Source organism: Streptococcus sp. LQJ-218 (assembly GCF_003428885.1).
In the GTDB taxonomy this organism is placed as follows: Bacteria; Bacillota; Bacilli; order Lactobacillales; family Streptococcaceae; genus Streptococcus.
Window position 1 is genome coordinate 1 of the sequence record NZ_QQRU01000001.1, and the last position, 52838, is coordinate 52838.

Genomic DNA, 52838 nt, shown 5'->3' on the forward strand with positions numbered 1-52838 from the left:
TTATCCCAAATTTATTTGAAAGCTTCTCTATACTATATCCTTGCTTTCTAAGTTTATAGATCTGAACTTTATCCTCATAAGTTAATTTCATAATAAAAACACCCCAAAAATTAGATTTTTTCTGTCTAACTTTTGGGGTGCAGTACACTTTTTGCCAAGTGGCGGAAAAAAGTAAAAGAAAAAGCTTCATTTTAGGTGTTATTACTTGTAAGAAAATAGGAGATGTGCTATACTTGAAGAGTTGACTATGCACGTTCCTGTGCAACCGCACGAACATCGTTGCTCGTGGTATAACAAATTTAAACTTTGTTATATTTAGAGCTCTTCTTTTAAGTGGTTCGTCCCACGATGCTAGGCGAGTCTTCACAAATATTCGGGGAAACCCATAAAAATCATAGGAGGTGCATAATGAGCACATACGCAATTATCAAAACTGGCGGAAAACAAGTTAAAGTTGAAGTTGGTCAAGCAGTTTACGTTGAAAAATTGAACGTTGAAGCTGGTCAAGAAGTTACTTTTAACGAAGTTGTTCTTGTTGGTGGTGAAAACACTGTTGTTGGAACTCCACTTGTTGCTGGAGCTACTGTAGTTGGAACTGTTGAAAAACAAGGAAAACAAAAGAAAGTTGTTACTTACAAGTACAAACCTAAAAAAGGTAGCCACCGTAAACAAGGTCACCGTCAACCATATACAAAAGTTGTCATCAACGCAATCAACGCTTAATTTTAAGGAGAACACATGATACAGGCAGTCTTTGAGAGAGCCGAAGATGGCGAGCTGAGGAGTGCGGAAATTACTGGACACGCCGAGAGTGGCGAATACGGCTTAGATGTCGTGTGTGCATCGGTTTCTACGCTTGCCATTAACTTTATCAATTCCATTGAGAAATTTGCAGGCTATGAACCAATCCTAGAATTAAACGAAGATGAAGGTGGTTATCTGATGGTTGAAATACCAAAAGATCTTCCTTCACACCAGAGAGAAATGACTCAGTTATTCTTTGAATCATTTTTCTTAGGTATGGCAAACTTATCGGAGAACTCTTCTGAGTTCGTCCAAACCAGAGTTATCACAGAAAACTAACACGGAGGAAAACATTATGTTAAAAATGACTCTTAACAACTTGCAACTTTTCGCCCACAAAAAAGGTGGAGGTTCTACATCAAACGGACGTGATTCACAAGCGAAACGTCTTGGAGCTAAAGCAGCTGACGGACAAACTGTAACAGGTGGATCAATCCTTTACCGTCAACGTGGTACACACATCTACCCAGGTGTAAACGTTGGACGTGGTGGAGACGATACTTTGTTCGCTAAAGTTGAAGGCGTAGTACGCTTTGAACGTAAAGGTCGCGATAAGAAACAAGTTTCTGTTTACCCAATCGCAAAATAATCGCTCTAAGTAGCATTAAATAAGGCTTTCCGAGTTTTCGGAGAGCCTATTTTTTTGTTTTGATACCCACGCTGATACCCATATTTTAAAAACCAATGTAAGAAGCGAACTTGTCAGCCACTTCATCCTTTGCTTTTTGAGTGACATGAGCATAGATGTCCATAGTGGTTTGAATATTCTCATGACCGAGTCTTTCCTGGACTTCCTTGATAGTAGCACCAGCTTCGAAGAGTAGTGAGCAGTGTGTATGCCTAAAGCCATGTGGTGTGATTCGTTTGAAATCAGGGTGCTTTCTCCAGATTCTGTTCAACATATTGTTGACATGGACAACACTCTTAGGTTCTCCATTCTCATTTTTAAAAAGAAGTCCTTTTGTACTATACTTGTGCCAATCCTTTAAAACCTTAATTGTTTTTGAATCGAGAGTAATTGTTCGGGCACTCTTTTTTGTCTTTGGAGTCTGAAAGATAAGTTTATTATCTTCCCCCTTGGCCAAGGTTTGATTGACAGTAATCTGTCCTTTTTTTAAATCAATATCAGACCATCTTAGAGCGCTAATTTCATTTTTTCGCATTCCGGTAAAAGCTAGTAATCTAAAATATGTCAGCATTTCAGCATCATCGAAGCCTTTTACGATTTTGAAAAATTCTTTCAGTTCTTCTTTATTGTAGAACTTTTCAAGTTCATCTGTATTATTTTTTTGTCGTTTAGGCTTCAGTGTCTTTCTCATCGGATTCGTTTCAATCAACTCCATTGAAATAGCGTAGTCAAAGATTTGATTTGCTATGCTGATGATTCCAAAAAATCTTTTGTATTCGTCTGCCCACTTATTAACTTGAGTTTGACACATGGTCATAGTAATCTTGTTTATAGCTTTATCTCCAAAAATCGGCAAGATATGACGGTCCGCAATGCTAGTCTGGCTTACGTAGGTTGACTCTTTAACAGTATTTTTATAATGGTCCTTCCAAATCTCATAGACTTGTAGAAAGGTGGTTGTAGTGGTGTTTTTTGCTCTGAATGTCTTTTTTTCATAGTCAGTCAGGCACTTTGCTTCAGCAAGTCTTGCCTCACGTTCTGTTTTAAAGCCACGACGGAAGGTTTGAATCTTCTTGCCAGTCAACGGATCTAATCCGTGATAAGCCTTAAAATAGTAAGCAGTGATTCCGTTTTTTTGGTATTTTCCAATCATTGATTTTACCTCACTTTTTTGATAAAATAGGTATAAGAAAACGACCTTTTTAATGGTTGTTTCTTATAATGGATATTCAAAACCTTTTCTAATTGCTTGCCTGCTAGTAGATATTGGTTAAAAATATCTCCATTTGCTTTAGTCGCTTGCCTGGGTCGCCAAACTTTTAGCAAGTGACTTTTTTTGTTGTCTTTTTTTATTCAAGTCCTGTTGCTACTTTGGTAGTCAATAAGAAAGTGCCGTCATCTTGTTTTGCAAACGATAAAACAACACTCTTGTATTTAGTACCTAGTGAAGTGTAAGAGATTGTTTTGCTTTCATGATCATTCACTGAACTTGTGTTAGTATCGCTTGGTTCACCATGCTCTTTTATGATGTCGTCATATTTAGAACCGCCTGCACCGTTATTCATGATATCGCCAGTCACTAGCGCATCAAACTGTTCTTTTGTCCAGTTAAATTTAGCATCTTCTTCTTTTTGTGAAGATTCAATTGAAGAACTTGCTGAACTAACTGCTTGTTCCACATCTTTACCAACTTTATCAAGCGATGTAGCATACATAGCTTGAGTTGCAAGCACGATAGCAATCGAAACAACCGATAAAACAGTCCCAATAATAGCTAGTGTTTTTGGTCTTTTTCGATTTACTGCAAAACCAATTAAACCGAAAATAAGAGCTAAAATAGCCAAAACGAATGAAAAATTATTGATAATAGGCATCCATGAGCCAATTAGAGCCATCGCTCCAAAAATAATAGCCAAAATGCCTAAAACTTTGCGTTCTTGTTTCATAATGAAACCTCTCTATCAGCTTTTAGTGTGAATCAGTTGTTGCACATATATTTAATTTACTAATGATAAATATTCTTCCTTGACCATCGTTTCATCAGCGATGGTTTTTAGGTTATATTTTTCCATAAAGACCAAGTAATTAAATACGGTCTTATCTTCAGCGATATCCAATTCAGCTTTCATGAGGTGATGAATCATATTACGATTTGCTTCCAGCTCACATTTCTCCCTAAAAAGATGATAAGTTTCTGGAGTGTGACCTCTATGGCCTATCTCATGTAAAGCGACTTGTACCCTTTTTTCATCAGATATAGAATCGCTCAAAAACATAGTTTTGAGAGCTGGAATGTAAAAAGCTTCATCTGGAAATAGACCATCTTCAAAAATCTCTATATCTATACCTAGATTTTGAGAAAATTCTTTTTCAGTCATAAACAATCCGACCTTTATTATTGTTTTCTGAGATAAATCTCTATTATGTTTTGAATTGCTTTTTTGTCTTCTTCAGTTAGTGGTTTACCATTGAAGCGCATAGCAGTAGAGGCGAGCTCTTCAACATCTACCTCTTTGCCCTCAAAAAAGAATTGTTCTTTTGTGTTAGCAATAGCAGGGTTATCTGTTCGTCCGAGCAGGTAGTCAGTTGAGACATTGAAGTAGTCTGCGATTTCTTGTAGGCGGTCAGATTTAGGAGTCTTTTCTTTTAAAGTATAGAGGTAATTTATACTATAGCCTAAATCTTCGGCAACTTTTTGAAGACTTATTCCTTGTTTTTGGGCAAGTTCCTTAATCTTTTCAAGTGTGGAAAACATTGTCATATTACCTTTTCTAAAACATGACAAAAAATATTTTATAAAAAAGTGTTATTTTCTATTGACAAAAATAATACTAAAGTGTAAAATGGTTTTTGTAAGTTAATAAGTTAGTAAAAAACAGAGTTAAAACTTATCTAAAAATAAATAGCTTTGGCGAGCAAGAAAATTGATAGATACATGGTTTTATCAAGGTTTTTAATTATGCTTTCATTTTACACTATGGTGTAAAAGTTGTCAAGCGTTTTTATAAAATAATTTACTAACTCTTTAACTTAACTAATTAAAAGGAGGAGGTCACATGAGCCAACAACATCTTAAATGGATTGAGCTTGTAAAAGAGCGAATTGAAAAACGTGGGTGGTCACAGACGGACTTGGCCATTGTTGTAGGTGTTAGTCCATCAGCCATCACACAGTTACTGAAAGATGGAAAAGGGAGTGATGACTTGAAACTTCGCATTAACAAGAAGTTGCGAATCAACGAGTCATGGGAAAAATTTGAGGAGTAGAAAAATGAGACCTAAACGATATCCGTATAGTGGTGGAAAAGAGTCCACCTTTGTAAAGACAGGCACTGAGTTAGTAAAAACATTAAACCTCTATACTAATAATATGAATCCACAATTATTATATGTTGACACAATAACGTGGGGCGATATCTTGACGTGGCTTGTTTTATAGATAAAAAAACACCTGACGGAAATCAGGCGCATAGAAAAATAACCAATAAAATTATAACACATTAGGAGGCTCTTGTGAACATACTTAGCGAAGAATGTGAAAATGGTATCCGATCAGTAGTAAGAACTCAAGTCAAAGAATCATTCAAAGAATTTTTAGAGCATGAAACAACAGAAAAACGATGGCTGTCCATCGAAAGTGCAGCTAATTATGCTGATTGTAGTGCTAACACCATCAGAAAATGGTTAAGAATGGGTTTGAATCTATACAAGATTGACGGAACAAAAAGAATTGATAGAAATGAATTGGATAACTTTGTGCAGTCGCACTTAGTGATTTAGAAGGAGAAGGATGAAAAAATGACAGAACCAACTTTATCAAGCCAATTACTTGGCTTAGTAACGATCTTTATTGGGATCTTTATCCTGATGCTGCTAACAGCTAAAAACGAAGAAGAAGCTGAACAAAAAACAGTAATCATCATCGAAGAAGCTGAAGACTTCAGAGAAATTGTTCGAAGAAACTTGAAAAATAGCGATAGGAAATCCACTTATGATACCCAGCCACCTGTCGGACTACCTTCATCGATTGAGGACGTACCACAAGTTTTTAGAGAATGCATCGAAGATTATGACAGGCTCGCTCAGGACTACCAGGAAGAAGCAAGAATTAATGACCTTCTAAGAAGTCAAAATACGAATCTCTTAGAAGAAAATGGGCGTTTGCTTTATCAGGAAATGACCATGGATTTCCGTCAGAATCCAAGAAAATGGAGGGCAAAGACATGACTGTTAGCCGTGACATGAGCGAGATGGAAATACGTGTGTTAAACATGATCATGAATTGCGCTACTTTCGATTTGCCTATTCAAGCGAGTGAAATCCGCTTAGAAACCGGACTGTCGAAGCGTAAGCTGGAAGAGACTATCGAAAGCTTACGTGTCAATTTTGACCACCCTATCGTGGCTAAGAAGATGAAGCCAAATGGATATTACTTACCACGAAGCGAGGAGGAGCGACAAGCTGGGCTTGCTCCTTACCGTAGACAAATCTTGACGGAGCAAAAGAATCTGGCTGCGGTCATGAATATTGACCTAGAAAAATACTGGGGGAATAGAGCATGAATGAAGAATTTAGAATACCCCCTCATGATCTAGTTGCTGAGCAATCTGTTTTGGGAGCGGTATTTATCGCACCTGACACAATCATTTCATTGGCAGATGAATTGATTCCTGATGATTTTTATAAACCAGCTAACAAGATTGTATTTAAGACCATGTTGTCTCTCTTTAAAAAAGGGGAGCCAATCGATACCACCACTATGGTGTCAGCTCTTACCGATCAAGGGCAGATTAAAGAAATTGGTGGCATAAATTATGTTGTCGAATTAGTGAACTCCACACCAACTTCCAAAAACGTGGAGCATTATGCAAAGTTAGTAAAAGAGAAGTCAACTCTAAGAAGAGTAATTGCTGATTTGTCGGACTCACTCTCTAGTGCTTATCAAGGCGATGTATCAATCAGTGACATCATCTCAAAGACTGAAAAGTCACTGCTTGACATCAGCAATCAGAATACAGGTACAGAATTCCGTAATGTGGCTGATATCCTAGATACACATATGCAGATAGTCGAGACTCGCTCACAGACAGATGGATTCGTGACTGGTCTATCAACTGGCTTTGTAGGGCTAGATAAGATTACAACAGGCCTTCATGACGGGAATCTTATCATCCTTGCTGCGCGACCTGCCATGGGTAAGACGGCGCTAGCTTTGAACATTGCAAAGCATGTGGCTGTACAGGAACATAAACCTGCTGTTATCTTTTCGCTCGAAATGGGAGCAGAAGAATTGATTGAGCGCATAGTGGCATCTGAGGGGATGGTTCCAGGTTATCATCTGAAGACTGGGAATCTTAGCACTGATGAGTGGAAAAGGCTTGTACAGGCGCAAAGCAATCTCTATGATACGCCTATTTTCGTGGATGATACTGCTGGTATTCGGATTTCAGAGATACGGTCAAAAGCTAGGAAATTGTCTCAAGAAATGGGTGGTCTAGGCATTATCATCATTGACTACTTGCAGTTAATCACTGGTTCAAAAGGTGAGAATCGTCAGCAGATTGTTTCTGAAATTTCAAGGGAATTGAAGATACTAGCAAAGGATTTGAAAGTACCCGTCATTGCCCTGTCACAGTTAAGCCGAGCGGTTGAGCAGAGACAAGATAAGCGCCCGATGCTGGCAGATTTGCGAGAGTCTGGCTCTATTGAGCAAGATGCAGATATTGTCGCTTTCTTGTATCGTGATGCCTACTACCAGAAAGAGCAAGCTGACAGTCAAGAAGCGAATAATGTGACCGAGCTAATCTTGGAAAAGAATCGGCATGGTAGTCTTGGAACAGTGAAGTTGTATTTTCACAAAGAATACACAAAATTTTCTAGTGTGGAGGAGTAGATGGCAGAAAGAAGAATGGTCAGCAAGACCATAATGCAAACACAAAAATTTTTAAGGCTACCGCTTGAAACTCAAGCACTATACGTTCATTTAGTAATCAATTCAGATGATGATGGCATAGTTGAAGCATTTCCTGTTGTTAGAATGATTGGTGCTAGTGAAGACAGTTTAGGTTTGTTGGTCATTAAGCAGTTTATAAAGCCTCTTAATCAAGATATGGTCTATTTCATTACGGATTTTAATGAACAAAATAAAATCAGACCAGATAGGCACAAACCTAGTATACACAGAGATTTAGCTATTCAACAACTCGGATTGGAAGTTGATGGAAGTAGATTGGTTGAGCCTGGAAAGGTAGTTTTAGAGATAAAAGAAGAATGTCAGACAGTTGACGGACAAGTGACAGACAAATGTCCGCATAGTATAGGTAAGGATAGTATAGGTAAGGATAGTATAGGTAAGGATAGTATAGATAATATCCCTTATAAAGAAATTATTGATTACCTAAACTTAAGAACCGGAAAGAATTATAGAGCCACTATCCAAAAAAATAAAGCTTTAATTAAAGCAAGATGGTCAGAAGGTTATCAACTAGATGATTTTAAACAAGTAATTGATAACATGGTTAAAAATTGGCATGGAACTGAATATGTCAAATACCTCAGACCAGAAACTCTTTTTGGAACGAAGTTCGATGGTTATTTAAATCAAGGAAATGTCGCTAAACGTGAAAAGAAAACAGACGAAAGGCTAGGATTTTAGATGAAACAGTTTAAACAATTTAGAACTAGAACAGTTCTTGATGATATCTGTGAAATCCATGGATGCAATCTTTGGTCTGTTAAGATTCCTATCAAGGGCAAGGTTGAGGAAATCAGTCAATGTCCTGAGTGCGAGAAAGAGAATATCCGACGATTTGAAAAGCAACTAAATATGGAATCCGAGGTAAAAAGTAAACTATCGGATACTTACGAGGTCTTTGCTCGTGACAGTATTGTTTCAAGTAAGCTTGCCAGCAAGTCGCTACATGACTATGAGATTCAGGTTGATATTGATGAAAAGGCTATGAATTTCGTGAAGCGGTTGGAACGCTACTATGCCAAGGGTGAGACTGGGAATGCTATCATCACTGGCCCGTCTGGTGTTGGTAAGAGTCATCTAACCTATGGCTTGGCTCGGTTTCTCAATGAGCAATTTAAGTCTTATGATGAACCGAAAAGTGTGCTATTCGTTTCAGTTGTGACTCTGTTTGATAAGATTCGTGAAAGTTTTGAGTTTGACAATGGATTTTCAGAAGCTAAGATGGTCAAGCTATTGTCTGAGGTTGATTTTCTTTTCTTGGATGACCTTGGGAAAGAGAGTCGTAAGGCTGACACGAAGCGGAACGAGTGGGCACATCAGATATTATTCAAGATCCTGGATAATCGGACGAATACGATTATCAACACGAATCTGTCTAGTGAAGAAATTAGGGAGCTTTACTCGGATGATTTTGGGAACGGTGCTTTATCAAGTAGAATTTTCGAGGGAGCAACTGGAAAGTGCTTTGTGTATCCGTCTGGGATGAAGGATAGGAGGTATTGATGTTAAATCTCTACTTCGTCTACAACGGGCACTGCAAGTTTTTCCTTGGGAGGTTTGACAATGTCGATGAACTTATCGAACGGATGAAAGACCATCAACGGGCTTTCTCAGGTATCACCAGACCAAAATTCAAGAAATATATCGGAAAAGACGATGTACGTTTTGATTATGGTGCGGTAGATTGCTATTACTTAGCAACAAAATCAACGTGCCGCGAACCACGTTAAAAGCGAGCTAGAATATGCGTCAGACTTGGACGAATGACGTATAAAGAATTTGCTAGCTCTTGTGTCTTTGAGTCATGAGGGGCAAGAGCTGGATTTTTATAAACAGGATAAAACATGGAATACAGCAAACAGACAGTCATTGACGGACTGAAACGGACGATAGATCAGACGGAGGCAAGGATAGTTGAACTATCTGAGCCGTGTGTCAAATCGCTTGCTTTTAGCAGGTCTGAGGAACGTGACTTGCTTAAAAAGAAAGTGAAAAACTGGAAGAAGAGAATAAAGGAGTTGGAAGATGAACAAGCAGGAATTGATTTATTTTTGTAACGTATTAAAAGAAAATAAAAGTAGATTTATCAATTGTATTGATGTAGATAGAATCATCGATGCGATCAAACAACTAGACGAACCAGAAAAAGTCAAAGTTCCGCAGTTTGTGGATGATGTGATTGAGGGTGCAAGAGAACATAGTCCAGAACTAGAGGATGCGTTGCATTATGCTTGGAGCAATGGAAGCCAGGAATTTACAGAATGGTATCAAAAGAAATCCAACAGAGACCTCTTCGCCCGAGCTTGGCTTGACGGCTACGAGGTCGAGAAAGAGAAGAAGTACTATGTAAGGTTTAAATGGATTGAATCATCATATAGTTACTTAACCTTTATTAAACGCTTTGACGCTTGGACGTTAGCGGATATAAAACTAGATAAAAAATTTCGTTCAGCACACACCCGAAAAGAACTCGAAGAAGCTGGCTTCGGCTGGGTGTTCGATTGCCCAGGTATTGAGATTGAGGAGGTGGAGTGATGAATAATGAAGTCTTTGAAGAATTGGAAAAGCTTATGAGTTATTTTCCCGACTCATTTATAAACAGACAATTAGAATTCATTCTCATCCCAAAAACAAACACATACTTTTCTTTAAGAGATTGTTTGACAAAGAATGATGTCATTTCAAATGTCTTGATGTATTGCACTAGAGATATTGCCAAAGCTATGCCTTATCAACAACAGAAGCGAAATATTGATTTCTATGTAGTTAATAGAACACGCTTGGAAAAATATTTAGGGTTAAGTATTAATGTAAATGTGGTTTATCATTGCTTAGGAAATGGAATTAACAAAGAACTCACATACAGATTTATCGAGAGTGGTTTTGATATGACTTTACTTTATAAGGAGATTACAGAATGAAACGATTTATCGCAATCTGGATTCTTCTATCTGCTGGACTAAACATCTGGCAGATGAACAGGATTCGAGATTTGGAAGAGAAGAAGCCGATGATTGTCTATAAAGCTGACAATCAAGGCGCTGAGATATTTGGTAAGGTCGTCGAGAAAGGACGACATGGGAAGTTATACACGGTGACTATTCGTGACTACGGTGTGTTCGTGGTTACGAAGGATGTGTATGATAAAGTGAAAGTTGGGGATGAGGTAAAAATATGAAGAAAAAATTAGTTACTACAATTTTAATCAGTTTGTCTTTTATTAGTCTTGTAGGGTGTGGGAATAAGGATATTTTAGGAACAATCTTTACTTTCAAATATGCAAAAGTAAAACTAGTTGATGGGCAAATTATCGAAGGCAAAGTCAAGGAATGGGCAAAATATGACCAGCAAGATAGTATTCGCGTTACTTTTGAAAATGGAGAGGTATATTACACTCACTCAAGTAATGTAACCTTATATAACAAATAGATAGGAGTTATCATGAACACACTAGAAAATGTAAAACAATGGTTTATAGACCGTGATCTTGAAAACGGTGGACGGCTGGACAAGCAGTCACTAAAACTAAGCGAAGAGTTCGGTGAACTCTGTGCTGGCTATCTCAAAAAGAATGAGCAACTGACAAAGGATAGTATCGGAGATTGTGCAGTTGTGATTGTTGGTCTGGCCTTGATGGTTAAAGCTGATGTGCAGGAGATTTTTAATGAAGTTTTTAGCGACGAACACTATGTTATAGAATGTCTGGTCTTTTTGAACAGGTCAATCAGCAATATTCAGTTATCTGATGGATTTAAAAATAAAGAGTTATATATAATCGATTTAACTCGTTCAATTTATTGGTTAAAATCGCTAAGCAATGCCCTTGGATATGATTTTGATGAATGTTTTGAACTGGCTTACCAAGAAATTAAAGACCGCAAAGGCCGTTGGATTGACGGTTCGTTTGTCAAAGAGGAGGATTTGCCAGATGATTCCAAAATTTAGAGCGTATGATAGTGGCACGTTAAGTCGTATGTACCAACCAGACGAAGTGATGGTCGGTGATGGCAATATCTGGATTATTGATGAGGATTCAGTTGCTGGTGACTGGATAGTAAATAATGACATTCACCTCATGCAATCAACAGGACTCAAAGACAAGAATGGTAAGGAAATCTTTGAGGGGGATGTGATTTCAACATATACTGATAATTTAGTTATCAAAAGGGATAATTTACTTGGGTTTTATGTAGAAGTGGGTGAAAAAAGAAATTATTTTGCTGAAACAGTAGATATTGAGTATCTTGACTTATTTGCTAAAGATTTTGGTGTTGCAGTTGAAGTCTTAGGTAACATCTACGAAAACAGAGAGCTTTTGGAGGAGAAGGAATGAAACCGAAAAGATACCCTTTCAGTGGAGCTAAAAAAGAGAGTGAAGCTAAGAAGATATCGTTAATGCTTAAAAAAGTCGATGAATCAGACTTGAAAGGATGTGTTTGGGCGGAGCCTCTACCTCTCTATAGAAAAACAAGAGTCCATGTAGAGATAGAGGGTTATGGAAAGAAAATCACGACTGAGTTTAAAACAGATGATATGGTTTTTTCCAAAAAAACTTCATTCTTTAAGAGGGCATTATTCAAAAGAGCTGAAATGATGTCTCAGTTTGATTTTAGAGAAATGCCAGTTGAAGAATGGAACCGAATAATCTTAGAACTTTTGGAGGCTATCAAATGAACCCAGAAATAATTGACAACGTAAATAAACCAAGTCATTACCAAGGTCGTTATGGCATGGAATCTATCGATGCTTTAAGAAATTTCATGACACCAGAACAGCTGAAAGGCTTCTATCTTGGGAATGCCTTGAAGTATCAACTGCGATTCCAGAAGAAAAACGGTCTTGAAGACCTGAAGAAAGCTAGAAAGAACCTTGACTGGCTGATTGAGGAGATGGAGTATGGAGAATAGGAAATTTTTCTCAGAACAAATTAGATTGTGGCGAATTGGTAAGGGTCTATCTCTAACAAAAGCTTCAAAGAGATTTGGTATTAGTCCAAGGGCATTTTCAAATTGGGAAAGAGGTCTAATACCAAGCGATCGTCAGAAAGAACGTCTGTCAAAAGAGTTAGGATTGGATAAAGATGTATTGTTCAAGAAGTGTGAGATTGGAAATCTTAATGCGCTTTTGAAAGAAAAACGTTTGGAACAAGGACTTACTCGTACAGAATTAGCAAAGTATTTAGGGTATTCTTCAACAATCATAAGTTATTGGGAGAGAGGTTTGGAAATTTCCGAATGTGAAGCGGAAGATATCTGTACTTTCTTTGGGATTTAGATATAAAAAAAGAGCCAGCACACGGCTGACCCTCAAACAACAAAATCATTAAGACTATTATATCATGAGGAGGAGTTCGTGTGCAAATAGAATTATTGGATATCATCGATGAAAAGAAGACAAGAAAGGAAGCTATCAAAGTCCTTAAAAAATACAGTCGTCTGAGACGGATTGCTGGAGAAGAATACGCTCCAAAAATAACAATATCTTACTCGCTTGAACCAAGGCCATCAAGTGGTAAGACAAGCAAGCAGGTAGAAAGCATGGTCGTGCGTAGGGTATCAGCTCAGCAGGACCTAGAACTAATTGCTAAAGCGATTAATAATCTTTCAGATTTGGAATACACACGTATTCTTGTTGAACGATATTGCAGGAAGAAAAGGAGGGAAGACTATAGCATCTACTCAGAACTAGGCTACTCATCTAGTGAGTATTATCGGATATTAAACAAAGCTCTATTAGAGTTTGCGGAGTCCTATCAAGCCAGCAACCTTCTGGTTTACAAGTGATTTCTGGGAAAATCTTGGGAAAAATCTGGGAAAATCTTGGGAGAATTGGAACGGAAAAAGGTGCTAAAATAGTATTATCCAATGATTGACAACGAACAGTCATGAGGACTCCTAAAAATACAGAGGTTCCGGCCTCTTAGACAGTAAGGACAGGTTAGCAGGTTGTTTGGGTCTCCTTGAAACTTTTACCAAGCGTGCGTTTTACTGCTAGACCAGCTGGTTCAATTCCAGCTACTGTCATATTCAATGCCACGACCAGTGGCTTTTTATGTAGGAAGGAGAGGTACATGAAGAAAGTAGAACCAATTCGTGATCTAGATGATATCGAACGAATCAAAGATTACTTGAAAAATAAAAGTGATAGAAACTATGTTTTATTCATGTTTGGAATCTACTCTGGTTTAAGAGTGAGCGACATAGTACCTCTTCAAGTCAAGCAAGTAATTGCTGATAGGATTGAACTAAAAGAGAAGAAGACTGGTAAGATAAGGTATTTTCCAATCAGTCCGCCTCTCAGAAAAGAAATCAATCGATACATTAAAGATAATCAGTTAGCAGAGTACGACTATCTCTTTCCAAGTAAAAAGAAAAAGAGAACAGATGGTGTTCGTATTACACACATTGGAAGAGTAGCGGTCTATCAAATACTGCAAGACGCAGCTAAGTATGTAGGTTTGAATCATATAGGAACTCATTCAATGAGGAAGACATTTGGTTATCATCATTATAAAAAGAATGGGAATGTAGCTATTCTGCAAAAGATTTTTAACCACTCTACACCAGATATAACGCTCGGTTATATCGGTTATAGTCAGGACGAATTGGATGAAAGCATACTATCATTTGACTACTAAATAACCCATCTATTTTACATAATGAGAAAATGTAAATTAGTTTTTAGAAAAACATAGTGAAAGCCTTGGTACTCTTGATTTTAAAGTTGTTTAATTTTATTTAACAGAATATAAGATATGTTAAATATACGAGGGTGCCAGAGATTAAAAAACACCCCCCTCCTAGATTAAAAAAACACCCCCTCCTACATCATAGAATTCCACCCCGCACTCACTAAAAAGAAAGGACCCTCCCTAAATGAATACCCCCCAAGAAAGACCAGACCGGAGTGGTCCTCACCGAGTCGCCTTTGAAAAGAATAAAAAGATTATTCTTAAGACAAGAAATACTTGTGGGATTTGTGGACTACCAGTAGACAAGTCATTGAAGTATCCACATCCTTTGTCACCAGTCATTGACCATATCATTCCAATTAATCGGAACGGTCATCCATCAGATATCAATAACCTACAGCTCGCGCACTGGCAGTGCAATAGACAGAAGTCTGACAAGCTTTATGCTGATGATAAAACAACAAGTACAACTGTTGTTGGCAACAGGAACTTGCCACAATCGAGAGATTGGACAAAATATAAATCTTAATAAAATAAAATAAAAAAAATATAAAATTATTTTTTTAAGAAAGATATAAATTAACAGCATACTAGATTTTTAGAAAAATGTAATGTAAATGTATGAGGAAAGTCCTAGTTAAGGATAGGGGGGTATCCCCCTCCCACTAGGCGCTCGCGAGCTTCACGCCGTCACTGTACATTTTTTCTCGCGCCAAATCATCACAAAGAAAGGAGAACGGTTTGGAATTAAGAGGGATTGAGTATCTCAGGAAAAAGTTGAATCTCTATCAGAGTAGAGTAAATCTGAGGTATAAACATTATGCAATGCAACATCATGAAGCGCCGACAGGGATTACAATTCCTGTTCATATTAGAGCAAAGTATAAAGCAGTTCTTGGTTGGGCTGCAAAGGGTGTTGATAGTCTTGCAGATCGTTTGATTTTCAGGAAATTTGCTAATGATGATTTTAATGTTATGGAAATCTTCAATCGGAACAATCCTGATATTTTTTTTGATAGTGCTATTTTATCTGCTTTGATTGGTTCGTGTAGTTTCGTCTACATTTCGAAGGGTGAAGATGATGAGGTGAGGTTGCAAGTCATTGAATCAAGCAATGCAACTGGTGTCATTGATCCTATTACTGGGTTGCTTGTGGAAGGTTATGCGGTGTTGGCTCGTGATGATTACAATCGTCCAACGCTTGAAGCATACTTTGAACCTAATGCTACTCATTTTATTCCGAAAGATGGTAGACCATACTCGGTTGTGAATGAAGCTGGTATTCCTCTGCTGGTTCCTGTTATACATCGTCCTGATGCGGTTCGTCCTTTTGGTCGGTCTCGTATCACCAGAGCTGGTATGTATTATCAGAAATACGCTAAGCGTACTTTGGAACGGGCGGATATTACTGCTGAGTTCTACTCATGGCCACAAAAATACATTCTTGGGCTTGATCCTGATGCGGAACCTATGGAGAAATGGAAAGCTACTGTATCAAGCTTGTTGACGATTTCTTCAAGCGATAAAGGTGAGAAGCCGAGCGTTGGACAGTTTACTACAGCTAGCATGTCACCGTTTACTGAACAACTGAGAACAGCCGCTGCTGGATTTGCTGGTGAAATGGGCTTGACTTTGGATGATTTGGGCTTTGTGTCTGACAATCCATCATCTGTGGAAGCAATCAAGGCTAGTCACGAAAATCTTCGTCTCGCAGGTAGAAAGGCTCAGCGCTCACTAGGAGCAGGTTTACTTAATGTGGCTTATGTTGCAGCGTGTTTGCGTGATGAGTTTCGTTATAGCAGAAGCCAATTTGTCAGAACTACAGTCAAATGGGAGCCATTATTTGAAGCTGATGCGAATACCATGACTATGATTGGTGATGGTGTTGTCAAACTAAATCAGGCTTTACCTGGTTACATCAACGCAGAAACCATTCGAGACCTTACAGGTATCGCTGGAGATATGTCTGCTAAGCCAGTGGTAAGCGAGGGTGGTTCAAATGGAGAATGATGTTTTACCTGGTATCTTGAAAGATGTTCAGGAGAGGTTTGAGAGGGATTTTGGTAAGAGCGAGATTATCAGAAATGCTTTTGCTGCATTAAAAGGAAAAAAAGCTACTTACAAAACTGCAAATGAGTTTGCGATTGAAATTGGTGAAATTCTCTCTAAGGCTCTAGGAGCGTCTCTGAGCGCCGACAAACTACCAGACGGTAAAATGTATTACAATATCGCTCAACGTTTGCTGACGGACGTGCTAGGGCGAAATCACGAGCTTGTAAGTGGTTATGCTAGCGATGTTCAGAAAAATTTGAATGATGAAGCAAAAATCGGTCTCAAAGTGCAAGTTCCTGAATTGAATCAGGATCGAATCGCTGGTATTGTCAATCGCTTTTCGTCTGAGGAGAATTTTGAGGATGTCAGTTGGTTGCTCGGTGAACCTATTGTGAATTTCACTCAGTCCATTATCGATGATACAATCAGGAAGAATGCGGAGTTTCATGCTAAAACTGGATTGGTACCGACGATCAGTAGACACTCTACTAGACGTTGTTGCAAATGGTGTGATAGCTTGGTAGGAAATTATATATACGGTGAAGAGCCAAATAATTTCTACAGAAGGCATCAGCATTGCACTTGTGTAATTGACTATCATCCTAAAAATGGTAAGGTTCAAAATTCTTGGACTAAAAAAATCAGAAATGAGAGTTCTGATGAATTAGAAAATCGTAAGAGAATAAATATTGATGTGCGTGATAACAATCGCAAAGCAGACATTCAGGAGTATAAGACAATAGTTGATGTTTTAGGAGTTAAAAACGCTCCTATTTCACTGGCAAAATTTCAGGATTTGAAGTATAATGATGTTAAGGGATACAAGGAACTAAAAGACCGTATAAAATGGACTAAAGCAAAGTTCCCTACTGAAAAATCTTTAAATGGTCATTTCAAAGATCATGGAAAAGAATTTGGCGATATAACCATTGAAGAATACCAAAAAATGGCGTCTGATTTGTTATCAAAACAGACATCGGACAAGATATTAGGTTATCAGACGGAACATAGACGAGTTCGTTATGATGTTGAGAACAACGTATATGTTTTAGGAAATCCTAAAGTACATAAAATAAATACGATGTTTAAACCAGACTTAGGAAAGGAGTACTATGATGGAGAATTCAAAAAAGACATGGGAGATTGATGGTTATCTATGGCTTCATTGCCCTGTTTGTGGAACTGAAGTTATGGACTATGATATCTGTGACGTCTGTCATTGGCAAAATACAGGTATTATAAATACCGATGGCGGTCCAAATAAAATGACACTTGCGGAGGCTAAAGAAGCTTTTGCTAAGGGAGAACCGATTAAATAAAAGCACTTAACTAGAGTTGAAGTTAGGTGCTTTTCTTATTTTTAATTTTTTTCAAAAAACCTCTTGACTTTTTGGTAACACGGTTATATAATAATTGTGTTACCAAGAAAAGAGGTGATGACATGGTAGCAAAAGTCGGAAGACCGAAAAGTGAAAATCCTCGCAGAAATAATACAAGACTTCGTATGACTGATGAAGAAGTAGCAATGTTAGAGTATTGTGCTGAACAAACAGGAAAGACGAAGACGGAAATTCTAATGCTAGGACTAGAAAAGGTCTACAACGAAATAAAAAAATAGCCTAGAACCCCCAAACGCCAATCTGTGGTTCTAAGCTATCGCTCGAAAGAAACTCTTTCTGAAATCATTATATCAGAAAAGAGCTTCTTTGTCATACTCAAAGGAGTTTTTATTATGGCAAAAAATGAACTTTTAGATAGCTATGAAGAATTAGTAAACTATACTGCTGAGATTAGAGAAAGCTTGGATATATTGCATGAATGGTTAGCCAAGAAACCTAATTTTGAGGATTATCATTCTTATTATGATTTGATTTCAAATCATGGTCAGCACTTTGCCTTACTGAATCTGATCCTACATCGTATGGACTGCTTAATCGAAGAACATACTCAAAAAATTAATAATGGATTAAAAGGAGAAATAAAATGAATCAACTTATTACTGTAAACTTAAATGATAACCAAGAACCAGTTGTATCTGGTCGTCAATTACACGAAGCATTGGGAGTTAATTCAAACTATACAACATGGTTTGATAGAATGACCGAATACGGTTTTACAGAAAATGAAGATTATGTTTTGCTTTCCAATTTTGGAAACCAAACAGGTCGAGGTGGACACAACAAAGTAGACCACATTATTAAACTAGACATGGCTAAGGAAATTGCCATGATTCAACGAACTGACAAAGGAAAAGAAGTCCGTCAGTATTTCATACAAGTTGAGAAAGACTTCAATAGTCCTGAAAAGATTATGGCTCGTGCTTTGAAGATTGCGGATAATAAAATCCATAAACTGGAAGCGCAGATGGAAGCAGACAAGCCAAAAGTTCTCTTCGCTAATGCCGTGTCAGCTAGTCAGACTTCTATTCTGATTGGAGATTTTGCTAAGTTGCTCCGTCAGAATGGTCTGGAAATTGGTCAGAATCGTTTGTTCATTTGGCTACGTGAAAATGGATTTCTAATTAACCGAAAAGGGGACTCTTGGAATATGCCAACTCAGCGTAGTATGGATAGGGGATTGTTCGAAATTAAAGAACGAACACACCATGAACCTAATGGAACGATTCGCATCAGTAAAACTACAAAAATTACTGGAAAAGGTCAAGTCTATTTCATGGAAAAACTATTAGCAGAAGTAGCCTAATATAAGCACTCGAAAGGGTGCTTTTATTGTGCTTTAGTTTAGGAGGTGATCCGATATCTCCCAGCGATAGGGTTATCATGCGATGACGATTGAAAGGAAATTAGAATGGCGAGGAAGAAGAAACTTGGCAATCAGAATCCTACTCAATCGGTGATTTTAAAATACGTCAAGAAAAATTCAAGAGCTAAGGAAGCGATTGAACTTTACGAACGGACAGGTCTTTCTTGTTATGCCTGGCAGAAAAATCTTTTGTTACCGATGATGGCCATTGATAAAAACGGACTTTGGGTGCATCAGAAGTTTGGCTATTCAATTCCACGTCGTAATGGTAAATCAGAAATCCTCTATATTTTTGAAATTTGGGGGTTGCATAAAGGATTAAATATCCTACATACTGCTCACAGAATTTCTACCTCTCATGCCTCTTTTGAGAAGGTTAAACGATACCTTGAGAAAATGGGGTATGTAGATGGTGAGGATTTTAATTCCATTCGAGCTAAGGGGCAAGAAAGGATTGAACTTTATTCAACAGGTGGTGTTGTTCAATTCCGTACCAGAACCTCAAATGGTGGTCTTGGTGAAGGTTTTGATATGCTGATCATTGACGAGGCTCAAGAGTACACGACAGAGCAAGAATCTGCCTTGAAGTACACGGTAACAGATAGTGAGAATCCTATCACAATTATGTGTGGAACACCTCCGACACCAGTATCAAGTGGTACTGTCTTTACTAAGTATCGTGAGACATGTTTATTTGGTAAAGGGAAGTATTCTGGTTGGGCCGAGTGGTCGGTTTCTGATGAAAAGGAGATTGACGATGTGGAAGCCTGGTACAATTCAAATCCATCTATGGGTTACCACTTAAATGAGCGTAAGATTGAAGCAGAGCTTGGTGAGGATAAGTTGGACCATAATATCCAGCGTTTGGGCTTCTGGCCAACATACAATCAGAAATCTGCTATTTCTGAAACTGAGTGGAATGAACTTAAGGTGGATGATGTCCCAGAGTTATCTGGGAAGCTATCTGTTGGTATTAAGTATGGCCAAGATGGAACGAATGTAGCGATGAGTATTGCTGCACGGACCAAGGATGGCCGTTTCTTTGTGGAAACCGTCGATTGTCAATCCGTTCGTAATGGGAATGAGTGGATGGTTGCTTTCTTGCGTCAAGCTGATGTGGCTCAGATTGTCATTGATGGCGCAAGTGGTCAAAAGATCCTGGACGAAGAGTTGAAGGACTACAGAATCAAGAATGTGATTCTTCCGACGGTGAAAGAAATCATCGTGGCCAACGCTCTTTGGGAACAGGGAATCTACCAGAAAACCATCTGTCACGCTGGCCAGCCATCGCTATCAAAAGTAGCTACTAACTGCGATAAGCGGAATATTGGTTCAAATGGTGGCTTTGGTTATCGATCGCACTTTGACGACATGGATATTTCTTTGATGGATAGTGCTTTGCTTGCGCACTGGGCTTGTGCTACGACTAAGCCTAAGAAAAAGCAAAAAATCAGTTATTAAAATAAGCGGTCAGGTGACTGCTTTTTTTGATGCCAAAAAATTACCGAACTGCCGGGGAAGCAGGAGAAAGGAGACATGAGAATGTCAGAATTTAAACCAATCACTACACAAGAAGAATTTGATGCTGCTATTAAGGAGCGTTTATCTCGCGAGAAAGCGAAGTATAGCGACTATGACCAGCTCAAATCTCGTGTTGAAGAGTTGGAAACAGAAAATGTTGGCTTGAAGTCAACGATCGAAGCTACTAATCAAAGTAAGGCAGATGCTGATAATCAACTCGAAGGTTTGCGGCATCAAATCGCTGGTTATGAGACGGCGAGTCTGCGAACTCGGATCGCTTTGCAACATGGACTGCCTTACGACCTTGCAGATCGTTTGCAGGGAACTGATGAAGAGAGCTTCAAAGCAGATGCGGAGCGCTTGGCTGGGTATATTAAAAAATCTCAACCAGTTGCGCCTATTAGAGATTCGGAGCCTGTTTTAGAAAAAACAGAAAATACACTGTATAAAAACCTAGTACAAGGTTTAGTTTTTGAAGAATAAAGGAGTAATAATATATGACAGATCAACTATCAAAAGGAAAACTATTTGACCCAATGCTTGTAACCGACCTCATCAACAAAGTTAAGGGTCACAGCTCACTGGCTAAATTGTCTAATCAACAAGCGATTCCGTTTAATGGATTAAAGGAATTCACATTTACATTGGATTCTGATGTAGATATTGTTGCAGAAAATGGGAAGAAAACGCATGGTGGTGCAAGTTTAGAACCTGTAACTATTGTGCCTATTAAAATTGAGTATGGCGCTCGTGTATCGGATGAATTTATTTATGCTTCAGAAGAAGCTAAAATCGATATTTTGAAGTCATTCAATGAAGGGTTTGCTAATAAAGTAGCTCGTGGTATTGATATCATGTCCTTCCATGGCGTAAATCCACGTACTAAACAAGAATCCACTGTTATTGGGGATAACTGCTTTGATAAAGTGGTCACTCAGACAGTGAACTTTACAACAAGCGATCCAGATACTAATGTTGAAGATGCAGTTAAAATGATTCAGGGAGCTGACAATATCGTTAGCGGTATGGCTATTGATACTACATTTGCAAGTGCACTAGCTAGCATGAAGAACGCAGCTAATGAACGCCTATACCCTGAATTGGCATGGGGAGCAAATCCAGGTGCCATTAATGGTCTACCTGTAGATGTGAATACTACAGTTGGTCTTAATGTTGGAACCAATAAGGATGTTGCTATTATTGGTGACTTTGCTAACATGGTTAAATGGGGATATGCTAAGCAGATTCCACTCGAAGTCATTCGATATGGTGATCCAGACAATTCTGGAAAAGACTTGAAAGGTTATAACCAAGTCTATCTTCGTGCAGAAATCTATCTTGGATGGGGAATTTTGGACAAAAATAGCTTTGCTCGTGTTGTGAAAGCGGGGTAGTATATGGAATACATTAATGTAAAAACAGGAACTACTATCGTTACTGAAAATGCAATTAGTGGAGGTGATTGGGTTTCGATTGAAGAATACAAGCCCTTGGATTCATTGACTAACGCAGCGTTGAAAGAAATCCTTGATGAAAAAGGTATTACTTATGATAACCGCGCCACAAAATCTGAATTGATTTCGCTTATTGAACAAGCTGACTCTGAAGCTCAGTAGTCGCTTGGCTGGAGGTAGAAATGGAAAACTTTGCAACAGTAGACGATCTTAAAAAATTGTGGCGAACGTTAAAATTCGATGAGGAAAAACGAGCTGAAGCACTGTTGGAAGTTGTTTCTCATTCTCTTAGAGTTGAAGCTAGGAAAATTGGCAAAGATTTAGATATTTTAGTTAGTGAAGATTCATCTTATGCCAGTGTTGTAAAATCCGTAACAGTCGATGTTGTCGCTCGTACATTAATGACTTCAACAGAGCAAGAACCAATGACTCAATTTGCTGAGAGTGCTTTAGGATACTCTGTGAGTGGTTCTTTTCTAGTTCCTGGCGGTGGCCTATTTATCAAAGACTCAGAATTAAAACGTCTTGGGCTTAAAAAGCAAAGATATGGGGTGATTGATATTTATGGGACGGATTAAAGGAATTACAATAACATTATTGGATACGATTGAAGATGGAAAGGATGACTTCGGTCATCCTATCTATCGTGAAACTGAAATCCAAGTGGAAAATGTACTAGTAGTACCGTCATCGACAGATGATGTTACCACACAAGTGAACTTAACAGGAAAAAAAGCTGAATATACTTTAGCTATTCCAAAAGGAGACCAGCACGACTGGAAAGAAAAAACAGTCATATTCTTTGGTCGTAAATGGCGTACAATTGGTATTCCTTTAGAGGGTATCGAAGCTATGATACCACTTGATTGGAATAAGAAAGTGATGGTTGAAACTTATGAGTAATACCAAAATCAAGCTTATCGGTGCGGGTGTAGGAGCTCTTTTGAAATCAAAAGAGATTCAAGATATCTTGAACAAAGAAGCAACGGTCATTAAAAAAAGATGTGGTCCTGGATATGAACAAGATAGCCACGTTGGTAAGACAAGAGCCAATGCTATGATTTATCCAGCTACGCGAAAAGCGAAGAGGGATAATTTGAAAAATAACACTTTATTGAAGGCGGTGCATTAGATGATTGAAATTATTATCAAGAAATATCTTGACGGTCATTTAGATGTACCGTCATTTTTTGAGCATGAAGCTGAAGCTCCCGATAGCTTTGTCATTATTCAAAAGACAGGTGGGAAGGAGCGAAATCATTCTGGTAGTGCGACCTTTGCTTTTCAAAGTTATGGCCCAACTATGCAGAAGGCTGCAGAGCTTAATGTGAAAGTGAAAAGTGCTGTGAAAGGATTGATTGAGTTAGATTCAATCTGTGGTGTCCACCTGAACAGTGATTACAATTTTACGGACACTGAAACAAAACAATATCGATATCAAGCCGTATTTGATATTAATTATTTTTAAAAAGGAGAAATTAAATGGCTACAGAAGCAAATGTAACGACTGCAAAACCTAAAATCGGAGGTGCGGTTTATTCTGCACCTCTTGGAACAACACTGCCAACTGATGCAACTACAAAATTAGATGATGCGTTTAAAGCACTAGGTTATATTTCAGAAGATGGTATGACTAATAGCAACTCCCCTGAGTCAGAAAATATTAAGGCATGGGGTGGTGTCGTTGTAAGTTCAGTTCAAAAGGAAAAGACAGACACATTCAAATATATGCTGATTGAAGCATTGAATGTGGAAGTTTTGAAGGAAGTTTATGGATCAGATAATGTATCTGGGGACTTGTCATCAGGAATTACCATTAAGGCAAATTCAAAAGAATTGCCACATCATTGCCTTGTAATCGAAACAGTTCTAAAAGGTGGTGTACTTAAACGTATTGTTATCCCTTCAGGAAAGGTAACTGCCATCGATGAAATCACTTATAACGATGGAAGTGTTCTTGGATATGGTACGACAGTCACTGCCTTTCCTAACGCTACTGATGACACACACTATGAATACATCAAAGGAGCTTAACTATGTCAAAACAAAATCGCAAAAAGAAAAATAAAGAAGCTGCGCCACAGATTAAAACAATCCGTGGGGTGACTTCGACCGGATTTGCTTTTGAAATCACAAAAGAGCGCTTGGAAAACTATGAGTTGCTCGAAGCAATCGCTGAAGTAGATACAAATCCGGCAGTTTTACCAAAAGTGGTCAAACTTATGCTTGGTGACAAATCAGAAGATTTGAAAAACCATGTGCGGACTGTGGATGGCATTGTTCCTTTGGATAAAATGGGAGCAGAAATTAGTGAGATTTTCACAAGTCAGAACCAGTTAAAAAAATAGCGCTCCTTGCTAGAATGATTCAAACAGATGAAGATGCTCTTATTTGTGATTTAGCTGAAACATATGGGGTTTTTGATTACAGACAGTTACCTGCTGACCAGGTAGCTGTTTTTGCTTTTGGTCTGAGAGATGATTCACGGATCAAACTAGCAATGACCAATAGCAAAGTTTCTTTTGAAACCTTTTTGCTTGCAGGCGTGCTTGATAGGCTTTCTGCTCTTGTTTGGTTAAAAACAACAGACGGTCAGAAAGGAATCAATAAACCATTAATGGTTGCAGAGGAACTAACAGGAAAAACTAAAGCTAAAGAAAGCAAGGAGATGATCTTTGATTCTGGTGAGGACTTTGAAGAATATCGTCAGAAAATTTTAGAAAAGATAGGAGGTGAGGATTAGTGGCTACAGAAATAGCACAGGCTTATGTACAATTGATACCATCAGCTAGAGGGATTACTGGTAAAATACAATCAATCCTCAATCCTGAAGCGAGTGCAGCAGGACAAAGCGCTGGACAGTCATTGGGTTCTAGTCTTGTTGGTGTTATGACAAAGGTTATTGCAGCAGCAGGGATTGGCAAGGCCTTTTCGGCAGCAATCAGTGAAGGTGCAGCACTTCAGCAATCGCTCGGAGGTATTGAAACTCTTTTCAAAGGTTCTGCTGATAAGGTGAAGGGGTATGCTAATGAAGCCTACAAGACCACAGGTTTATCAGCTAATGCCTATATGGAAAACGTGACAGGTTTCTCTGCTAGTCTCTTGCAGTCTTTGGGCGGTGATACAAACAAAGCTGCTGAAACAGCAAACATGGCCATGATTGATATGTCAGATAATGCTAATAAGATGGGGACATCGATGGAGAGCATTCAGATGGCTTATCAAGGGTTTGCGAAGCAAAACTACACCATGCTTGACAACTTGAAGCTCGGTAGAAAAACCATAGCCGAGTATAAACCTAGTGAAAACGGTGAAACCCTAAGAGTAGCTTAGGCAATACCGTGCTAAGCAAGATTTTAGTTGATTTTTCCTTGAATGTATGATAAAGTGAAATTATCAAATACGAGGTAAAAATACAATGTGGAAGAAAATAAAAAGAAATAGCAACTATTCAATAAATGAAGCTGGAGAAGTCAGAAATGACCAAACTGGACACATAAAACAACCATTCACGAACAAACAAAATGGCTATTTAATAGTTGACCTATACAAAAATAATAAATCTGAAAAAGTTCCAATTCATAGATTGGTTGCAGAAACATTTATACCGAATCCGGAAAATAAATTGACGGTGGATCATATCGACGGAAACCGAAAAAATAATTCTATTAATAATTTACGGTGGGCAACTTATTCAGAAAATAATTCACGTTTTGAAACGATTGGTGTAAGAAGTGAACCAATCATAGTAACAAGATATGCAGAAGAAAGAAATAAAAGAGGTGGCGGACATTTAGCGTGGCTAAATGTTATAGACACAATGGAATTTGATAGTATTTCTGAAACTGCAAAATATTTTGATTGTGCTATTTCTAATATTTCTTTGATGTTAGAAAAAGGAACTATTGGAAGACGTGGAAGGACGAGAGGATATAAATTTTCTTACAAGGACGGGAAACGTTCTAAAGTCTTGAAAGTGTAACGACTATCGAAACAGAAAAAGCATCCGAAAGGGTGTTTTTTTAATGGAGTAGAGTAGGCTCAAGCGAGCCGAAGCGCTAGGATACTTAAAAAAGTATAAGAGATAGTCTAATCTCTATGGCGACATAGAGCAGTCTTGAAAAAGACGGTCATAATTTAGCGAATTATGGCGAATATGTACTGTATGGTGGTACAAAACAAGAAATGCAACGGCTATTGGCTGATGCAGAGAAACTGACGGGTGTTAAGTACGACATTAACAACCTTTCAGATGTTTATAATGCAATCCATGCTATTCAAGAAAATCTCGACATCACTGGTACAACTGCCAAAGAGGCGGCATCTACTTTTAGTGGCTCATTTGAATCAATGAAAGCAGCTGCTCAGAATGTACTTGGAAAGTTAGCATTGGGAGAAAATATTCTGCCATCTTTACAAGCTTTAGCAAAAACAACCTCTACCTTTCTCTTCGATAACTTTTTACCAATGGTTGGAAATATTTTCTCTGGATTGGGTTTAGTTTTGACCGAAGGGATTAGCCAGATTGCTTCTCAGCTTTTTGGGGATGCCTTTGGAAGTGCAGTCTATAGTCAACTGTCGAGAGTGACAGGTATCTTTCAAACCTTCTTTGATATGATCTTTGGATCATTGAGCAAGCAAGATAACATTGATATCCTGACCATGCTTGGATTTAGCGAGGGTGCTGCTAATCAAATTGTCAACATCGCAGACAATATCCGAGTAACTTTTGAGAATATCGGGGTTGTTGCTGGTAATGTTGCAAGCATTGTTGTTGATTTCGTTGGAGATCTGTTAGGTATCAAAGACGGAGAGCAGGGAGTGAATTTGCTAGGCATCGCCTTTGAAAGTATCTCAGGTTTTATCAGAGGCGCCTCTGAAAGTCTTAGTAAATTTACATCTTGGTTAAAAGATTCGCCTCTTGCATTAGATGCCTTAAAATCGGCTGTTGTTGGGATTACAAGTGCTTGGGCTGGTTACAAAGCTGTCTTAGCGGTAATAAAAGGAATTGAAACAATCAGGAATGCAACTCTAGCTATCACGAATGGTTTAATGTTAGCTCAATTCGTTAGAACAGGAGCTTTAACTGCTGCTGAAGCTGCTAATGCAGCTGCAACTATGGGAGCAAGTGGAGCGTTTGGTATCTTTAATGCAGTTCTATCTGCTAACCCGATTGGCTTAATCGTAACGGCAGTCGCTGCATTGACTGCTGCTCTGGTATGGTTTTTCACACAAACAGAAACTGGCCAGCAAATTTGGTCATCTTTTGTAGACTGGATTAAGCAGGCTTGGCAGGGGATAGCTGATTTCTTTGTTGGTCTTTGGTCTGGTATCTCTGAAGGTGCTATCATCTTATGGGAAGGAGTCGTTACAGCTTGGACTGCTTATATCGAATCTTTGAAAGCGATGTGGACTGCTGTTGTAACTTTCTTTTCTGACTTGTGGGTAAGTATTCAAGAGGCTGCATCTGTGGCATGGACAGCAATCACAACGGTAGTGATGGCTATTGTCCAACCGTTCATAGATGGTTTTATGAATATTTGGAACAATATATCAGATGGTCTTACTCAAATTTGGGAAGGGATTAAGATGATTTTTCAAGGTGCTTGGGAGTTCATCAAATCCATTTTCTTGGGCGCTATTCTGATCATCATCGACCTTGTGACAGGGAATTTCGATAAATTAGGAGTAGATCTTTCTCTGATTTGGGAAGGAATCAAAAATGGAATCTCTATGATTTGGGAGGGCATTAAGACATACTTCTCTGGAGTTGTGGATGTTATCGTTGGATATGCTACCGGTGTTTTTGAGAATTTTTCTAATGTTCTTAGTACAATTTGGGAATTTATCAAAACAGCTGCATCAATGGCCTGGGAATGGATAAAATCTACTGTAACAAGTCTGATCTCAGGTTTAGTGCAGGGGGCTCAAAATATCTGGTATAGTTTTATGAACTTCCTATCAAGTTTGTGGGAAAGTATCAAGTCGGCAGCTGTGAATGGCTGGAACGCCCTGAAATCAGGGGTTATTTCTATCATCAACGGGCTTATCCAAGGAGCTCAGAATGCTTGGAATAACTTGAAACAAGGTGTGACTAATGTTGTAAACAGTGTCACAAATATCTTTAAAGGTCTAGCCAATATCAATCTTTGGGAAGCTGGTAAGGCCATTCTTAATGGTTTCTTAGGTGGTTTAAAATCTGCCTGGGAAGGAGTTACTAATTTTGTTGGTGGAATTGCAAATTGGATTCGAGACCATAAAGGTCCTATTGACTATGACCGTAAGCTTTTGATTCCAGCAGGTAATGCAATTATGCAAGGTTTAGACCAAGGACTGCAAGCAAGGTTTAAAGGTGTCAAAGAAACAGTTGGTGGAATAGCTGGTGAGATTTCAGATGTATTTTCTGGGGATAATTTAGATATAAACTCGTCAGCATCTGTTACTAAAAACCTAGAAGCCCAGTTGGCTATGCCATCAGCTCAATTTGAAGCACATGAGAATAAAACCGTGTCTGAGATAGCGATTCTGAGAGCAAGTATGGAGAGAATCCTTACTGCTATCCTTGAAAAATCGTCAGACGTTTATCTGGACAATGACGTTATCTCACTCAAAACCTATGAACAACACGGTGCAATTTACGCAAGGGAGGGAATTTAATGGAGTATATGATCATCAATGGTTTTCACACCTCAACCCTTCCTGGTTGTGTTGTGACAGATTTCGGGAAGGTGGAGGCTGCTAAGCCAAAAGGAGAGAAAGCAAACCTTTATGGAGTTAATGGTAGTTACCGTGTGTTAGACGGTTCTTTCGACAGTTACGAAAGGACCTTCACTCTCCACGTTAAAAAAATGGTTGAGATTTCAAGTATTCTTGATAAGTTTCAATCGAATGATAATGTTTTAGAATTTAGCTATCAGCTGGGGTCGTTATTCTATGCAAACTTCCTTACTGCTAGTTTTGAACCGTTTGGGAATCATGCTTGGAAGTTGGAAATCAAGCTAGACATGCAACCGTTCCGCTATCAAAAAGATGTAGACCCTGTCATACTGACAGCATCTGGTACGATCAATAATCTTGGGACGATTTATTCTGAACCAATTATTGAGGTCGAGGGGGATGGCAACATTTCCCTAACGATTGGCCGTAAGACTATGTATCTTGCTATTAAGACAAAGGCTACTATTGATTGCAGGCAAGGTAAGCAGAACATCTATAACGCAACTGGAGCAGTCCAGAACACGCTTCGTAAGCGTGGGGGATTTTTGGAGATTTCGACTGGTAAAGTTGGTGTTTCGTTTACTGGAAATGTCCGTAAGATTACTATTCATCCTAATTGGAGGTATCTAATATGATTTATTTAACAGATGGGAATATACCTCTTAATGCAGCATACGATGATAACATCATACAAGAAGCGAATAGCACCTATCAATTATCGTTCAAGTTTCCTACCAATAATGTGTTATGGCAACGACTAAGAGAAGAAACATTCTTGACTGCTGATGATCTTCATGGTGAACAAGATTTTGTAATTTTTGAAGTCGAGAAGAAGCATGGATATATTCAAGTCTATGCGAACCAAGTATTCACTCTCTTGAACAACTATGTTGTTAATCCGATTTCTTTGGACAGAGTGACCGGATCCACTGCTTTAAGTAGTTTCGCTGGAAGCATCACTCGTGAAAATTCATTCTCATTCTTCTCAGATATTGATAATAGACACACCTTCAATAGTGATACAATGAACGCTATGGAAGCCTTGACCAAGGATAAACACTCTATTCTTGGTCAGTGGGGTGGTGATTTAGTCAGACATGGTTATCAGGTAAGGTTATTAAAAAATGGCGGTTCAGAAAATGAATCGCTTTTTATGTATAAGAAAAACCTTTCTAGCTATCAGCACAAGACCTCTACCAAGTCTTTAAAGACTCGAATTACTTTTAAAACTACTGTAAAAGGCGAGGGAGAGAATGCTGATGATAAGCATTATAAAGTAGTTGTCGATAGCCAGTTTATTGAAAAATACAGTCGGATTTATGAGGATGTTGTAGAAGTCAACGACCAAGATGTCAAGGATGAAGCAAGCCTTAGAGAGTATGGCAGGCAGTATTTCTTAACTAGTCTATGCGACCTCGTGGAAGATAGCATTGAGATTGATGTTATCGGTCAAAGTGATGTTCCTGTCCAGATGTTTGATATTGTAAGTATTTACCATGAGACATTCGATTTGGACGTAAGGAAGAAAATCACTAAGTATACCTACTCACCGATGGGCAAAAAATTGAAGACAATTGGCTTCGGTCAGTTCCAGTCTGGACTTGCGAATGCAATTGGTAACGTAGTGAGTGATGCAGTTAAGGGTGAAGCTCAACAACTTCAAAGCAATTTTGAAAGGCAATTAGCCAGAGAACTCAAGAATGCTGACCTTGCTTTTGATAGGCAAAAAGAAGAATTGGTCAATCAATTCACAGACGGTCTCAACGCTGCTAATGCAAAAGCAGAAGAAACCAAGCAAGAACTGTCTGACACTATCGACCAGCGCTTCAATAGTTTTAACAACGGCCCATTACAAGAAGCCAAGCGTAAGTCTGAAGAAGCCTTGGAAAATGCTGGCGCAAGTACCCTGCTTGCACAGGAAGCCAAGCGGATTGGTGAGCAGGCAACCGCTGATATAACCAAATTGAAGAATGAAGTTGTTGATGGTTATGTTAGCAAAAACACGTATCAAGAGGGTGTTCGAGGTATTGAACGACGAATTGATGAAGTGAAGACATCGACAGATGGCCAAATTGCTACGAAAATAGCTCAGTACAAGCAGACAGTCGACGGTCAATTTGCAAATATCACATCGCAAATTGCTGGCAAGGCTAGTCAAACGGACTTCCAACGTGTGAAAGAAACTAGTCAGCTCTATGAGCGGATTCTTGGAAATACTGAAAATGGAATTGCAGATAAGGTTGCTCGCATGGCTCTGACTAATCAGCTGTTCCAGGTTGAGGTGTCTAAGAATGAAGGCCTGAAAACCGTTCAAAAACAGTTGGCTGGTTCGTGGGCGGTTCAAAACATCAACTCAGCTGGAGATATCATCTCTGGAATCAATCTTGGTGCCAATGGACATAACCGCTTTGTTGGTAAGTTGACTCATATTACGGGCGAGACCTTGATTGATAATGCTGTTATAAAATCAGCCATGGTTGATAAGCTGAAGACGGCCAATTTTGAAGCTGGTTCAGTGACCACGGTTGTTTTGGATGCTGAAGCTGTTACAGCCGAAAAATTGAAAGTTGACCAGGCTTTCTTCAATAAGCTTGTCGCAAATGAAGCTTATTTAAATCAACTATTTGCTAAACAAGCCTTTATTAATCGTGTTCAGAGTATTTCGATTAATGCGAGTCAGGTAAAAGCAGGATTTTTAAGTGGCGATAGGATTTTGGGTGGAACAATTACAGGTTCTAATATTTATGGAGGAACCCTAACTGGCCACACAAAAATCCAACTAGGTTCTTATGGTTCGTTTGATACAGTGAATGGTGGTTTACAGATTAACGTACCACGAGACTATAATGCCAAAGATGGATTGGGTGTCCAGTTCATTGGTTCTTACGGCCGTGGAGAAAATGTCCCTTACGGTCTTTTTGTTTACAAAGATTCGGATTTCACAGTTGGAAATACTGCAACCGATACAGACGAATTCATCATGACTGTTGATGGGTACATTAAAGCTAAAGGAATAGGCTGGCTGAAAACAGGTTTAGGGAAAGTCGGAAGCGTATCGACAGGAACGCTAGCTTTCTGGAAATCTACCGTCGCAATGGATTTCGCTCCAAACGACATTTATTATACGTACGGAGGTCAAGCGTATGGCTTGTGGGCAATTATTAAGCAAAATTTCTCAGATAAACGTCTGAAAGAAAATATTGTTGACTGTAGGCACAAGGCTCTTGATTATATCCAGAAATTCCAGTTCAAGGAATATGACTGGAAGAAGCAAGAGGATAGACCACGACAAGCACACACTAAGATTGGTTTGATTGCCCAAGAGGTTCAAGCGGTAGATCCTACACTCGTCTACGAGAATGGAGACACGCTGAATCTAGACAATATCAGATTAACTAATGTAGCACTTAAAGCAATTCAGGAGCTTGCTCTTGAAAATAAAACATTAACACAAAGATTGGAGAACTTAGAAAATGAACGAAGAGCAGCTTAACCAAGTCCTAAGCATGACACTTGATGACATGTTAGTTGATTCAAAGGCATTAATGCTTAGACATAATCTATTGAAGATTCAACTAGGGAAAAAAGAAGCAGAAAATCAAGGACTTCAAGCACGAGTAGATGAGCTGGAAGCTCTGCTTGATGAACAAACTAAACCAGCAGAAGGAGAATAGATATGGCAATCAATGGCTATAACTTATCAACAAAACCGTACTTAAGAATTTCTGGTTCTAATGTTGAGACCGTGGTAGAAATTCAATTATCAGAAGGAAAGCGCTACAGCACTAACTCACGATCATTCCTTGGAGATCGTACAAACGAACCAGAAGACGTCTTGATTCAAGCGGTGCTGGATGTTCTCAGGTCTGAATTGGACCCAAGCTCTGCAATCGTCAAAGCACAAGCGCAGCTTGAACAGGCCAATCAGAAGATTGCGCATAATGAAAGCGAGCAGAATCGACTTTCTGCCCTTACAAATAAAATTGACAAAGTAGTGCGAGTCATGGCTCAAGACTCTATCATGGGTGAAAAAATTGCCTACGGAACAACCTACAAAGAAATGGTCGAACTCTTCCCTCTCGCTGAAGTTGGTAAAGTTTACGAGCCTGGTGCAATTTTTGCGGTGGAAGACCCAGGTTACGTTGAAATTAATGGAGAAGGTAAACGTATCTTGATTCAAACCAATCAGTCCTTCACTTATCAAGGAGAAACCCTTGCTCAACTTGAAGGGGCACCTTCCCAGAATGGTCTTCTAGCAACTTGGAAGTTTAATGCACTGAAAGCACCAAATGAACAGTAGAGGTGACTATGGCAGAATTTGAACGTTTAATGGTCCAAATTTTCCTCTCTCTGATTCCTGTTGTCGGACTTTATTTCTCGATGAAAGACCGTGGAACAAAGCAGGAAAATCGCATTACGATTATGGAAAAAGACATCGAGAATTTACGAGAATTTAAAGCATCTGCTAGTAAAAGGCTAGACAATCATGATGAACAAAATAAAGCGATTCTGGTACTGGCTGAGCAGGTAAAATCTCTGGGTGAAGATGTCAGAGAGCTGAAAAATTTGATTCAAAGTAAGGATTGAGAAAGGAGGCGTGAAAATGGCTAATGTTCTCAATTCAACCAATCTTGAACAGGTAGATGGTGGTTTTTTGGTTAAGCAAGGCGATGTGGCTTCTACATTTGCCTTTTCTTTGTTAGATGAAAACCGCATGTCTATCCCTCAGCTTGAAGGTCAAGAGGCATCCATCACGCTAACAAAGGACCAAGAGCAGATCAAGAAGAAAGCCATTGTCACGAACGGAACAGTGGCTTTTAATTTGGACAAGATTCTGCCTGCTGGACTCTATCTAATTGAGATTTCAGTTGGTGGATTTATCTTCCCAAGCGATGATTCAACTCAAATCCGAGTGACAAAATCGGATAAGAACTTGGTCACAGAGGAAATCCATGCACTTAAGGAGCTGGATATCGCAGAAGAAATTAAGAAGCAACTTGCAGGTAGGACTACAGGCAGCAGCGAGGCAGGTCAGGAAATTCCTGACTTGCTTTTTTACTACAATTTAGGAAAGGTGTAAAACAATGGACACAACAAAATTAACAGCATTCGCTCAAGCAGTTGGTGTTGACATTAAGGAGCTGAAGCGATTACTTAATGGCAAGGTTGATAATGCCACCCTCAACCAACTAATTGAGCAAGCTAAGACTGCGGTCAAGAATGACATTTTAGGTGAGGGGGTATCTGAACAATTTGATACCCTCAAAGAAATCGCTGATTATATCGCTAATCTGAGTGGTGACACTGGTGGAGCAGTGGTTCAGAAGATTGCTGATCTCGGCAATCGTATTGACGAGTTTGCAAACCTTGACCTGGTCGCAACCTATAACGCAGCGAAAGCGTGATGGCTATGAGCAATTTTGAAGAATTTGCTCAAGCAGTTGGCCGTGATGTAAAAGTGCTGAACCAAAAGCCTGAACCAAAGCTAACCTTGACAGGAAATACCCTCGGCATTGTTGGGGGAAATAATGTCACTCTACCGTTACCAGATAATGTAAGTCATGAAATCCGTGGTACAGGCTCACCAGAAGGGCGAATAACTGCTGAAGTCGGAACGACTTATGTAGATGTCAATGCGACGAACGGCGTTCTGAAATGGATAAAAGAGAGTGGAAATGGTAACACAGGCTGGAAAGTTTTGATAGGAGATACTGGCTGGAGAACACTTAACTCAGTTTCAAAACTAGGAAATTCGTTTGTAAAAGTAAGACGCGTTAACAATCTGGTCTTATATCAATTCGGAGGTCTTCAATGGGGATGGTTCGGAATTGTAAGACGTGGTGGTCAAGGATATTCTTATCAACCATCAGATGCTGAAAGAAATTGTTTTATCGTTTATAGAGGTGGTATACCTACAGGATTTAGAACGCAATCATCTTTAATAGGGAATATCTATAATGACAATGGGATTATATATGGGACATGGTACTTGGGAGGGAATGAAGACCAAAATCATATAAGATTCCAATTCTTAAACCCTGTCCCAACAGACCGCGACATTGGGGATATCCGTGTGAGCTCCATCTCATACTTGACAGACGAACCCTGGCCGGCAACATTGCCATAATAGAGAGGAAAAACATATGACACAATTTAATGAATTTATCATCGCTTTTGCGACAGGCTTTTTAGCAGTAGCAATAGGCAGTATTGTAAAAGCAGTGAAAGACTATCTTTTGCGAAAAGGTGGAGAGAAAGCTGTAAAAATCGCTGAAATCTTAGCTAAAAATGCCGTTCGTGCCGTGGAGCAGGTAGCGGCTGAAACAGGCTACAAAGGTGATGAGAAGCTAGAGCAAGCTCGCACTAAAGTCCGCTCTGAGCTGACAAAATACAACATCAGCATGACTGACAAAGATCTAGACACTTTTGTAGAGTCAGCAGTCAAGCAGATGAATGACGCTTGGAAAGGAGAATAAACAAATGAAGAAAAACGACTTATTTATCGACGTATCTAGCCACAATGGATACGATATTACAGGTATTTTGTCTGATATGGGTACACAGAATACTATTATCAAAATTTCTGAAAGTACAAGCTATATCAACCCTTGCCTGTCCGCTCAAGTTGAGCAATCAACCCCTGTTGGATTTTATCATTACGCATGGTTTGGTGGTGACATCGAAGAAGCCGAACGAGAGGCACGCTACTTCCTTGATCATGTACCTCAAAAAGTAAAATACTTGTGTCTTGATTACGAAGATCACGCTAGCGGAGATAAACAGGCAAATACAGATGCTTGTATTCGCTTCATGGAAATCCTCAAAGAAAATGGCTATGAGCCAATCTATTACAGCTACAAGCCATTCACGCTCAATAATATCTATTATGAGCAGATTCTTGCGAAATTCCCAAATAGCCTTTGGATTGCCGGGTATGGTTTGAATGATGGTACAGCTAATTTTGAATATTTTCCTAGCATGGATGGGATTCGATGGTGGCAATACTCTTCAAATCCGTACGACAAAAACATTGTTTTGCTAGATGATGAAGAAGCTGAGCCAAAATGGAAGAAAAACTCAACTGGCTGGTGGTATGTCAATGCAGATGGTTCTTATCCAACGAATAAATGGCAGAAAATCAACAATGTTTGGTATTACTTTGATAGCAACGGCTACATGAAAGCTAACTCATGGCACAAGCATTCGGATGGGTACTGGTATTACTTGCTTCCAAGTGGAGCGATGGCTACAGGCTGGGTGCTTATCAGTAACAAGTGGTACTACTTCAAAGAAGATGGTAAGATGGCTACAGGCTGGGTCAAATACAAAGACCATTGGTATTACCTCGATGCTAAGGACGGAGATATGAAATCAAATCAATTCATCAAATCAGGCAACGGTTGGTACTACATTAAACCAGACGGCACGATGGCAGACAAGCCAGAGTTCACAGTTGAGCCAGATGGCTTAATTACAATAAAATAGAAAGACTTCAAAATAGATTACATCAACCGCAGGCAATAGCTTGCGGTTTTTTGATACCCAAAATGATACCCATAATTATTGACTATGTAATTATACGGTAAATTTGGGGAATCTAACTTGTTGATTTTTCAAGGTTTTGAAGGCTATTGCATAATAGTTTTCTTTTATTGCAACAACAAGTTTCTGTTTACCCAATCGCWAAATAATCGCTCTAAGTAGCATTAAATAAGGCTTTCCGAGTTTTCGGAGAGCCTGTTTTTTTGTTTTGGTACCTATTTTTGTACCCAAATTTTAAAAACCTATGTAAGAAGCGAACTTGTCGATTACTCTATTTTACAATGAAAAAATAGTTGAATGTAGAGCTTTTAGAGTCATGAAATTTATAAGAGAATAAGATATTGTAAAAATTGCTAAGGTTTGATATTATAACGGTATCTAAGTAGGAAAACAGGAATATGGAAAGGATTTGAACCTATATGAAAAAGTTTATCCCCATAATAGTCTGTTCAATCTCTTTTCTTGTTCTATCTACTTGTGTTAGTAAGAAAAAATTGATTCTTCCTGAACCTGCGAGGATCTCTGTAATTTCTATGCAGAAAAGTATCTCTGAAGATGTTAAAACTATAACCAAGAGAGAAGAAATCTCAAAGTTAATCAAGGAGATACAGAAACAGTCCAAATCTACAACTTTTGAGAGTTTCAATGATCAACCGACAAATGTTAAAGATTACATCATTATCAAATTTACTCATCAGAATGAAGAAAAGGATAGTGTGGTCTATCTATATACTATGAAAGAAAAACAGTATATTGAGCAACCTTATGTTGGTATTTGGGAGGTAAGTCCAGATATAGCTAATAGGATTGAAGAGGCTTATTCTAGTTGATTTATAGAATACAAGAAATCTTTAGAGAGTTTTCTTGTATCAAATTATTGGGAATCGAATTTGTATCAAATTACAAACGGTAAATCAACAAGATTTGCTGTTTTTTTGTTTGAACTAAAATGATGATTGTAAAAAGGTATCATTCTAATTCTTGGATTGGGATGTTAGAGTATTTATTGAAACTTTGGAAACTTGAAAAGTTCCTGACTTTTTTCCTTTTTGGAAAACTTCTAAAATATGGTATAATGAAAAGATAAAGAAGTTGGGGGTAGAAGATGAACATTCAACAATTACGCTATGTTGTGGCTATTGCGAATAGCGGTACATTCCGTGAAGCTGCTGAAAAGATGTATGTTAGTCAGCCGAGTCTGTCTATTTCTGTTCGTGATCTGGAAAAAGAGTTGGGCTTTAAGATTTTCCGTCGAACCAGCTCAGGAACATTCTTGACTCGTCGTGGTATGGAATTCTATGAAAAAGCACAAGAATTGGTTAAAGGATTTGATATTTTTCAAAATCAGTATGCTAATCCTGAAGAAGAAAAGGATGAATTTTCCATTGCTAGCCAGCACTATGACTTTTTGCCACCAACCATTACGGCCTTTTCAGAGCGCTATCCTGATTATAAGAACTTCCGGATTTTTGAATTAACTACTGTTCAAATTTTAGACGAAGTAGCCCAAGGGCATAGTGAGATTGGGATTATCTACCTTAACAATCAAAATAAAAAGGGGATTATGCAACGGGTTGAAAAGTTAGGCCTTGAGGTCATTGAATTGATTCCCTTTCATACCCATATTTATCTTCGTGAGGGGCATCCTTTGGCTCAGAAAGAGGAATTGGTCATGGAGGATTTAGCTGATTTACCAACTGTTCGTTTTACTCAAGAGAAAGACGAGTACTTTTATTATTCAGAGAACTTTGTCGACACCAGCGCTAGCTCGCAGATGTTCAATGTGACAGACCGTGCTACCTTGAATGGTATTTTGGAGCGGACGGATGCCTATGCGACTGGATCTGGATTTTTAGATAGTGACAGTGTTAATGGCATTACAGTTATTCGTCTCAAGGATAACCTAGATAATCGCATGGTCTATGTTAAACGTGAAGAAGTAGAGCTTAGTCAAGCTGGGACTCTCTTCGTAGAAGTCATGCAAGAATATTTTGATCAAAAGAGGAAATCATGAAAAAAAGAGGAATAGTAGCAGTCATTATACTGCTTTTGATTGGGTTGGATCAGTTGGTCAAATCCTATATCGTCCAGCAGATTCCACTGGGTGAAGTGCGCTCTTGGATTCCCAATCTCGTTAGCTTGACCTACCTGCAAAATAGAGGGGCAGCCTTTTCTATCTTACAAGATCAGCAGTTGTTATTCGCTGTCATTACTCTGGTTGTCGTGGTAGGTGCCATTTGGTATCTGCATAAACACATGAAGGACTCATTCTGGATGGTCTTGGGTTTGACCTTGATTATCGCAGGTGGTCTTGGAAACTTTATTGATAGGGTGAGTCAGGGCTTTGTTGTGGATATGTTTCACGTGGACTTTATCAATTTTGCAATTTTCAATGTGGCAGATAGCTATCTGACGGTTGGAGTGATTATTTTATTGATTGCAATGCTAAAAGAGGAAATAAATGGAAATTAAAATTGAAACTGGTGGACTACGTTTAGATAAGACTTTGTCCGATTTGACAGAATTATCACGCAGTCTTGCGAATGAACAAATTAAATCAGGACAGGTTTTGGTCAATGGCCAAGTCAAGAAAGCTAAATACACGGTCCAAGAGGGCGATGTCGTCACTTACCATGTGCCAGAACCAGAGGTTTTAGAGTATGTGGCTGAGAATCTTCCACTAGAAATCATTTATCAAGATGAGGATGTGGCTGTTGTTAATAAGCCTCAGGGGATGGTGGTGCATCCGAGTGCTGGTCATACCAGCGGAACTCTGGTAAATGCCCTCATGTACCATATCAAGGATCTGTCAGGTATCAATGGGGTTCTGCGTCCAGGAATTGTTCACCGTATTGATAAGGATACGTCAGGTCTTCTCATGATTGCTAAAAATGATGAGGCGCATCTAGCACTTGCCCAAGAACTCAAGGATAAAAAGTCTCTCCGCAAATATTGGGCCATTGTTCATGGAAATCTTCCAAATGATCGCGGTGTAATTGAAGCACCGATTGGTCGTAGTGAAAAAGACCGCAAGAAACAGGCTGTGACTGCTAAAGGGAAGCCTGCAGTGACCCGTTTCCACGTTTTGGAACGCTTTGGTGATTATAGTTTACTAGAGTTGCAACTAGAGACAGGCCGCACCCATCAAATTCGTGTTCACATGGCCTATATTGGCCATCCAGTCGCTGGTGATGAGGTCTATGGTCCACGTAAAACACTGAAAGGGCATGGACAATTTCTTCATGCCAAGACTTTAGGATTTACTCATCCAAGAACAGGTGAGACCATGGAATTTACAGCAGATACCCCAGAGATTTTTAAGGAAACATTGGAGAGATTGAGAAAGAATTAGATTTGATAAAAGGTTGAGATAGCTTGTCTCAACCTTTTTCCTATCAACTCTTTTCTATTTCCTGCCATTCATGTTATAATGGATAAATATGAAGAATCGGAGTGAGAATATGAAAAACAAACGAATTGTTTTTAAAGTGGGAACTTCTTCTCTGACAAATGAGGATGGAAGTTTATCACGTAGTAAAGTAAAAGCTATCACCCAACAGTTGGCCATGTTGCACGAGGCTGGTCATGAATTGATTTTGGTGTCTTCTGGGGCTGTTGCAGCTGGTTTTGGAGCCTTAGGATTTAAAAAGCGTCCGACTAAGATTGCTGATAAACAGGCTTCAGCTGCTGTTGGTCAAGGTTTACTCTTGGAAGAATACACGACCAACCTTCTCTTGCGTCAAATCGTTTCTGCACAGATTTTGTTGACCCAGGATGACTTTGTGGATAAGCGTCGTTATAAAAATGCGCATCAGGCTTTGTCAGTTTTACTTAGCCGTGGGGCAATTCCTATCATCAACGAGAATGATAGTGTCGTCATTGATGAGCTCAAGGTTGGGGACAATGATACTCTGAGTGCCCAGGTAGCGGCCATGGTCCAAGCAAACCTTTTGGTTCTCTTAACAGATGTAGACGGTCTTTATACGGGTAATCCTAACTCGGATCCAAAAGCTAAACGCTTGGAGCGAATCGAGACCATCAATCGTGAGATTATTGATATGGCCGGTGGAGCAGGTTCTTCAAACGGAACTGGGGGTATGTTAACCAAAATCAAAGCAGCGACTATTGCGACGGAATCAGGAGTTCCTGTTTATATCTGCTCATCCTTGAAGGCAGATGCCATGATTGAAGCAGCGGAGGAGACCAAGGATGGTTCCTACTTTGTTGCCCAAGAGAAGGGACTTCGTACCCAGAAACAATGGCTGGCCTTCTATGCTCAAAGTCAGGGAACGATTTGGGTAGATAAAGGGGCTGCAGATGCTCTCTCTCAACATGGAAAGAGCCTCCTTTTATCTGGTGTCGTTGACGCAGAAGGAGCCTTTTCTTACGGTGATATCGTGACAGTATTTAACAAGGAAAGCGGAAAATCACTTGGAAAGGGACGTGTGCAATTTGGAGCATCTGCTTTGGAGGATATGTTGCGTTCTCAAAAAGCCAAGGGTGTCTTGATTCACCGCGATGACTGGATTTCCATTACTCCTGAAATCCAACTACTCTTTACAGAATTTTAGAGGTAAACTATGGTAAGTACACAAGAACAATTTGAACAGGTACAGGCTGTTAAAAAATCGATCAATACAGCTAGTGAAGAGGTAAAAAACCAAGCCTTGTTAGCCATGGCTGATCACTTATTAGTAGCTACTGAGGAGATTTTAGCAGCCAATGCCCTCGATATGGAAGCCGCTAAAGGTAAAATCTCAGATGTAATGCTGGATCGTCTTTATTTGGATGCAAGTCGTATAGAAGCGATGGCAACTGGGATTCGTGAAGTGGTTGCCTTACCAGATCCAATCGGTGAAGTTTTAGAAACCAATCAGCTTGAAAATGGTTTGGTCATCACCAAGAAACGTGTGGCTATGGGTGTTATCGGTATTATCTATGAAAGCCGTCCAAATGTGACGTCTGACGCGGCTGCTTTGGCTCTCAAGAGTGGAAATGCGGTTGTTCTTCGTAGTGGAAAGGACGCCTATCAAACAGCCCATGCTATTGTCACAGCCCTGAAGAAGGGCTTGGAGACCACGACCATTCATCCAGATGTGATTCAACTGGTGGAAGATACTAGCCGTGAAAGTAGTTATGCTATGATGAAGGCCAAGGGTTATCTAGATCTTCTTATTCCACGAGGGGGTGCTGGTTTGATCAATGCGGTGGTTGAAAATGCTATTGTACCTGTCATCGAAACAGGGACTGGGATTGTTCATGTTTATGTCGATAAGGACGCAGATGAAGATAAGGCTTTATCTATCATCAACAATGCTAAAACCAGTCGTCCTTCTGTCTGTAATGCCATGGAGGTTCTGCTGATTCATGAAGACAAGGCAGCAAACTTCCTTCCTCGCTTGGAGCAAGTGCTGGTTGCCGATCGAAAAGAAGCTGGGTTGGAACCAATTCAATTCCGCTTGGATAGCCAAGCAAGTCAGTTTGTTTCAGGTCAAGCAGCTGAGGCCCAAGATTTTGATACTGAGTTTTTGGACTATGTCCTAGCTGTTAAAGTTGTGAGCAGTTTAGAAGAAGCGGTTGCGCATATTGAATCCCATAGTACTCATCATTCGGATGCCATTGTGACGGAAAACGCTGAAGCTGCAGCTTACTTTACAGATCAAGTGGACTCTGCAGCAGTCTATGTCAATGCTTCAACTCGTTTCACCGATGGTGGCCAATTTGGTCTTGGCTGTGAAATGGGGATTTCTACTCAGAAACTGCATGCGCGTGGTCCAATGGGCTTGAAGGAATTGACCAGCTACAAATATGTGGTTACTGGGAATGGACAGATAAGGGAGTAAGAGATGAAGATTGGATTTATCGGCTTGGGGAATATGGGTTCCAGCTTGGCTAAGGCTGTCTTACAAGCAAAAACGAGTCATCAGATTCTCCTTGCCAACCGTAGTCAAGCTAAGGTGGAGGCTTTTATTGCTAATTATGGTGGTCTGGCTTCTAGCAATGACGAAATCTTTGCAGAAGCAGATGTGATTTTTCTAGGTGTTAAGCCAGCTCAGTTCTCAGACTTGCTTACTCAATATCAGACCATTCTTGAAAAACGAGAGAGTCTTCTTTTGATTTCGATGGCAGCTGGATTAACTTTAGAAAAACTAGCGAGTCTTATCCCAAGTCAGCACCGAATTATTCGCATCATGCCTAATACACCTGTTGCTATTGGGCAAGGGGTGATTAGCTATGCCTTGTCTGCAAACAGTCATCCAGAAGACAATGACCTTTTTTGTCAACTGTTAGCCAAGGCTGGCCAGTTAGTTGAAATAAGTGATGGTTTAATCGATGCTGCGACAGGGCTTGCAGGTTGTGGCCCTGCCTTTGTCTATCTTTTTATCGAAGCCTTGGCAGATGCAGGAGTTCAGACAGGATTGCCAAGAGAAATGGCTCTGAAAATGGCAGCTCAAACAGTAGTTGGTGCAGGTCAAATGGTACTAGAAAGTCAGCAACATCCTGGAGTCTTGAAAGACCAAGTATGTAGCCCAGGTGGTTCGACTATCGCTGGTGTAGCAAGTCTAGAAGAACATGCTTTTAGAGGAACCGTTATGGACGCTGTCAACCAAGCCTACAAACGAACTCAAGAATTAGGCAAATAAGAGGTGAGTGTTAAAACTCAACCTCTTTTTTATTACAAAGAGTGAAATGAAAAAAGCTTTTCACAAATCCCTATTTTTTTGATAGAATAGAAGAGAGAAAAATAGAAATGAGTCAGACATGTCAAAAGGATTTTTAGTCTCTCTTGAGGGACCAGAGGGAGCGGGAAAGACAAGCGTTCTTGAAGCCCTAATCCCTATATTAGAGGATAGGGGAATAGAAGTTTTAAGCACCCGTGAACCAGGCGGGGTTTTGATTGGAGAAAAGATTCGTGAAGTGATTCTAGATCCTAGTCATACTGAAATGGACCCTAAGACGGAGCTTCTCCTCTATATTGCCAGTCGCAGGCAGCACTTGGTGGAAAAAGTTCTTCCTGCACTTGAAGCTGGAAAACTAGTTATTATGGACCGCTTCATCGATAGTTCCGTTGCCTATCAGGGATTTGGTCGTGGCTTGGATATTGACGCCATTGATTGGCTCAATCACTTTGCGACAGATGACCTTAAACCTGATTTGACACTCTATTTTGACATCGAGGTGGAAGAAGGCCTAGCTCGCATTGCTGCTAATAGCAATCGCGAGGTCAATCGTTTGGACTTGGAAGGGTTGGACTTGCATAAAAAAGTCCGTCAAGGTTACCTTTCTCTCCTTGACAAAGAAGGAAGTCGTATTGTCAAGATTGATGCTAGTTTTCCTTTGGAGCAGGTGGTGGAAACTACCAAGGCTGTCTTGTTTGATAGAATGAGATTAGCTAAATGAAACAAGATCAACTAAAGGCTTGGCAACCAGTCCAGTTTGATCGCTTTGTCCGTATCCTAGAACAAGATCAACTCAATCACGCCTATCTCTTTTCAGGTTTCTTTGGGAGCTTGGAAATGGCGCAATTTTTGGCTAAGAGCCTCTTTTGTACAGATAAAGTAGGTGTTTTACCATGTGAGAAATGCCGAAATTGCAAGCTGATTGAACAGGAAGAGTTTCCCGATATCACTTTGATTAAGCCAGTCAATCAGATCATCAAGACAGAACGGATTCGAGAATTGGTGGGTCAGTTTTCCCAAGCAGGGATTGAAAACCAGCAACAGGTCTTTATTATCGATCAAGCTGAGAAAATGCATCCCAACGCAGCTAACTCTCTGCTTAAAGTCATCGAAGAACCCCAGAGTGAAGTTTACATTTTCTTATTGACCAGCGATGAGGAAAAGATTTTACCGACCATCCGTAGTAGGACTCAGGTCTTCCACTTTAAAAAGCAAGAAGAGAAGCTTATCTTGCTCTTAGAACAAATGGGACTGGTTAAGAAAAAAGCGACTCTTTTAGCTCAGTTTGCCCAATCGCGCGCTGAAGCAGAAAAGTTAGCCAATCAGGCAAGTTTTTGGACCTTGGTCGATGAAAGTGAACGACTGCTGACTTGGTTAGTAGCTAAGAAAAAAGAAAGTTATTTGCAAGTTGCTAAACTAGCTAGCTTGGCAGATGATAAGGAAAAACAAGATCAGGTTTTGCGGATTCTTGAAGTCCTCTGTGGGCAGGATCTCTTGCAAGCAAGAGCTCGGGTGATTTTACAAGATTTACTAGAAGCAAGAAAAATGTGGCAGGCTAATGTCAGCTTTCAAAATGCCATGGATTATCTGGTTTTGAAAGAAATATAAACTCAAAAATGAATGATAAAGAAAGGAAAGGGCTGTTTTATGGACAAAAAAGAATTATTTGACGCGCTGGATGATTTTTCCCAACAGTTATTGGTAACCTTAGCCGATGTGGAAGCCATCAAGAAAAATCTCAAGAGTCTAGTAGAAGAAAATACAGCTCTTCGCTTGGAAAATAGTAAGTTGCGCGAACGCTTGGGTGAGGTGGAAGCAGGTGCTCCCGTCAAGACTAAGCATGTTCGTGAAAGTATTCGTCGCATTTACCGTGATGGATTTCACGTTTGTAATGATTTTTATGGACAACGTCGAGAGCAAGACGAGGAATGTATGTTCTGTGACGAGTTGTTATACAGGGAGTAGGCATGCAAATTCAAAAAAGTTTTAAGGGGCAGTCTCCCTATGGCAAGCTGTACCTAGTAGCAACGCCGATTGGCAATCTAGATGATATGACATTGCGAGCTATTCAGACCTTGAAAGAAGTAGACTGGATTGCTGCTGAAGATACTCGTAATACTGGGCTTCTTCTCAAGCATTTTGACATTTCTACCAAGCAGATTAGTTTTCATGAGCACAATGCCAAGGAAAAGATTCCTGATTTGATTGGTTTCCTGAAAGCAGGGCAAAGTATTGCTCAGGTTTCTGATGCGGGTCTGCCGAGCATCTCAGACCCTGGTCATGATTTGGTTAAGGCGGCGATTGAGGAAGAAATTGCCGTTGTCACAATTCCAGGTGCTTCTGCAGGGATTTCTGCCTTGATTGCCAGTGGCCTAGCGCCACAGCCACATATCTTTTACGGCTTTTTACCAAGAAAATCAGGCCAGCAAAAGCAATTTTTTGACTTGAAAAAAGATTATCCTGAGACTCAAATTTTCTATGAATCACCTCACCGTGTGGCAGATACGTTAGAAAATATGCTAGATGTCTATGGTGACCGTCCAGTAGTTCTAGTTCGAGAATTGACTAAGATTTATGAAGAATACCAACGAGGAAAAATCTCAGAGTTACTGGAAAGCATCTCTGAAACACCACTCAAGGGCGAATGTCTTCTCATCGTTGAAGGTGCCAGTCAGGATGTGGAAGAAAAAGATGAGGAAGACTTGTTTCTAGAAATCCAAGCCCGCATCCAGCAAGGCATGAAGAAAAATCAAGCCATCAAGGAAGTTGCTAAGTTTTACCAGTGGAATAAAAGCCAGCTCTACGCTGCCTACCATGATTGGGAAGAACATCAAGAAAACAACTAAACAGGGAAGTTTGCCTTCTTCCCTTTTTTTGTTATACTAGTAGAAGAAAAAATTAGAAAGATTTGTGGGTGTCAAATAGTCTAGTAGCTTATTTTGATATGGACTTAGGTCCCACCCAAAGAGGTATTAGTGTCGTGTCTCAATCTTATATCAATGTTATCGGTGCTGGTTTGGCAGGTTCTGAAGCAGCCTACCAAATTGCAGAACGTGGTATTCCAGTTAAACTTTATGAAATGCGTGGTGTCAAGTCAACTCCTCAGCACAAAACAGACAATTTTGCTGAATTAGTTTGTTCCAATTCACTTCGTGGGGATGCTTTGACAAATGCTGTCGGGCTCCTCAAGGAAGAAATGCGTCGCTTGGGCTCTGTTATCTTGGAATCTGCTGAAGCAACCCGTGTTCCTGCAGGAGGAGCTCTTGCGGTGGACCGTGATGGTTTCTCTCAAATGGTGACCGAAAAAGTTGCCAACCATCCTTTGATTGAAGTGGTTCGTGATGAAATTACAGCATTGCCGACAGATGTGATTACAGTTGTGGCGACTGGTCCTTTGACCAGCAATGCCCTAGCTGAGAAGATTCATGCCCTTAATGATGGCGATGGTTTCTATTTCTACGATGCGGCAGCACCTATTATCGACGTGAACACGATCGATATGAGCAAGGTCTATCTCAAGTCTCGTTATGATAAGGGAGAAGCGGCTTATCTTAACGCGCCCATGACTAAGCAAGAATTTATGGATTTCCATGAAGCCTTGGTTAATGCGGAAGAAGCACCGCTTAATTCTTTTGAAAAAGAAAAGTATTTTGAAGGATGTATGCCTATCGAAGTCATGGCCAAGCGAGGTATTAAAACCATGCTTTATGGACCTATGAAACCAGTGGGTCTTGAGTATCCAGACGACTACACAGGACCTCGTGATGGAGAATTCAAAACACCTTACGCGGTTGTTCAACTTCGTCAGGACAATGCAGCTGGAAGTCTTTATAACATCGTTGGTTTTCAAACTCACCTTAAATGGGGCGAACAAAAACGAATCTTCCAAATGATTCCAGGTCTTGAGAATGCTGAGTTCGTCCGTTATGGTGTTATGCATCGCAATTCTTACATGGATTCACCGAATCTTCTTGAGCAGACTTATCGTTCTAAGAAACAACCAAATCTCTTCTTTGCTGGTCAGATGACGGGTGTGGAAGGCTATGTTGAGTCAGCGGCATCAGGCTTGGTTGCGGGAATTAATGCCGCTCGTCTCTTCAAGGGAGAAAGTGAGGCTATCTTCCCAGAAACAACAGCGATTGGAAGTCTAGCTCATTACATCACTCATGCAGACAGCAAACATTTCCAACCAATGAATGTCAATTTTGGAATCATCAAGGAGTTGGAAGGTGAACGTATCCGTGATAAGAAGGCTCGTTATGAAAAAATTGCAGAGCGTGCCCTTAGCGACTTAGAGAAATTTTTGACTGTCTAATTTTTTTGAAAGAATTACTCATGATACTATAAAAATCTTAGAAATTGTGGTAGAATAGGTAAGATAAAAGAAGGAGAGTGAAAATGGCGAATCCCAAGTATAAACGTATTTTAATCAAGTTATCAGGTGAAGCCCTTGCCGGTGAACGTGGCATAGGGATTGATATCCAAACAGTTCAAACAATCGCAAGAGAGATTCAAGAAGTTCATAGCTTAGGTATCGAAATTGCCCTTGTTATCGGTGGAGGAAATCTCTGGCGTGGTGAACCTGCTGCAGAAGCAGGAATGGACCGCGTTCAGGCAGATTACACAGGAATGCTTGGGACTGTTATGAATGCTCTTGTGATGGCAGATTCATTGCAACAAGTTGGGGTCGATACGCGTGTACAAACTGCCATTGCTATGCAACAAGTGGCAGAGCCTTATGTACGTGGACGTGCCCTTCGCCACCTTGAAAAAGGCCGTATCGTTATCTTTGGTGCGGGAATTGGTTCACCATACTTCTCAACAGATACAACTGCGGCCCTTCGTGCAGCGGAGATCGAAGCAGATGCCATTCTTATGGCTAAAAATGGGGTTGACGGTGTCTACAATGCTGATCCTAAAAAAGATAAGACAGCCGTTAAATTTGAAGAGTTGACTCACCGTGACGTCATTAATAAAGGTCTCCGTATCATGGACTCAACCGCTTCAACACTTTCAATGGACAATGATATTGACTTGGTAGTTTTCAACATGAACCAACCAGGAAATATTAAACGTGTTGTATTTGGTGAAAATATCGGAACTACAGTTTCAAATAATATCGAAGAAAAGGAATAAGAAATCATTATGGCAAACGCAATCGTAGAAAAAGCAAAAGAGAGAATGACCCAATCTCACCACTCACTTGCTCGTGAGTTTGGAAGTATTCGTGCTGGCCGTGCTAATGCTAGCTTGCTTGACCGCATCCACGTTGAGTACTATGGTGTTGAAACACCACTTAACCAAATTGCTTCTATCACAATCCCAGAAGCGCGTGTTTTGTTGGTAACACCATTTGACAAGTCTTCATTGAAAGACATCGAACGTGCCTTGAACGCTTCTGATCTTGGTATCACACCAGCTAATGACGGTTCAGTTATTCGTTTGGTGATCCCTGCTCTCACAGAAGAAACTCGTCGTGACCTTGCTAAAGAAGTGAAAAAGGTCGGTGAGAATGCTAAAGTAGCTATCCGTAATATCCGTCGTGATGCTATGGACGAAGCCAAGAAACAAGAAAAAGCTAAAGAAATCACTGAAGACGAATTGAAGACTCTTGAAAAAGATATTCAAAAAGTAACAGATGATGCTGTTAAACACATCGACGACATGACTGCCAACAAAGAAAAAGAACTTTTGGAAGTCTAAAAATAAACAGAAAACTCAGTTGGCATTGCTGGCTGAGTTTTATTCGAAAGAAGGAAATATGAATACAAATCTTGCAAGTTTTATCGTTGGACTTATTATCGATGAAAACGACCGTTTTTACTTTGTGCAAAAGGATGGTCAAACCTATGCACTTGCTAAGGAAGAAGGTCAACATACAGTAGGCGATACGGTCAAAGGTTTTGCCTACACGGATATGAAGCAAAAACTCCGCCTGACAACCTTAGAAGTGACTGCCACTCAGGACCAATTTGGTTGGGGAAGTGTAACGGAAGTTCGTAAGGACTTGGGTGTCTTTGTGGATACAGGTCTACCTGATAAAGAAATCGTTGTGTCACTCGATATCCTCCCTGAGCTCAAGGAACTCTGGCCTAAGAAGGGCGATCGCCTATACATTCGTCTTGAAGTGGACAAGAAGGACCGTATCTGGGGCCTCTTGGCTTATCAAGAAGACTTCCAACGTCTGGCTCGTCCTGCCTACAATAACATGCAGAATCAAAACTGGCCAGCCATTGTTTACCGCCTCAAGCTGTCAGGGACCTTTGTTTATCTGCCAGAAAATAACATGCTTGGCTTTATCCATCCTAGCGAGCGCTATTCAGAGCCACGTTTGGGGCAAGTATTAGATGCGCGTGTCATTGGTTTCCGTGAAGTGGACCGCACCTTGAACCTCTCTCTCAAACCACGTTCCTTTGAAATGTTGGAAAATGATGCCCAGATGATTTTGACCTACTTGGAAAGCAATAGTGGTTTCATGACCTTAAATGATAAGTCATCTCCAGAAGACATCAAAGCAACCTTTGGCATTTCTAAAGGTCAATTCAAGAAAGCTTTAGGTAGTTTAATGAAAGCTGGAAAAATCAAACAAGACCAGTTTGGGACAGAGTTGATTTAGGGAGGGTTATGAGAAAATCATTTTACACTTGGCTCATGACCGAGCGCAATCCTAAAAGCAATAGTCCTAAAGCGATTTTAGCAGATCTTGCCTTTGAGGAGTCAGCCTTCCCAAAACACACAGATGATTTTGATGAGGTGAGTCGCTTTTTGGAGGAACATGCCAGTTTCTCTTTTAACCTAGGGGACTTTGACGCTATCTGGCAAGAATACTTAGAACACTAGCATGATTCATTGGGTTTGGGCTAGTAATTTCTCCATCCCTTTGCTATAATAAAAAGAAATAAAAGGATTAGAGAGGTTCTTTATTTGAAGGAACATTCAATAGACATTCAACTGAGTCATCCAGATGACTTATTTCATCTTTTTGGATCCAACGAGCGCCATCTTCGTTTGATGGAAGAAGAGCTTGATGTGGTGATTCATGCTCGTACGGAGATTGTCCAGGTTTTGGGCGAAGAGGCTGCCTGTGAGGAAGCCCGTCAGGTTATTCAGGCTTTGATGGTCTTGGTCAATCGTGGGATGACCGTTGGCACACCAGATGTGGTGACTGCGATTAGCATGGTCAAAAACTGTATGTTGACAGTGTTAAACAGCATGATGTGACCTTTGGAATCGGACCTGCAGGGACAGGGAAGACCTTTCTTGCAGTGACCTTGGCGGTTACTGCCCTTAAACGTGGTCAGGTTAAGAGAATTATCCTAACTCGTCCAGCCGTTGAAGCAGGAGAGAGTCTTGGATTTCTTCCGGGTGATCTCAAGGAGAAGGTGGATCCTTACCTTCGCCCTGTTTACGATGCCTTGTATCAGATTCTGGGCAAAGATCAAACGACTCGTCTTATGGAGCGTGAGATTATCGAAATTGCGCCCCTTGCTTACATGCGTGGTCGGACCTTGGACGATGCTTTTGTCATTCTCGATGAGGCACAAAATACGACTATCATGCAGATGAAGATGTTCTTGACGCGTTTAGGTTTTAATTCTAAGATGATTGTCAATGGAGATATCAGTCAGATTGACTTGCCGCGTAATATCAAGTCTGGTTTGATTGATGCCCAAGAAAAGCTCAAGAACATTCACCAAATCGACTTTATTCATTTTTCAGCTAAGGATGTGGTTCGTCATCCAGTTGTCGCTCAGATTATCCGAGCTTATGAACCAGTTCCAGTTAAGGTTGAGGAAAAGAACCAAGAAACAGAATAGTAAAAAAGAGCAGTTCAGATGTGAACCGCTCGTTTTATGAGTGTCTAGCTTTAAACAAGTTCGTCGATAGAAGTATGATCTTTATCGAGTCCTTCGGCAACTGGAAGGCTAGTTAAGTAACCTTGATAAGTGGTCACACCTTGACGCAAGCCCTCATCTTCAGAGATTGCTTGTGAGAATCCTTTGCCAGCCAAAGCTTCGATATAAGGAAGAGTGACATTGGTTAGGGCGATGGTTGAAGTACGGGCAACAGCACCAGGGATATTGGCAACAGCATAGTGAAGGACACCGTGTTTTTCATAAACAGGCTCATCGTGCGTTGTCACACGGTCAGCTGTCTCAATAACGCCACCTTGGTCAACAGCTACGTCAACGATGACAGAGCCTGGACGCATTTGTTCGACCATCTCATCAGTCACCAATTTCGGTGCTTTGGCACCAGGGATGAGAACCGCTCCAATCACCACATCCGCATCTCTCACACTGGCTTCAATGTTGAATGAATTAGACATAAGAGTTTGAATTTGGTTTCCAAAGACTTCTTCTAGAACTGAGAGACGTTTGGCACTGATATCTAAAATAGTCACTTGAGCACCGAGTCCAAGGGCAATGCGAGCAGCATGGGTCCCTACGACACCACCACCGATGATGGTTACTTTTCCTTTTGGAACACCCGGCACACCACCTAGTAGAACACCAGAACCTCCTGATTGCTTAGTTAGGAAATGAGCTCCGATTTGAACAGCCATACGACCTGCAACCTCACTCATAGGAACGAGGAGTGGTAGTTGTCCTTGATTGTCACGGACAGTTTCATAGGCAATTCCTGTTGTTTTAGCTGCAAGCATAGCATCTGCTAATTCTGGGGCAGCAGCCATGTGCAAGTAGGTGAAAAGGAGAAGATCATCGCGCAAATAACCGTATTCAGAAGCCAGTGGTTCTTTTACTTTGACCACTAATTCGGCAGCCCAGGCTTCAGCAGCAGTAGCGACAATCTCAGCTCCTTGCTTTTGATAGTCTGCATCAGTAAATCCTGAACCAAGTCCAGCATTTGTTTCGATGAGGACACGATGTCCACCGCTGACTAAACTATGGACGCCAGCAGGAGTGAGAGCAACACGGTTTTCGTTATTCTTAATTTCTTTTGGGATTCCGATTAACATAGAGATAACCTACCTTTCAATTGACGGGATTCTTTTAGTTGTCACATTTCGGTTCATAAATCAAAAATGTGATGACTTTATTGTATATGAAACCGTTTTAAATTGCAAGAAAAACTTGTAAATCTATTTCTTTTATGTTATTTTTTTAGCAACCTATTTTTGGAGGTGTCATTATGGAATCACTATTTATCAAACTAGCCAAGCATCCAATTATCGAAACAGAACGCTTAGTGCTTAGACCTGTAACTTTGAATGATGCGCAAGAAATGTTTGACTATGCCTCAGACAAAGAAAATACACGCTATACTTTTCCAACCAATCAAAGTTTAGAAGAAACTAAGAATAATATTGCCCAGTTTTATCTAGCCAATCCCTTGGGCCGATGGGGTATAGAACTAAAAAATAGTGGAGAGTTTATTGGAACCATTGACTTGCACAAGATTGATCCTGTTCTTAAAAAGGCAGCCATTGGTTATATTATTCATCAAAAATATTGGAATCAAGGTTTGACGACAGAAGCTAATCGTGCCGTGATTAAACTAGCCTTTGAAGAAATCGGAATGAATAAGTTGACAGCCCTTCACGATAAGGCTAATCCTGCTTCAGGAAAGGTCATGGAGAAATCAGGCATGTGCTTCTCTCACGAAGAACCATATGCTCGTATGGACCAGCATGAAAAAGGCCGTATCGTGACAAGAGTTCATTATGTCTTGACCAAGGAAGACTATTTTGCAAATAAATAAGCAGTTGAGAAGAATTTTTCAACTGTTTTTTCTTCCTCTTACGAATAATCTAAGAGAGGAGAAAATATGGAAGCAATTATCGAGAAAATCAAAGAGTATAAAATCATCGTCATTTGTACTAGTCTGGGCTTGCTTGTAAGCGGATTTTTCCTGCTAAAGCCAGCTCCACAAACACCTGTAAAAGAAACGAATTTACAGGCAGAAGTCGCAGCTGTTTCCAAGAATTCAGTGTCCGAAAAGGAAGTAAAGAAAGAAGAAAAGGAAGAACCTATTGAACAAGATCTAATCAC

The 52838-nt window shown here is 39.8% G+C and carries 78 protein-coding genes, 2 pseudogenes and 1 other annotated feature (1 of these 81 running past the window's edge); of the genes and pseudogenes, 73 read left to right on the forward strand and 7 right to left on the reverse strand.

From position 1 onward, the window contains the following. On the reverse strand, positions 1–190 hold a 190-nt coding region (locus D2908_RS10035), incomplete at its 3' end, for a hypothetical protein (RefSeq protein WP_240628259.1). A gap of 63 nt (positions 191–253) precedes the next feature. Further along, positions 254–373 (forward strand) — a sequence feature (ribosomal protein L21 leader region). Positions 374–408: 35 nt separating this feature from the next. On the opposite strand from D2908_RS10035, the gene rplU reads away from it, so the two are divergent. Genes rplU through rpmA form a run of 3 tightly spaced genes read left to right on the forward strand, consistent with a single transcriptional unit; the run spans position 409 to position 1393 of the window. Continuing rightward, entirely contained in the window at positions 409–723 is a 315-nt protein-coding gene (gene rplU, locus D2908_RS00015; RefSeq protein ID WP_000109141.1) for a 50S ribosomal protein L21, read from the forward strand. Between the two features lie 15 nt (positions 724–738). Next, positions 739–1083, forward strand: coding sequence for a ribosomal-processing cysteine protease Prp (locus D2908_RS00020; protein WP_000613699.1), 345 nt, complete (start codon positions 739–741; stop codon positions 1081–1083). 16 nt (positions 1084–1099) lie between these two features. Beyond that, positions 1100–1393 carry a 50S ribosomal protein L27 gene (gene rpmA / locus D2908_RS00025; protein ID WP_000916509.1) on the forward strand — a complete coding sequence of 98 codons (294 nt, stop codon included), beginning with the start codon at positions 1100–1102 and terminating at the stop codon, positions 1391–1393. Between the two features lie 85 nt (positions 1394–1478). On the opposite strand, the gene D2908_RS00030 is transcribed toward rpmA, so the two are convergent. The 4 genes from D2908_RS00030 to D2908_RS00045 all read right to left on the reverse strand — a co-directional run bounded on the left by D2908_RS00030 (position 1479) and on the right by D2908_RS00045 (position 4187). Next, positions 1479–2585, reverse strand: a complete 1107-nt coding sequence (locus D2908_RS00030) for a site-specific integrase (protein ID WP_117303944.1) — start codon at positions 2583–2585, stop codon at positions 1479–1481. Between the two features lie 196 nt (positions 2586–2781). Next, positions 2782–3378 carry a CD20-like domain-containing protein gene (locus D2908_RS00035; protein WP_117303946.1) on the reverse strand — a complete coding sequence of 199 codons (597 nt, stop codon included), beginning with the start codon at positions 3376–3378 and terminating at the stop codon, positions 2782–2784. Positions 3379–3429: 51 nt separating this feature from the next. Beyond that, positions 3430–3810 carry an ImmA/IrrE family metallo-endopeptidase gene (locus D2908_RS00040; RefSeq protein WP_117303948.1) on the reverse strand — a complete coding sequence of 127 codons (381 nt, stop codon included), beginning with the start codon at positions 3808–3810 and terminating at the stop codon, positions 3430–3432. 17 nt (positions 3811–3827) lie between these two features. Further along, the gene (locus D2908_RS00045) at positions 3828–4187 is read right to left on the reverse strand and encodes a helix-turn-helix transcriptional regulator (RefSeq protein ID WP_117304337.1); all 360 of its coding nucleotides are present in this window, start codon (positions 4185–4187) and stop codon (positions 3828–3830) included. 301 nt (positions 4188–4488) lie between these two features. Between D2908_RS00045 and D2908_RS00050 the strand changes: the two genes are divergently transcribed. The 52 genes and pseudogenes from D2908_RS00050 to D2908_RS00300 all read left to right on the forward strand — a co-directional run bounded on the left by D2908_RS00050 (position 4489) and on the right by D2908_RS00300 (position 36975). Beyond that, complete coding sequence (locus tag D2908_RS00050) at positions 4489–4698, forward strand: helix-turn-helix transcriptional regulator (protein ID WP_117303949.1); 210 nt, start codon at positions 4489–4491, stop codon at positions 4696–4698. A 246-nt stretch (positions 4699–4944) separates the two neighbouring features. Further along, positions 4945–5211 carry a helix-turn-helix domain-containing protein gene (locus D2908_RS00055; RefSeq protein ID WP_117303951.1) on the forward strand — a complete coding sequence of 89 codons (267 nt, stop codon included), beginning with the start codon at positions 4945–4947 and terminating at the stop codon, positions 5209–5211. 18 nt (positions 5212–5229) lie between these two features. After that, positions 5230–5658: a hypothetical protein gene (locus D2908_RS00060; RefSeq protein WP_117303953.1), complete on the forward strand. Its 429-nt coding sequence runs from the start codon at positions 5230–5232 to the stop codon at positions 5656–5658. After that, complete coding sequence (locus D2908_RS00065; protein WP_165847400.1) at positions 5655–5993, forward strand: hypothetical protein; 339 nt, start codon at positions 5655–5657, stop codon at positions 5991–5993. Before D2908_RS00060 ends, D2908_RS00065 begins: the two co-directional genes overlap by 4 nt. Further along, positions 5990–7324, forward strand: a complete 1335-nt coding sequence (dnaB, locus tag D2908_RS00070; RefSeq protein ID WP_117303957.1) for a replicative DNA helicase — start codon at positions 5990–5992, stop codon at positions 7322–7324. Before D2908_RS00065 ends, dnaB begins: the two co-directional genes overlap by 4 nt. Then, positions 7325–8086, forward strand: a complete 762-nt coding sequence (locus tag D2908_RS00075) for a conserved phage C-terminal domain-containing protein (RefSeq protein ID WP_117303960.1) — start codon at positions 7325–7327, stop codon at positions 8084–8086. Next, positions 8087–8908, forward strand: a complete 822-nt coding sequence (locus D2908_RS00080) for an ATP-binding protein (protein WP_117303961.1) — start codon at positions 8087–8089, stop codon at positions 8906–8908. Further along, positions 8908–9135, forward strand: coding sequence for a hypothetical protein (locus tag D2908_RS00085; protein ID WP_117303963.1), 228 nt, complete (start codon positions 8908–8910; stop codon positions 9133–9135). The genes D2908_RS00080 and D2908_RS00085 overlap by 1 nt, the downstream gene beginning before the upstream one ends. A gap of 114 nt (positions 9136–9249) precedes the next feature. Further along, the gene (locus D2908_RS00090) at positions 9250–9462 is read left to right on the forward strand and encodes a hypothetical protein (RefSeq protein WP_117303965.1); all 213 of its coding nucleotides are present in this window, start codon (positions 9250–9252) and stop codon (positions 9460–9462) included. Next, positions 9431–9940 carry a DUF1642 domain-containing protein gene (locus tag D2908_RS00095; RefSeq protein ID WP_117303967.1) on the forward strand — a complete coding sequence of 170 codons (510 nt, stop codon included), beginning with the start codon at positions 9431–9433 and terminating at the stop codon, positions 9938–9940. The genes D2908_RS00090 and D2908_RS00095 overlap by 32 nt, the downstream gene beginning before the upstream one ends. Next, a complete protein-coding gene (locus tag D2908_RS00100; protein ID WP_117303969.1) occupies positions 9940–10326 on the forward strand; it encodes a hypothetical protein in 387 nt (128 codons plus the stop codon). The genes D2908_RS00095 and D2908_RS00100 overlap by 1 nt, the downstream gene beginning before the upstream one ends. After that, positions 10323–10583 carry a DUF1372 family protein gene (locus tag D2908_RS00105; RefSeq protein WP_117303971.1) on the forward strand — a complete coding sequence of 87 codons (261 nt, stop codon included), beginning with the start codon at positions 10323–10325 and terminating at the stop codon, positions 10581–10583. The genes D2908_RS00100 and D2908_RS00105 overlap by 4 nt, the downstream gene beginning before the upstream one ends. Then, complete coding sequence (locus D2908_RS00110) at positions 10580–10834, forward strand: hypothetical protein (protein WP_117303973.1); 255 nt, start codon at positions 10580–10582, stop codon at positions 10832–10834. Before D2908_RS00105 ends, D2908_RS00110 begins: the two co-directional genes overlap by 4 nt. A 12-nt stretch (positions 10835–10846) precedes the next feature. Continuing rightward, complete coding sequence (locus D2908_RS00115) at positions 10847–11350, forward strand: MazG-like family protein (RefSeq protein ID WP_117303975.1); 504 nt, start codon at positions 10847–10849, stop codon at positions 11348–11350. Then, positions 11334–11738: a YopX family protein gene (locus D2908_RS00120; RefSeq protein WP_117303976.1), complete on the forward strand. Its 405-nt coding sequence runs from the start codon at positions 11334–11336 to the stop codon at positions 11736–11738. The genes D2908_RS00115 and D2908_RS00120 overlap by 17 nt, the downstream gene beginning before the upstream one ends. After that, a complete protein-coding gene (locus D2908_RS00125) occupies positions 11735–12079 on the forward strand; it encodes a hypothetical protein (protein ID WP_117303978.1) in 345 nt (114 codons plus the stop codon). The genes D2908_RS00120 and D2908_RS00125 overlap by 4 nt, the downstream gene beginning before the upstream one ends. Further along, positions 12076–12312 (forward strand): DUF3310 domain-containing protein, encoded by a 237-nt coding sequence (locus D2908_RS00130; protein ID WP_117303980.1) that lies wholly within the window; start codon positions 12076–12078, stop codon positions 12310–12312. The genes D2908_RS00125 and D2908_RS00130 overlap by 4 nt, the downstream gene beginning before the upstream one ends. Continuing rightward, a complete protein-coding gene (locus D2908_RS00135) occupies positions 12302–12679 on the forward strand; it encodes a helix-turn-helix transcriptional regulator (RefSeq protein WP_117303982.1) in 378 nt (125 codons plus the stop codon). Before D2908_RS00130 ends, D2908_RS00135 begins: the two co-directional genes overlap by 11 nt. Before the next feature lie 80 nt (positions 12680–12759). Then, positions 12760–13188, forward strand: a complete 429-nt coding sequence (locus tag D2908_RS00140; protein ID WP_117303984.1) for an ArpU family phage packaging/lysis transcriptional regulator — start codon at positions 12760–12762, stop codon at positions 13186–13188. A 287-nt stretch (positions 13189–13475) separates the two neighbouring features. After that, positions 13476–14042 carry a site-specific integrase gene (locus tag D2908_RS00145; protein WP_117303986.1) on the forward strand — a complete coding sequence of 189 codons (567 nt, stop codon included), beginning with the start codon at positions 13476–13478 and terminating at the stop codon, positions 14040–14042. 238 nt (positions 14043–14280) lie between these two features. Continuing rightward, positions 14281–14625: an HNH endonuclease signature motif containing protein gene (locus D2908_RS00150; protein WP_117303988.1), complete on the forward strand. Its 345-nt coding sequence runs from the start codon at positions 14281–14283 to the stop codon at positions 14623–14625. A gap of 212 nt (positions 14626–14837) precedes the next feature. Continuing rightward, positions 14838–16106, forward strand: a complete 1269-nt coding sequence (locus D2908_RS00155) for a phage portal protein (protein ID WP_117303990.1) — start codon at positions 14838–14840, stop codon at positions 16104–16106. Beyond that, complete coding sequence (locus D2908_RS10040) at positions 16096–17295, forward strand: hypothetical protein (protein WP_117303992.1); 1200 nt, start codon at positions 16096–16098, stop codon at positions 17293–17295. The genes D2908_RS00155 and D2908_RS10040 overlap by 11 nt, the downstream gene beginning before the upstream one ends. Further along, on the forward strand, positions 17264–17467 hold the full coding sequence (locus tag D2908_RS00165) for a CPCC family cysteine-rich protein (protein ID WP_117303994.1): 204 nt from the start codon (positions 17264–17266) through the stop codon (positions 17465–17467). Before D2908_RS10040 ends, D2908_RS00165 begins: the two co-directional genes overlap by 32 nt. A 122-nt stretch (positions 17468–17589) precedes the next feature. Beyond that, complete coding sequence (locus D2908_RS09885) at positions 17590–17766, forward strand: hypothetical protein (protein ID WP_165847402.1); 177 nt, start codon at positions 17590–17592, stop codon at positions 17764–17766. A gap of 114 nt (positions 17767–17880) precedes the next feature. Beyond that, positions 17881–18135 (forward strand): hypothetical protein, encoded by a 255-nt coding sequence (locus D2908_RS00170; RefSeq protein ID WP_117303996.1) that lies wholly within the window; start codon positions 17881–17883, stop codon positions 18133–18135. After that, positions 18132–18851 (forward strand): phage antirepressor KilAC domain-containing protein, encoded by a 720-nt coding sequence (locus tag D2908_RS00175; protein ID WP_117303998.1) that lies wholly within the window; start codon positions 18132–18134, stop codon positions 18849–18851. The genes D2908_RS00170 and D2908_RS00175 overlap by 4 nt, the downstream gene beginning before the upstream one ends. A 105-nt stretch (positions 18852–18956) precedes the next feature. Then, positions 18957–20372, forward strand: a complete 1416-nt coding sequence (locus D2908_RS00180) for a terminase (protein WP_117304000.1) — start codon at positions 18957–18959, stop codon at positions 20370–20372. 81 nt (positions 20373–20453) lie between these two features. Further along, positions 20454–20915 carry a DUF4355 domain-containing protein gene (locus D2908_RS00185; RefSeq protein WP_117304001.1) on the forward strand — a complete coding sequence of 154 codons (462 nt, stop codon included), beginning with the start codon at positions 20454–20456 and terminating at the stop codon, positions 20913–20915. Between the two features lie 14 nt (positions 20916–20929). Continuing rightward, positions 20930–21826 (forward strand): phage major capsid protein, encoded by an 897-nt coding sequence (locus tag D2908_RS00190; RefSeq protein WP_117304003.1) that lies wholly within the window; start codon positions 20930–20932, stop codon positions 21824–21826. Positions 21827–21829: 3 nt separating this feature from the next. Further along, the gene (locus D2908_RS00195; protein ID WP_117304005.1) at positions 21830–22048 is read left to right on the forward strand and encodes a HeH/LEM domain-containing protein; all 219 of its coding nucleotides are present in this window, start codon (positions 21830–21832) and stop codon (positions 22046–22048) included. Between the two features lie 20 nt (positions 22049–22068). Continuing rightward, positions 22069–22464, forward strand: coding sequence for a phage Gp19/Gp15/Gp42 family protein (locus tag D2908_RS00200; RefSeq protein WP_117304007.1), 396 nt, complete (start codon positions 22069–22071; stop codon positions 22462–22464). Beyond that, positions 22451–22789 carry a hypothetical protein gene (locus D2908_RS00205; protein WP_117304009.1) on the forward strand — a complete coding sequence of 113 codons (339 nt, stop codon included), beginning with the start codon at positions 22451–22453 and terminating at the stop codon, positions 22787–22789. The genes D2908_RS00200 and D2908_RS00205 overlap by 14 nt, the downstream gene beginning before the upstream one ends. Continuing rightward, positions 22782–23018, forward strand: a complete 237-nt coding sequence (locus tag D2908_RS00210; protein ID WP_117304011.1) for a hypothetical protein — start codon at positions 22782–22784, stop codon at positions 23016–23018. Before D2908_RS00205 ends, D2908_RS00210 begins: the two co-directional genes overlap by 8 nt. Continuing rightward, positions 23019–23354 carry a hypothetical protein gene (locus tag D2908_RS00215; protein WP_061418860.1) on the forward strand — a complete coding sequence of 112 codons (336 nt, stop codon included), beginning with the start codon at positions 23019–23021 and terminating at the stop codon, positions 23352–23354. 14 nt (positions 23355–23368) lie between these two features. After that, complete coding sequence (locus D2908_RS00220; RefSeq protein WP_117304013.1) at positions 23369–23920, forward strand: phage tail protein; 552 nt, start codon at positions 23369–23371, stop codon at positions 23918–23920. A gap of 50 nt (positions 23921–23970) precedes the next feature. Next, complete coding sequence (locus D2908_RS00225) at positions 23971–24234, forward strand: hypothetical protein (RefSeq protein ID WP_206269738.1); 264 nt, start codon at positions 23971–23973, stop codon at positions 24232–24234. A 14-nt stretch (positions 24235–24248) separates the two neighbouring features. Continuing rightward, entirely contained in the window at positions 24249–24629 is a 381-nt protein-coding gene (locus D2908_RS00230) for a DUF5361 domain-containing protein (protein WP_117304016.1), read from the forward strand. Then, a pseudogene (locus D2908_RS00235) lies at positions 24629–25159 on the forward strand (PblA); the annotation flags it as partial. The gene D2908_RS00230 and the pseudogene D2908_RS00235, both read left to right, overlap by 1 nt. A 145-nt stretch (positions 25160–25304) precedes the next feature. Further along, complete coding sequence (locus D2908_RS00240; protein WP_117304020.1) at positions 25305–25868, forward strand: HNH endonuclease; 564 nt, start codon at positions 25305–25307, stop codon at positions 25866–25868. Between the two features lie 203 nt (positions 25869–26071). Continuing rightward, complete coding sequence (locus D2908_RS10045; protein WP_240628260.1) at positions 26072–28543, forward strand: PblA; 2472 nt, start codon at positions 26072–26074, stop codon at positions 28541–28543. Continuing rightward, complete coding sequence (locus D2908_RS00250; RefSeq protein ID WP_117304022.1) at positions 28543–29238, forward strand: phage tail protein; 696 nt, start codon at positions 28543–28545, stop codon at positions 29236–29238. The genes D2908_RS10045 and D2908_RS00250 overlap by 1 nt, the downstream gene beginning before the upstream one ends. After that, positions 29235–32096, forward strand: a complete 2862-nt coding sequence (locus tag D2908_RS00255; RefSeq protein WP_117304024.1) for a phage tail spike protein — start codon at positions 29235–29237, stop codon at positions 32094–32096. The genes D2908_RS00250 and D2908_RS00255 overlap by 4 nt, the downstream gene beginning before the upstream one ends. Further along, on the forward strand, positions 32077–32277 hold the full coding sequence (locus tag D2908_RS00260) for a hypothetical protein (RefSeq protein WP_117304026.1): 201 nt from the start codon (positions 32077–32079) through the stop codon (positions 32275–32277). Before D2908_RS00255 ends, D2908_RS00260 begins: the two co-directional genes overlap by 20 nt. 2 nt (positions 32278–32279) lie before the next feature. Beyond that, positions 32280–32903 carry a hypothetical protein gene (locus D2908_RS00265; RefSeq protein WP_117304028.1) on the forward strand — a complete coding sequence of 208 codons (624 nt, stop codon included), beginning with the start codon at positions 32280–32282 and terminating at the stop codon, positions 32901–32903. 8 nt (positions 32904–32911) lie between these two features. Beyond that, positions 32912–33190, forward strand: a complete 279-nt coding sequence (locus tag D2908_RS00270) for a hypothetical protein (RefSeq protein ID WP_117304030.1) — start codon at positions 32912–32914, stop codon at positions 33188–33190. Positions 33191–33206: 16 nt separating this feature from the next. After that, complete coding sequence (locus D2908_RS00275; protein ID WP_117304032.1) at positions 33207–33683, forward strand: hypothetical protein; 477 nt, start codon at positions 33207–33209, stop codon at positions 33681–33683. A gap of 4 nt (positions 33684–33687) precedes the next feature. Next, entirely contained in the window at positions 33688–34008 is a 321-nt protein-coding gene (locus D2908_RS00280) for a hypothetical protein (protein ID WP_117304034.1), read from the forward strand. Continuing rightward, on the forward strand, positions 34008–34730 hold the full coding sequence (locus tag D2908_RS00285) for a hypothetical protein (RefSeq protein ID WP_206269730.1): 723 nt from the start codon (positions 34008–34010) through the stop codon (positions 34728–34730). The genes D2908_RS00280 and D2908_RS00285 overlap by 1 nt, the downstream gene beginning before the upstream one ends. Before the next feature lie 16 nt (positions 34731–34746). Next, on the forward strand, positions 34747–35079 hold the full coding sequence (locus D2908_RS00290) for a phage holin (protein WP_117304036.1): 333 nt from the start codon (positions 34747–34749) through the stop codon (positions 35077–35079). Between the two features lie 4 nt (positions 35080–35083). Next, a complete protein-coding gene (locus D2908_RS00295; RefSeq protein WP_117304038.1) occupies positions 35084–36088 on the forward strand; it encodes a GH25 family lysozyme in 1005 nt (334 codons plus the stop codon). 476 nt (positions 36089–36564) lie between these two features. Continuing rightward, on the forward strand, positions 36565–36975 hold the full coding sequence (locus tag D2908_RS00300) for a DUF5301 domain-containing protein (protein ID WP_117304040.1): 411 nt from the start codon (positions 36565–36567) through the stop codon (positions 36973–36975). A 139-nt stretch (positions 36976–37114) separates the two neighbouring features. Here the strand turns inward: D2908_RS00300 and D2908_RS10255 are convergent, their stop codons facing one another. After that, complete coding sequence (locus D2908_RS10255) at positions 37115–37258, reverse strand: AraC family transcriptional regulator (protein WP_206269731.1); 144 nt, start codon at positions 37256–37258, stop codon at positions 37115–37117. Between D2908_RS10255 and D2908_RS00305 the strand changes: the two genes are divergently transcribed. The 16 genes and pseudogenes from D2908_RS00305 (at position 37251) to D2908_RS00380 (ending at position 50642) form a co-directional block, all read left to right on the forward strand. After that, entirely contained in the window at positions 37251–38159 is a 909-nt protein-coding gene (locus tag D2908_RS00305) for a LysR family transcriptional regulator (protein ID WP_117304042.1), read from the forward strand. The two genes, D2908_RS10255 and D2908_RS00305, sit on opposite strands and share 8 nt — an antisense overlap. Then, positions 38156–38617 carry a signal peptidase II gene (lspA, locus tag D2908_RS00310; RefSeq protein ID WP_117304044.1) on the forward strand — a complete coding sequence of 154 codons (462 nt, stop codon included), beginning with the start codon at positions 38156–38158 and terminating at the stop codon, positions 38615–38617. The genes D2908_RS00305 and lspA overlap by 4 nt, the downstream gene beginning before the upstream one ends. After that, positions 38607–39497: an RluA family pseudouridine synthase gene (locus D2908_RS00315; protein ID WP_117304046.1), complete on the forward strand. Its 891-nt coding sequence runs from the start codon at positions 38607–38609 to the stop codon at positions 39495–39497. The genes lspA and D2908_RS00315 overlap by 11 nt, the downstream gene beginning before the upstream one ends. Before the next feature lie 109 nt (positions 39498–39606). Beyond that, entirely contained in the window at positions 39607–40716 is a 1110-nt protein-coding gene (gene proB, locus D2908_RS00320; protein WP_240628261.1) for a glutamate 5-kinase, read from the forward strand. 9 nt (positions 40717–40725) lie between these two features. Then, positions 40726–41988, forward strand: coding sequence for a glutamate-5-semialdehyde dehydrogenase (locus D2908_RS00325; protein ID WP_117304049.1), 1263 nt, complete (start codon positions 40726–40728; stop codon positions 41986–41988). A 3-nt stretch (positions 41989–41991) separates the two neighbouring features. After that, a complete protein-coding gene (gene proC / locus D2908_RS00330) occupies positions 41992–42789 on the forward strand; it encodes a pyrroline-5-carboxylate reductase (protein WP_117304051.1) in 798 nt (265 codons plus the stop codon). Positions 42790–42907: 118 nt separating this feature from the next. Further along, entirely contained in the window at positions 42908–43546 is a 639-nt protein-coding gene (gene tmk, locus D2908_RS00335) for a dTMP kinase (RefSeq protein ID WP_117304052.1), read from the forward strand. After that, entirely contained in the window at positions 43543–44433 is an 891-nt protein-coding gene (locus D2908_RS00340; protein ID WP_117304054.1) for a DNA polymerase III subunit delta', read from the forward strand. Before tmk ends, D2908_RS00340 begins: the two co-directional genes overlap by 4 nt. A gap of 39 nt (positions 44434–44472) precedes the next feature. Beyond that, the gene (gene yabA, locus D2908_RS00345; RefSeq protein ID WP_117304055.1) at positions 44473–44790 is read left to right on the forward strand and encodes a DNA replication initiation control protein YabA; all 318 of its coding nucleotides are present in this window, start codon (positions 44473–44475) and stop codon (positions 44788–44790) included. A 2-nt stretch (positions 44791–44792) separates the two neighbouring features. Next, entirely contained in the window at positions 44793–45671 is an 879-nt protein-coding gene (rsmI, locus tag D2908_RS00350) for a 16S rRNA (cytidine(1402)-2'-O)-methyltransferase (RefSeq protein WP_117304057.1), read from the forward strand. Positions 45672–45805: 134 nt separating this feature from the next. Next, positions 45806–47140, forward strand: a complete 1335-nt coding sequence (gene trmFO / locus D2908_RS00355; protein WP_165847411.1) for a methylenetetrahydrofolate--tRNA-(uracil(54)-C(5))-methyltransferase (FADH(2)-oxidizing) TrmFO — start codon at positions 45806–45808, stop codon at positions 47138–47140. An 83-nt stretch (positions 47141–47223) separates the two neighbouring features. Further along, entirely contained in the window at positions 47224–47961 is a 738-nt protein-coding gene (gene pyrH / locus D2908_RS00360) for a UMP kinase (RefSeq protein ID WP_117304058.1), read from the forward strand. Between the two features lie 9 nt (positions 47962–47970). Then, positions 47971–48528, forward strand: a complete 558-nt coding sequence (frr, locus tag D2908_RS00365) for a ribosome recycling factor (RefSeq protein WP_084910961.1) — start codon at positions 47971–47973, stop codon at positions 48526–48528. Positions 48529–48586: 58 nt separating this feature from the next. After that, a complete protein-coding gene (cvfB, locus tag D2908_RS00370; RefSeq protein WP_117304060.1) occupies positions 48587–49441 on the forward strand; it encodes an RNA-binding virulence regulatory protein CvfB in 855 nt (284 codons plus the stop codon). A gap of 8 nt (positions 49442–49449) precedes the next feature. After that, positions 49450–49665, forward strand: a complete 216-nt coding sequence (locus D2908_RS00375) for a YozE family protein (RefSeq protein WP_001232084.1) — start codon at positions 49450–49452, stop codon at positions 49663–49665. Between the two features lie 84 nt (positions 49666–49749). Further along, positions 49750–50642: pseudogene (locus D2908_RS00380) on the forward strand (PhoH family protein). Between the two features lie 50 nt (positions 50643–50692). Here the strand turns inward: D2908_RS00380 and ald are convergent. Next, entirely contained in the window at positions 50693–51805 is a 1113-nt protein-coding gene (ald, locus tag D2908_RS00385) for an alanine dehydrogenase (RefSeq protein WP_117304061.1), read from the reverse strand. Positions 51806–51978: 173 nt separating this feature from the next. On the opposite strand from ald, the gene D2908_RS00390 reads away from it, so the two are divergent. Together D2908_RS00390 and D2908_RS00395 are read left to right on the forward strand one after the other, a co-directional pair. Further along, positions 51979–52548: a GNAT family N-acetyltransferase gene (locus tag D2908_RS00390; protein ID WP_117304063.1), complete on the forward strand. Its 570-nt coding sequence runs from the start codon at positions 51979–51981 to the stop codon at positions 52546–52548. Positions 52549–52614: 66 nt separating this feature from the next. Continuing rightward, positions 52615–52838, forward strand: the 5' end (the start) of a protein-coding gene (locus D2908_RS00395; RefSeq protein ID WP_117304064.1) for a helix-hairpin-helix domain-containing protein. The gene runs 427 nt beyond the window's last position; 224 of the gene's 651 nt are visible here — the first part of the coding sequence; it begins with the start codon at positions 52615–52617; the stop codon falls past the right edge of the window.

Excerpts from the sequence above, each read along its gene's own strand:
- rplU (WP_000109141.1), top strand. The coding sequence starts at position 409 with ATGAGCACATACGCAATTATCAAAACTGGCGGAAAACAAGTTAAAGTT.
- D2908_RS00020 (WP_000613699.1), top strand. The coding sequence starts at position 739 with ATGATACAGGCAGTCTTTGAGAGAGCCGAAGATGGCGAGCTGAGGAGT.
- rpmA (WP_000916509.1), top strand. The coding sequence starts at position 1,100 with ATGTTAAAAATGACTCTTAACAACTTGCAACTTTTCGCCCACAAAAAA.
- D2908_RS00030 (WP_117303944.1), bottom strand. The coding sequence starts at position 2,585 with ATGATTGGAAAATACCAAAAAAACGGAATCACTGCTTACTATTTTAAG.
- D2908_RS00035 (WP_117303946.1), bottom strand. The coding sequence starts at position 3,378 with ATGAAACAAGAACGCAAAGTTTTAGGCATTTTGGCTATTATTTTTGGA.
- D2908_RS00040 (WP_117303948.1), bottom strand. The coding sequence starts at position 3,810 with ATGACTGAAAAAGAATTTTCTCAAAATCTAGGTATAGATATAGAGATT.
- D2908_RS00045 (WP_117304337.1), bottom strand. The coding sequence starts at position 4,187 with ATGTTTTCCACACTTGAAAAGATTAAGGAACTTGCCCAAAAACAAGGA.
- D2908_RS00050 (WP_117303949.1), top strand. The coding sequence starts at position 4,489 with ATGAGCCAACAACATCTTAAATGGATTGAGCTTGTAAAAGAGCGAATT.
- D2908_RS00060 (WP_117303953.1), top strand. The coding sequence starts at position 5,230 with ATGACAGAACCAACTTTATCAAGCCAATTACTTGGCTTAGTAACGATC.
- D2908_RS00065 (WP_165847400.1), top strand. The coding sequence starts at position 5,655 with ATGACTGTTAGCCGTGACATGAGCGAGATGGAAATACGTGTGTTAAAC.
- dnaB (WP_117303957.1), top strand. The coding sequence starts at position 5,990 with ATGAATGAAGAATTTAGAATACCCCCTCATGATCTAGTTGCTGAGCAA.
- D2908_RS00075 (WP_117303960.1), top strand. The coding sequence starts at position 7,325 with ATGGCAGAAAGAAGAATGGTCAGCAAGACCATAATGCAAACACAAAAA.
- D2908_RS00080 (WP_117303961.1), top strand. The coding sequence starts at position 8,087 with ATGAAACAGTTTAAACAATTTAGAACTAGAACAGTTCTTGATGATATC.
- D2908_RS00085 (WP_117303963.1), top strand. The coding sequence starts at position 8,908 with ATGTTAAATCTCTACTTCGTCTACAACGGGCACTGCAAGTTTTTCCTT.
- D2908_RS00090 (WP_117303965.1), top strand. The coding sequence starts at position 9,250 with ATGGAATACAGCAAACAGACAGTCATTGACGGACTGAAACGGACGATA.
- D2908_RS00095 (WP_117303967.1), top strand. The coding sequence starts at position 9,431 with ATGAACAAGCAGGAATTGATTTATTTTTGTAACGTATTAAAAGAAAAT.
- D2908_RS00100 (WP_117303969.1), top strand. The coding sequence starts at position 9,940 with ATGAATAATGAAGTCTTTGAAGAATTGGAAAAGCTTATGAGTTATTTT.
- D2908_RS00105 (WP_117303971.1), top strand. The coding sequence starts at position 10,323 with ATGAAACGATTTATCGCAATCTGGATTCTTCTATCTGCTGGACTAAAC.
- D2908_RS00110 (WP_117303973.1), top strand. The coding sequence starts at position 10,580 with ATGAAGAAAAAATTAGTTACTACAATTTTAATCAGTTTGTCTTTTATT.
- D2908_RS00115 (WP_117303975.1), top strand. The coding sequence starts at position 10,847 with ATGAACACACTAGAAAATGTAAAACAATGGTTTATAGACCGTGATCTT.
- D2908_RS00120 (WP_117303976.1), top strand. The coding sequence starts at position 11,334 with ATGATTCCAAAATTTAGAGCGTATGATAGTGGCACGTTAAGTCGTATG.
- D2908_RS00125 (WP_117303978.1), top strand. The coding sequence starts at position 11,735 with ATGAAACCGAAAAGATACCCTTTCAGTGGAGCTAAAAAAGAGAGTGAA.
- D2908_RS00130 (WP_117303980.1), top strand. The coding sequence starts at position 12,076 with ATGAACCCAGAAATAATTGACAACGTAAATAAACCAAGTCATTACCAA.
- D2908_RS00135 (WP_117303982.1), top strand. The coding sequence starts at position 12,302 with ATGGAGAATAGGAAATTTTTCTCAGAACAAATTAGATTGTGGCGAATT.
- D2908_RS00145 (WP_117303986.1), top strand. The coding sequence starts at position 13,476 with ATGAAGAAAGTAGAACCAATTCGTGATCTAGATGATATCGAACGAATC.
- D2908_RS00150 (WP_117303988.1), top strand. The coding sequence starts at position 14,281 with ATGAATACCCCCCAAGAAAGACCAGACCGGAGTGGTCCTCACCGAGTC.
- D2908_RS10040 (WP_117303992.1), top strand. The coding sequence starts at position 16,096 with ATGGAGAATGATGTTTTACCTGGTATCTTGAAAGATGTTCAGGAGAGG.
- D2908_RS00165 (WP_117303994.1), top strand. The coding sequence starts at position 17,264 with ATGGAGAATTCAAAAAAGACATGGGAGATTGATGGTTATCTATGGCTT.
- D2908_RS09885 (WP_165847402.1), top strand. The coding sequence starts at position 17,590 with ATGGTAGCAAAAGTCGGAAGACCGAAAAGTGAAAATCCTCGCAGAAAT.
- D2908_RS00170 (WP_117303996.1), top strand. The coding sequence starts at position 17,881 with ATGGCAAAAAATGAACTTTTAGATAGCTATGAAGAATTAGTAAACTAT.
- D2908_RS00175 (WP_117303998.1), top strand. The coding sequence starts at position 18,132 with ATGAATCAACTTATTACTGTAAACTTAAATGATAACCAAGAACCAGTT.
- D2908_RS00180 (WP_117304000.1), top strand. The coding sequence starts at position 18,957 with ATGGCGAGGAAGAAGAAACTTGGCAATCAGAATCCTACTCAATCGGTG.
- D2908_RS00185 (WP_117304001.1), top strand. The coding sequence starts at position 20,454 with ATGTCAGAATTTAAACCAATCACTACACAAGAAGAATTTGATGCTGCT.
- D2908_RS00190 (WP_117304003.1), top strand. The coding sequence starts at position 20,930 with ATGACAGATCAACTATCAAAAGGAAAACTATTTGACCCAATGCTTGTA.
- D2908_RS00195 (WP_117304005.1), top strand. The coding sequence starts at position 21,830 with ATGGAATACATTAATGTAAAAACAGGAACTACTATCGTTACTGAAAAT.
- D2908_RS00200 (WP_117304007.1), top strand. The coding sequence starts at position 22,069 with ATGGAAAACTTTGCAACAGTAGACGATCTTAAAAAATTGTGGCGAACG.
- D2908_RS00205 (WP_117304009.1), top strand. The coding sequence starts at position 22,451 with ATGGGACGGATTAAAGGAATTACAATAACATTATTGGATACGATTGAA.
- D2908_RS00210 (WP_117304011.1), top strand. The coding sequence starts at position 22,782 with ATGAGTAATACCAAAATCAAGCTTATCGGTGCGGGTGTAGGAGCTCTT.
- D2908_RS00215 (WP_061418860.1), top strand. The coding sequence starts at position 23,019 with ATGATTGAAATTATTATCAAGAAATATCTTGACGGTCATTTAGATGTA.
- D2908_RS00220 (WP_117304013.1), top strand. The coding sequence starts at position 23,369 with ATGGCTACAGAAGCAAATGTAACGACTGCAAAACCTAAAATCGGAGGT.
- D2908_RS00230 (WP_117304016.1), top strand. The coding sequence starts at position 24,249 with ATGATTCAAACAGATGAAGATGCTCTTATTTGTGATTTAGCTGAAACA.
- D2908_RS00240 (WP_117304020.1), top strand. The coding sequence starts at position 25,305 with ATGTGGAAGAAAATAAAAAGAAATAGCAACTATTCAATAAATGAAGCT.
- D2908_RS10045 (WP_240628260.1), top strand. The coding sequence starts at position 26,072 with ATGCAACGGCTATTGGCTGATGCAGAGAAACTGACGGGTGTTAAGTAC.
- D2908_RS00250 (WP_117304022.1), top strand. The coding sequence starts at position 28,543 with ATGGAGTATATGATCATCAATGGTTTTCACACCTCAACCCTTCCTGGT.
- D2908_RS00255 (WP_117304024.1), top strand. The coding sequence starts at position 29,235 with ATGATTTATTTAACAGATGGGAATATACCTCTTAATGCAGCATACGAT.
- D2908_RS00260 (WP_117304026.1), top strand. The coding sequence starts at position 32,077 with ATGAACGAAGAGCAGCTTAACCAAGTCCTAAGCATGACACTTGATGAC.
- D2908_RS00265 (WP_117304028.1), top strand. The coding sequence starts at position 32,280 with ATGGCAATCAATGGCTATAACTTATCAACAAAACCGTACTTAAGAATT.
- D2908_RS00270 (WP_117304030.1), top strand. The coding sequence starts at position 32,912 with ATGGCAGAATTTGAACGTTTAATGGTCCAAATTTTCCTCTCTCTGATT.
- D2908_RS00275 (WP_117304032.1), top strand. The coding sequence starts at position 33,207 with ATGGCTAATGTTCTCAATTCAACCAATCTTGAACAGGTAGATGGTGGT.
- D2908_RS00280 (WP_117304034.1), top strand. The coding sequence starts at position 33,688 with ATGGACACAACAAAATTAACAGCATTCGCTCAAGCAGTTGGTGTTGAC.
- D2908_RS00285 (WP_206269730.1), top strand. The coding sequence starts at position 34,008 with ATGGCTATGAGCAATTTTGAAGAATTTGCTCAAGCAGTTGGCCGTGAT.
- D2908_RS00290 (WP_117304036.1), top strand. The coding sequence starts at position 34,747 with ATGACACAATTTAATGAATTTATCATCGCTTTTGCGACAGGCTTTTTA.
- D2908_RS00295 (WP_117304038.1), top strand. The coding sequence starts at position 35,084 with ATGAAGAAAAACGACTTATTTATCGACGTATCTAGCCACAATGGATAC.
- D2908_RS00300 (WP_117304040.1), top strand. The coding sequence starts at position 36,565 with ATGAAAAAGTTTATCCCCATAATAGTCTGTTCAATCTCTTTTCTTGTT.
- D2908_RS00305 (WP_117304042.1), top strand. The coding sequence starts at position 37,251 with ATGAACATTCAACAATTACGCTATGTTGTGGCTATTGCGAATAGCGGT.
- D2908_RS10255 (WP_206269731.1), bottom strand. The coding sequence starts at position 37,258 with ATGTTCATCTTCTACCCCCAACTTCTTTATCTTTTCATTATACCATAT.
- lspA (WP_117304044.1), top strand. The coding sequence starts at position 38,156 with ATGAAAAAAAGAGGAATAGTAGCAGTCATTATACTGCTTTTGATTGGG.
- D2908_RS00315 (WP_117304046.1), top strand. The coding sequence starts at position 38,607 with ATGGAAATTAAAATTGAAACTGGTGGACTACGTTTAGATAAGACTTTG.
- proB (WP_240628261.1), top strand. The coding sequence starts at position 39,607 with ATGAAAAACAAACGAATTGTTTTTAAAGTGGGAACTTCTTCTCTGACA.
- D2908_RS00325 (WP_117304049.1), top strand. The coding sequence starts at position 40,726 with ATGGTAAGTACACAAGAACAATTTGAACAGGTACAGGCTGTTAAAAAA.
- proC (WP_117304051.1), top strand. The coding sequence starts at position 41,992 with ATGAAGATTGGATTTATCGGCTTGGGGAATATGGGTTCCAGCTTGGCT.
- tmk (WP_117304052.1), top strand. The coding sequence starts at position 42,908 with ATGTCAAAAGGATTTTTAGTCTCTCTTGAGGGACCAGAGGGAGCGGGA.
- D2908_RS00340 (WP_117304054.1), top strand. The coding sequence starts at position 43,543 with ATGAAACAAGATCAACTAAAGGCTTGGCAACCAGTCCAGTTTGATCGC.
- yabA (WP_117304055.1), top strand. The coding sequence starts at position 44,473 with ATGGACAAAAAAGAATTATTTGACGCGCTGGATGATTTTTCCCAACAG.
- rsmI (WP_117304057.1), top strand. The coding sequence starts at position 44,793 with ATGCAAATTCAAAAAAGTTTTAAGGGGCAGTCTCCCTATGGCAAGCTG.
- pyrH (WP_117304058.1), top strand. The coding sequence starts at position 47,224 with ATGGCGAATCCCAAGTATAAACGTATTTTAATCAAGTTATCAGGTGAA.
- frr (WP_084910961.1), top strand. The coding sequence starts at position 47,971 with ATGGCAAACGCAATCGTAGAAAAAGCAAAAGAGAGAATGACCCAATCT.
- cvfB (WP_117304060.1), top strand. The coding sequence starts at position 48,587 with ATGAATACAAATCTTGCAAGTTTTATCGTTGGACTTATTATCGATGAA.
- D2908_RS00375 (WP_001232084.1), top strand. The coding sequence starts at position 49,450 with ATGAGAAAATCATTTTACACTTGGCTCATGACCGAGCGCAATCCTAAA.
- ald (WP_117304061.1), bottom strand. The coding sequence starts at position 51,805 with ATGTTAATCGGAATCCCAAAAGAAATTAAGAATAACGAAAACCGTGTT.
- D2908_RS00390 (WP_117304063.1), top strand. The coding sequence starts at position 51,979 with ATGGAATCACTATTTATCAAACTAGCCAAGCATCCAATTATCGAAACA.